Raw genomic sequence first — 57671 nt, forward strand, 5'->3', positions numbered from 1 at the left:
AACCCCCTAAAGACGGAGTTTTGGGCGGCGCATTGCTGGGAATATGCTTTCCGGTTACCGCCCCTGGCCGTGTTGGGGTGGGCACTACGAAGGCATTGCTGGCCAGCACTGTGGGATCGGCGTAAGCAGCGACGCTGGCAATGCCTCGCTGCCCGCGTCAATCAAGATCTGGTGATGTATTGGTTTCGCGGCTTACGCCGCGCTCCCACATCCTGCAACCGGGTTACAGCTCTTCCTCGATCGGCACGTCCAGCTCCGGAATCCATTCCAGCAATCGATCCAGGCGTCGCCGCGGATCGTTCTCCTGCAACAGCTGCAGCCGCTGGGTTTCGCTGAGCGGCAATAGTTCGGCCAGGCGCCAACCCACCCACGCTGCCTGATCCAACTGTGCCGGACCGGCGGCGGCGTACTCGCCGCCTATCTGCTCGATGATGTGTTCCAGCAAGGTAGCGAGCAGCCCGTGTTCCGGCTGCAGTTCATCATCGCTGTCGAGCTCGCACCACTGCACATCCGCCGTTACCAAGCCGTTGTCACGTACATGGGTTGTCGTTACGTGGAAGCGTCGCGCGCCGCGCAGACGCAATACCAATACGCCATCGGGGCCGACATCGAAATCCTCGACCGTGGCCTCGACGCCCCAGGCAGCAGGCGTTGCCGGTGCACCGACTTCCTCGCCATGCAGGATCAGGCAGACACCGAAACTGCCGCCGGTACGCCCGCACTCGCGGACCAGATCCAGGTAACGCGGCTCGAACACGCGCAGGTTCAACGCCGCGCCCGGCAGCAAGGTTGCGTGCAGCGGAAACAATGGCAGGCTTGGCGATGTATTCATGACAGACAACACGGGCGGACCAAGGCTGATGTTACCCCAGCCCGCCTGTGCTGTTCCGCAACGCGCACGCACAAGCGCGTGCTTGCATCAGAAGTTGTACTTCACGTGTGTGTGCAGGCGGTTCATGTCGCCCTCTTGTCCGTTCTCGATGCGACGCGTCGCATGACTCAACTCGACGCCGAGATCCAGCTTGGGGAATGGCGAGTAGATCAGGTTGGCACGCACCGACTGCGCCCTCTCGGTCACCTCGTAGCCCGTCAACGCGGCATCGTTGTCCAGCACCGCAACCGAGTACACCAGGTTGCCGCGCAGCTTCGGCGTGAAGGCATGACGCCAGGCAGCGAAACCGCCGTAGCCGTCCATCGCATGCAGCCGGCCCTCCTCGTCGAGCACCGTATCGCTGCCCAGCGCGAAACCGAGGTAGCGACCCACGCCACTGCCACCACTGACCATGTAGCGCAGGTCATCGTTGGCACCGATGTTGAAGCGACCTGACACACTCAATGCCGCGCCGGTCTCGGTCTCCCCGCCATAGCGGAAGTTGCGCAGCATCGCTGCGGCGGTGAAATGGCCCCAGTTGCCGCGCGTGCTCCAGCGTGCAGTCAAATCCGGGATCGTATCGGCGCCGCTGTTGAAGCGTGCACCACGGCCAGCAAACGGAGTGATCGTGGTCTGCGGGTTCTCCGCCGAGAACGACCAGGCGCCGCGGGTGTAACGCAGCTGTGCCTGCCGCGAGAAGATGGTGCCTTCGGAGGGCCCGGTGAAATCGACGGTATCCGGCAGCGCGGCAACATCCTGGAAGTTGGACCAGGTCTGGCCGGCCAACCAGTTGTTCCAGCTCACATAGGCTTGGCGCAGGGTCAGCGCATAGGTATTGGTGATGACCTCGTTGCCAGCGAACGCATTGCTGCCCCCACCGTACATGTCGGCCTCGATATAGGCCTTGAGCTTGTCGCCGTTGTCGGTGGTGGTGTCGGCACCGAACCAGAAGCGCGAGAACTGCGCATGCACATCGGTATAGCTGGCGCCGCGGCCATTGCCATCGGCTGCAACCGGGGTGGCGCCGGGAAAGTAGAACAGGCGCCCGGCCGAGCCATCCGCGATTTCACCATCGCTGGTGCGGGTATACATCGAATCGAGTTTGATGAAGCCGCCGAAGGAGAACTTCGTGCCCGGCATTGCATTGGGCAGGGTCGCCGACGGGGCAGCCGGTGCAGCGGCAACCACGCGGGTTGCATCGAGTGCGCTTGCGCTCGCAGCGGGAGCCGCAGCGGCGTTGGCCGCCTCATGTTGCTGGTACTGCTGCAGCATCGCGCGCATCTGCTGCATCTCCTGCTCCAACTGCGCCATCCGCGCTTCCATGGCCTTGGCATCCGTTGCCTGTGCGAGCGCACTCAACGGCATCGCCGCCAAGGCCGTGGTGACGGCCAGGGCCGCCAGCTTCTTGTTGCTGATCATTGCTTTCCCCTCCCAGGGCAACAGAACACCGATCCGGCCTTTCTTGGAAAGGCCAGTCGAAATGACGCCGTTTTCTAATGCGGGAAATCGCTCTTCCCGACTTCCAAAATCCACCTTCAGATCGTCATTCCCGCGCAGGCGGGAATGACAGCTGCAAGCGATTCCCGCCTACGCGGGAATGACGATCTGAAACAACTTGGGGAGCCCAGCGTGCAGCGACATTCCACCCCTCAAACAAACCGCATCGACGTGGTGCCAAGGCCATCGGCGCGTACCAGTACGTTGTCACCGGCTGCAACCGCCACTGCCGCGGTGATCGCACCGGACAGCACCACGCTGCCCGCGGGCAACACCTGCCCTCGCTGCGCCAACATGTTGACCAGCATCGCCACCGCTTCTGCCGGGTTGCCGAGCACCGCCGCACCGGCACCGACCTCAACTACCTGGCCGTTCTTCTCCATCACCACGCCCAGGGTCTCCAGATCCAATCCTTCCACCGCGGTCGGGCGCGAGCCCAGTACGTAGCGCGCCGCCGAGGTGTTGTCGGCGATGACGCTGGGCAGGTCGAAGCGGAAATTCTCATAGCGCGAATCGATCAACTCGATCGCCGGTACCACGTAGTCGGTAGCCGTCAATACCCGGGCGATATCACAGCCCGGCCCCTGCAGCGCATCACGCATCACGAAGGCAATCTCCGCCTCCACCTTCGGATGGATGAGCCGGGCGGTGTCCACGACGGCGCCATCGTCGACGGCATTGTCATCACCCAGGAAGCCATAGATCGGCGTGTCAACGCCCATCTGCTGCATCTTCGGGCGCGAGGTCAGGCCCATCTTCATGCCGACGATGCGGACACCTGCGGACTGCTTGATGCTGCGCAGGCGATCCTGGATGTCGTAGGCCTCATCTACTCCGATCTGCGGGTACGCGTCGGTGATCTTCACCACCTCGCGCACGTCCTGCTCGGCGGACAGCAGCTGCTTCGCGCAGCCTTCAATGATGGAACGGTCCAAGCTCATGCGGTTTTCTCCTGCGTGGTGGCGTCGCGGGCGCGCAGCACATCCAGTGCGACATCCACGATCATGTCTTCCTGGCCACCGACCATGCGGCGCTTGCCGAGTTCGACGAGGATGTCGACGGTATTGATGCCGAAGCGCTTTGACGCTGCCTCGGCGTGGCGCAGGAAGCTGGAGTACACGCCTGCGTAACCCAACGCGAGGGTCTCGCGGTCAACGCGCACCGGGCGGTCCTGCAGCGGACGCACGATGTCATCGGCGGCATCCATCAAGGTGTAGAGGTCACAACCGTGGTTCCAGCCCAGGCGCTCGGCGGCGGCAATGAACACTTCCAGCGGCGCATTGCCCGCGCCCGCGCCCATGCCGGCAAGGCTGGCGTCGATGCGGATCGCGCCTGCTTCGACCGCGGCGATGGAGTTGGCCACGCCCAGCGACAGGTTGTGGTGGGCATGGATGCCGATCTGCGTATCGGCCTGCAGCGACTCGCGCAGCGCGCTGACCCGCTCGCGCACGTCGCTCATGTTGAGTGCACCGCCGGAATCCACCACGTACACGCAGGACGCGCCGTAGCTTTCCATCTTCTTCGCCTCCACCGCCAGCGCCGCAGGCGTGGTCATGTGGCTCATCATCAGGAAGCCGACCGCGTCCATGCCCAGTGCTTTGGCTGCTTCGATGTGCTGGCGCGAGATGTCGGCCTCGGTGCAGTGGGTGGCCACGCGCACGATGCGCGCACCGGCTGCATGCGCATTCTTCAGGTCATGCACGGTGCCGATGCCGGGCAGCAACAGCGTGGCGATCCTGGCATGCGATACCGATTCGGCCGCCGCCTCGATCCACTCAACGTCGCTGTGCGCGCCGAAGCCGTAGTTGAACGATGAACCCTGCAGGCCATCGCCATGCGCGACCTCGATCGAGTCCACCCGCGCCTTGTCCAGCGCAGTGGCGATCGCCCGCACCTGCGCCACGCTGTAGCGGTGACGCACCGCGTGCGAACCGTCACGCAGGGTGACATCGGAGATGTAGAGCTTGTTGTCAGTCATACGTTCTTCCTCAGGCTGCAGCACGCGCGGCCAGCACCGAGGCGGCCATGCGCTCACCGGTGGCCAGCGCGGCCGACGTCATGATGTCCAGGTTGCCGGCGTAGGCTGGCAGGTAGTGCGCGGCACCTTCCACTTCCAGGAAGATCGTGGTCTTGAGGCCAGTGGTGAGACCGACGCCGGGCACGTTGACCGGTTCGTCCAGCACCTCGAACTGCACCTGCTGCTTGAGCCGGTAGCCCGGCACGTAGGCGGCCACGCGTGCTGCCATGTCATTGACTGCTGCCTCGATGGCCGTGGTGTCGGCCAGTTCGCTGAGCACGTAGACGGTGTCGCGCATCAGCAACGGCGGCTCGGCCGGGTTGAGCACGATGATGGCCTTGCCCACGGCCGCGCCACCAACGCTCTCGATCGCCCGCGAAGTGGTCTCGGTGAACTCATCGATGTTGGCGCGGGTGCCGGGGCCGGCACTCTTGCTGGAAATGCTGGCGACGATCTCGGCGTACTTGACCTTGGCCACCGAGGCCACCGCGGCGACCATCGGAATGGTGGCCTGGCCACCGCAGGTCACCATGTTGACGTTGGCGGCGTCGATGTTGTCGTCCAGGTTGACCGTCGGCACGCAGTACGGACCGATCGCCGCAGGCGTCAGGTCGACCACGCGGATGTCCGGCTTGGCCTTGCGCAGCAAGGCGTCGTTGGCAATGTGCGCGGAGGCTGATGTTGCATCGAAGACGATGTCGATATCGGCAAACAACTCCGATTCAATCAGCCCTGCCACGCCACTGGCGATGGTCGGTACGCCCATGCGCGCAGCGCGCGCCAGGCCATCGGAGGCCGGATCGATGCCGACCAGTGCAGCCATCTGCACGTGCTTGCCGTGGCGCAGGATCTTGATCATCAAATCGGTACCGATGTTACCGGGACCGACGATGGCAGCTTTCAGGGTCATGGAGCACTCATGTCATTCAATGTGGGGGAGGAAGCAGGCATCACGCGAAATGCACGTCGGCACTGCCAAGCGCGCCAACGCGGACGCGCATGTGGTCACCGGCGGCCACCGGTATCAGCGGCACCAAGGCGCCGGACAGGATCACTTCGCCGGCCTTCAACGGCGTACCAAGGCGACCAAGCGTGTTGGCCAGCCATGCCACGCAGTTGACCGGCGAGCCCAGCGCGGCGGCACCAGCGCCGGTGGCCACCAGTTCGCCGTTCTTCTCGACCACCATGCCCAGCGTGCCCAGGTCCAGGTTCTTCGGCGGCACGCGCAGCTCGCCCAGCACATAGGCTGCGGCGGACGCGTTGTCGGCGACGGTGTCGGTGATGCCGATGCGCCAGTCGCGGATGCGCGAATCAACGATCTCGAAGCACACCGACAGCGCCTCGGTCGCAGCGAGGACATCGTGGTGGGTGATACCGGGGCCAACCAGGTCACGCTTGAGGTGAAAGGCGATTTCGCCTTCCGCACGCGGCGCGATCATCCCCGCCACCGGCAGCGTGCCGCCGTTGGCAACCTGCATGCGGTCGGTGAGGAAGCCGAAGTCCGGCTGGTCGACTTTCAACATGCGCTGCACGGCCGCCGACGTAGCACCGATCTTCTTGCCAACCACGCGCTCGCCATCGGCCAGCCGGCGCGCAAGCAGATCATTGGAGATCGCATAGGCGTCGGCGAGGGTCAGCCCACTGATCCGCTCGCTCAGTGGATCAACCGCCACGCCAGTACGCAGCGCGGTGTGCAGTTCGCCGCCATGGCGGGCGATCGCAGCGGCATCCAATACCAAAGCCGTCATGCCTTGCCCCCTTCAACGGGATCGCTCTTGAGCACATCGCCTACCGCGAAACGCTGCGGCGGAACCTCGGTGACCATCACCCGGATCGCACTCATCGGCGCATCCAGTTCCGCATGCGCCACCTTCGCCATTTCGCGGATGAAGCGCTGTACTTTCTGCTCGTCGCGGCCCTGCACCAGGGTCACTTGGATGATCGGCATTTCATTACTCCTGCTAGTTCGGTCAGGTCAGTTCGACGCCCTTGGTCTCGGGCAGGAACAGCAGCACGATCACTGCAGCCAGCGCGAAGAACCCGGCGGTCGCCATCAAGCCACTGGCGACGCCGTAGCTGTTGGCAAGGAAGCCGATCAAGGCCGGCGCGATGGCGGCGATGGCACGGCCGCCGTTGTAGACGAAGCCCTGCGCGGTGGCGCGCACGGTGGTCGGGAACATTTCGGCGAAGGTCGGCGCGAAGCCGCTGTAGAAGCCGGTGCCGAAGTACGCCACGACGATGCCGAACGCCATCAGTGCCATCGGCGACTTGATCATCACGAACACCGGCACGGTCAGCGCGGAGGCCACGAAAAACAGCATGAAGGCCTTCTTGCGACCGATCGCGTCGGCGATGTAACCGAAGGTGACAAAGCCAAGCGCCGCACCGATCTGCATCACCACGATCCAGATCGTCGACTTGACCATGTCCAGGCCCGGGCCGCCGTCAGCGACCGGCGTTGCGAGGTAGGTCGGGATCCAGGTGAACAGTCCCCAATAGCCACACATCGCGGCGGTGACGAAGGCCAGCCCGACCGTGGTGTTGCGCGCATGGGTACCAAACAGGTTGCGCATGGTCTGGGCGAAGCTGAGGCGTTCCTTCTGGTTGACCCAGATCTCCGGCTCCTTGACGTGGCGGCGCACATAGAAGGCAAGCAGTGCCGGCAACAGGCCAACCGCGAATACCCAGCGCCAACCCAGCGTCGGTACCACCAGCGCGGCGATGATCGCGGCAGCGGCATAACCGGATGCAAACGCACTCTGGATCCAGGCCAGGATCTTGCCGCGGTGCTGTGCCGGCCAGCTCTCGCTGACCAGTGCCGAACCCGCGGACCACTCACCGCCGACACCCAGGCCGACGATCACGCGGAACAGCATCAGTTGGCCCAGCGTGTCGGACAGGCCGCACAGCGCCGTGCCGATGGAGTAACAGATGATGCTGAGCATCATCGACTTCGCCCGCCCCATGCGATCGGCCAGGTAGCCGAACACCAGTCCGCCGAACGCGGTGGCCATCAGCGTGGCCGACATCACCATGCCAGCCTGCGACTTGTCGAAGCCCAGGTCCGCGCTGACGTGCTTGAGCACCATCGCGAACAGCATCAAGTCCATCACGTCCAGCATCCAGCCCAAGTAGGCCGAACGGAACGTGCCCCACTGCTGCTTGCTGGCCCCCTGCCACCAACGGCCACCTGCGCCGCCTGTTACTGCCTGGATCGATGAATCACGCTGCGCCATTGGCTTCCCCTCCGGAATCGTGGCTGATACGAGAGTATCGGTGGTCGATACTCAGGGCACAAAATATCCCACTTTTTCTAAAAATGGAACATGGAATTTAATTTTGTATCGATATACGATACGAATGCCGTTACAACCGCGAGATTCCGATGTCCGACCTGATCCTCCGCCTGCACGAAGACCACCTGCCACCCGGCTGCCCTCCTGTTTACCTGCCCAGCGGTCCGCGCGCCCTCTATGTCCGCAGCGGCGGCCTGAGTGTTGAGTCCGCGCAGGACAGCCAGGCGTTGGACCCGGCCCAGGCGCGTGTCTGCCAGCAGCAGGTCACCCTGTTCAACGGCGACCAGGAAACGGTGCTGTGGCGCTGGGAACTGACTGATCGCAACCGTCCTGCCGGCGCCCTGCCATCGGCGCCAGCTACCCGCAGCGAGCTGAAACTTGAGGCGCCAATCAACCTGGATGACCGCTTCGAGTGGCTGATGCGCTGCGACCGCGTCGATTTTCCCAAGGGCGGCGTGGCGCTGACCCATGTCCATCAAGGGCCGGGCATCCGGATCTGTGACTACGGCCAGATCAGCATCGAAACGCTCGGAGACAGCCACGATTACCCGGCCGGCAGCGCCTGGTTCGAGCTCGGCCATGCGCCGGTACTGGCACCCACCACCGAGGCCGAGGAAACCCGTTTCATCCGCTGTTTCCTGCTGCCCCGCCAGCTCAAGGGGCGCAGCTCGATCCGCTACGTGCGCCCGGAAGATGCGGCCGCGCAGAAGACCCAGCAGTACAAGGTTTTCGCAGAGCGATACATCGACCTGCCATAATCGGCGGAAAATGCGGTCAACAGGCCGCATTCGTCCATGCAACACACTGCAGGTAGCCGATGCCCAGCCACGACGCGAGTGACAAAAAGGAATTGGGCGCCGCCAGCGGCGCCGTTGAGCCACAGGAAGAAAGCGCCGAACAGGGCCTGCCCACCGCCATCGTCTCGCTGAAGGTGATCGAGGCACTGGCCGCGGCACCCACCGGGCTCGGCGTCACCCGCCTCGCGCAGTTGCTGGGCATGCCGAAAGCACGCGTGCACCGCCACCTCAGCGTGCTGCGCGAGCATGGCTACGTCGACCAGGACCCGGACAACAACCAGTACCGGGTAGGTTGGCAGATGTTCCTGCTGGGCCGTGCCTGCAGCAGCCGTTTCGATGTGATGGGACTGGCCAAGCCGGTGCTGGAACAGCTGCGCGACGAAGTTGGCCAGACCGTGGTGATCTCCACGTTCTCCGACAACGAGGTAGTGGTGCTGGACCTGCTGCGCGGTACCGCGCCAGTGGAGATAAGCCTGCGCCCGGGCACGCGCTTCCAGCACAACAGCGTGGCGCAGGGCAAGATCGCCCTCGCCTACGGCCCGGACAAGCTGCGACGCGCCTACCTGACCCAGCCACTGAGCAACAGCACGCCGCGCACCATCGTCGACCCGGATCGACTGGCGGCGGAGATCGAGCTGGTGCGCAAGCGCGGCTGGGCCGACGCACCGGAAGAGCTCTACATCGGCATCAACGCCCTGGCAGCCCCGCTACTGCAGGGCAACGGCGAGTTGTTCGGCACCCTGGCCATCGTCGGCTCCATCCACTACCTGCCGAGCACCCCGGATCCGGCGCACGTGCAGGCAATGTTGAGCGCCGCCGCGCAGATCTCGGCCTTGATGGGCTACCACGCCCCCAAGTCCCGCTACGCACCACAATGCTCGGCACTACAGGTGAAGCTGCAGTCCGCTCTACAGGTTCTGCAGCTGCGCCAGGAACCGCCGCGGCGCGCCATCAAAACCACCGTTTGACATGAACACCACGTGGTCGCCCGCACGCGTGACATCACCGAGCCTGGCCAACAATGCGTCGGTATCGCTGACTGCCTGCGCATCACCGCGCACCGCATCGATCACCTTGGCCGCATCCCACGGCAGCTCCGGCCGGGCCAGGAACACCACCGCGTCGGCGATATCCAGCGACGGCGCCAATGCCTCCGAATGCGCACCCAATCGCATCGAATTGCTGCGCGGCTCCATCGCCACCACGATGCGTGCATCGCCAACCTTTGCGCGCAGGCCCTGCAGCGTGGTGTGGATGGCGGTCGGGTGATGGGCGAAATCATCGTAGATGGTGATGTCCTGCGCCTGACCGATCACTTCCATGCGTCGCTTGACGCTGTGGAAACCTGCCAAAGCCGGCGCCACGCCGGCGACATTGACACCCACCGCGTGTGCGGCTGCCAAGGCAGCCAGACCATTGAGCACGTTGTGCCGGCCCAGCAGCGACCATTCAACGGTCGCCAACTCGGCACCGCGATGCAGCACCGCAAAGGCGCTGCCATCCTGGTTGATCAGGCGTGCGCTCCATTCCAGCGACGGATCAAAACCGAAGCGCTCCACCGGCGTCCAGCAGCCCATCGCCAGCACTTCGGCAAGGTACTTGTCCTCGCCATTGACGATCAGGCGACCACGACCAGGCACCGTGCGTACCAGATGATGGAACTGGCGCTGGATCGCGGCCACATCCGGGAAGATGTCGGCGTGATCGAATTCCAGGTTGTTGAGGATGGCGACCAAGGGGCGGTAATGGACGAACTTGCTGCGCTTGTCGAAGAACGCGGTGTCGTATTCGTCAGCTTCCACCACAAAAAGTGGTCGATCCGAAAGGATCGACACGTCTTCCCCTTCTCCCACCGGGGGGACAAAGGGCCTGCCCCCGCGAAGGCGGGGGTGCCCCGAAGGGGCGGATGAGGGTAAGGCCTTACCCGCACTCCCAGCCAGCGATCTACCCAACCGCGCCGACACCCCGAAATCCTCCGCCACGCCACCGATGAGGAAGCCCGGCTCACGCCCGGCCGCCTGCAGCAGGAAGGACAGGATGGTGGTGGTGGTGGTCTTGCCGTGCGTGCCGGCCACCGCCAGCGTGTCGCGGCCCGGCAGCACCTGTTCGGACAGCCATTGCGCGCCTGATGTATAGCGTCGGCCCGAATCCAGCACCGCCTCCACCGCCGGGTTGCCGCGCGAGAGCGCGTTGCCGATCACGACCTCGTCGCAGTCGGCGCTGATGTTGCCCGCCAGATAGCCCTGCGACAGGCTGATCCCCAGCGTTTCCAGCTGGGTGGACATCGGCGGATAGACCGCCTGATCGCTGCCTTCGACCTGATGACCGAGTTCGCGGGCCAGGGCGGCCACGCCGCCCATGAAAGTACCGGCAATGCCGAGAATATGGATCTTGCTCATCAACCGATTGTCGCCGATGCACACGGATAAGGGGTATGCCCGAGTTCATGTAGGTGTACCCCTAAAGTATGTAGGGGATTCCCCGATACCATCACGGCACGTTCACAATGAAAATACGTGACGCCAGCCTCAGTATCCCTCAGGTCCTACTCCCCAAGAGGCCATCCCCAGGGAGCTCATGCTGATGGGGCCTTGAGCACGCCCTTAGCTGGCTTTTATTCAAATGAAACGCCCGGATCCAGCACTTGGACCCGGGCGTTTCAGTTTTGCATTGCTGGCGGGCTGCAGCAGAAAGCGCTGCAGCCCTGCCTGATCAGCGCTTGATCGCCGCCAGGATGCGGGCCAGCACTTCGTCCAGCGCGCCAACGCCATCAACGCGGGCCAGGGTGCCCTTGGCGGCGTAGAAGTCGATCACCGGTGCGGTGGAATCGTTGTAGACCTGCAGGCGCTGACGCACCGATTCCGGGTTGTCATCGGCGCGGCCCTGCTCCTGGGCGCGGCCAGCGATGCGCTCGACCAGCAGCTCGGTCGGCACATCCAGCTGCACGATGGCGTCCAGCGGCTGGTTCAGCTTGGCCAGCAGTTCGCCCAGCGCGTTGGCCTGGGCCACGTTGCGCGGGTAGCCGTCGAGGATGAAGCCCTTGGCGGTATCGGCCTGCGACAGGCGCGATTCCAGCATGCCCAGCAGGATGTCGTCGGACACCAGGTTGCCGGCATCCATTACCGCCTTGGCCTGCTTGCCCAGCTCGGTGCCGGCAGCCACTTCGGCGCGCAGCAGGTCGCCGGTGGAAATGTGCGGAACCTGCAGTTGTTCCTTCAGGCTCGTCGCCTGCGTGCCCTTGCCCGAACCGGGCGGTCCCAACAGAACCAATCGCATTCCTGACTCCCATATGTTTTGAGGAAACGGGACGGACAGCGGCGTTAGACTCATGGGCCGATTCACGCTGCACCGCAATATGTGCAGCTTACCGCATCCGGCCAATGTCCCGGAATGTCCTCCCGCTCTGGAGAGTATTGCCCATGTCCAAAGGCACCTTGCTGTATGCCCAGTCCGGCGGCGTCACCGCCGTCATCAATGCCACCGCCGCGGCCGTCATTGCCGAGGCAAGGGCCAGGAAAATCAAGGTGTTGGCGGCACGCAACGGCATCCTTGGCGCACTGCGCGAGGAGCTGATCGACACCTCGAAGGAGTCGGCCGCCAACATCGCCGCGCTGGCCCACACCCCTGGCGGCGCGTTCGGCTCGTGCCGCTACAAGCTCAAGTCGCTGGAGGCCGACCGCGCCAAGTACGAGCGCCTGCTGGAGGTGTTCAAGGCGCACGACGTGCGCTGGTTCCTCTACAACGGCGGCAATGACTCGGCCGACACCGCACTGAAGGTCTCACAGCTGGCCAAGGAATACGGCTACCCCCTGACCTGCGTGGGCGTACCCAAGACCATCGACAACGACCTGGCGGTCACCGACACCTGCCCGGGCTTCGGCTCGGCGGCCAAGTACACCGCAATCTCGGTGCGCGAGGCCGCGCTGGACGTGGCAGCGATGGCCGAGACCTCTACCCGCGTCTTCATCTACGAGGCAATGGGACGTCATGCCGGTTGGCTGGCCGCAGCTGCCGGCCTGGCTGGCGAGAACCCCGACGACGCACCGCAGATCATCCTGTTGCCGGAGCGTGCCTATGACGAGCCGGTGTTCCTGGCCAAGGTGAAGCAGGTCGTTGAGAAGGTCGGCTTCTGCGTGGTCGTGGCCAGCGAAGGCATCCACACCGCCGACGGCCAGTTCGTCGCCGATGCCGGCGGGGTCAAGGATTCCTTCGGCCACACCCAGCTCGGGGGTGTCGCCTCGTACCTCGCAGGCAAGGTCAAGGCCGAACTCGGCTACAAGGTGCACTGGACCCTGCCCGACTACCTGCAGCGCTCGGCCCGCCATATCGCCTCCAAGACCGACTGGGAACAGGCACAGGCGGTAGGCAAGGCAGCGGTGCAGTTCGCACTGAAGGGACAGAACTCGGTGATGCCGGTAATCGTGCGCAGCTCGGACGTGCCGTATCGCTGGAAGATCGAAGCCGCGCCGCTGTCCAAGGTCGCCAACCACGAAAAGAAGATGCCGGCCAGCTTCATCCGCAAGGACGGCTTCGGCATCACCGAGAAGGCGCGCCGCTACCTGCAGCCACTTATCCGTGGCGAAGCGCCGCTGCCGTATGGCCGTGATGGCCTGCCGAAATACGTGACCCTGAAGAACGTCGCCGTGGCGAAGAAGCTCCCGAGCTGGGAAGGCTGATGTCGCGCCGTCGCCGGTGCTGTCTGCGGCCTCCACGTCGCTTCACCGCTGGTTCCAGGGCGATGCAGTGCATCGCCCTGCTGCTGTGCATGGCGTCCGCGCAACTGGCCGGCGCCTACACACCGCAGGATGGCGACATCGTCTTCCACACCTCCACCTCCAGCCAAAGTGCAGCGGTACAGGCCGCCACCGGTTCGCGCTACAGCCATATGGGTGTCGTCCTGCTGCGTGGCGGTCAAGCCCACGTATTGGAAGCGGTGCAGCCGGTGCGGTATACGTCCTTGCAGGCCTGGTTGGATCGCGGTGCGCAGCGTCGCTATGTGATCAAGCGTCCATCGAGACCGCTGACACCAGCAAACAAGGCCCGGATGCACACCGCCGCCACACGCTATGTGGGCCGCCCCTACGACCTGAGCTTTGAGTGGTCTGACCAGCGCATTTATTGTTCTGAGCTGGTGTGGAAGCTGTACCGCGACGCCGCTGGCATCGAACTGGCGCCACTGGCGCGCCTGGACAGCTTCAACCTGCGGGCGCCGGTGGTCCGCAGCAAACTACGCGAACGTTACGGCAACCATGTCCCGTTGGCCGAGCCGGTGATTTCGCCAGCGGCCATCTTCGCCTCACCCTTGCTGGTGACGGTTGACCAGCGCTGACGGAAGCACGGCGTAGTGCCGAGCCATGCTGGGCATAGGCTTTCCCGGCAACGCTCCAGCCGAGCATGGCCCGGCTCTACCGGTTGTGCTTTCCCGATAACGCCCAAGCCGAGCACGGCTCGGCTCTACCGGTGCAGCCTGATCACGTATTACTTCAGACAGGTGTGCCGCCCCGGTGGGGGGGCGCATTCTTCGCCCAAGGTCTCCTCAGCGGCGGTGCAGCATGTTCCGCAAGATATTGATCGGGATGTTTGGCGTTCTCATCGTCTGCGGATTGGCCGCGGCAGGCTACCGGGTTGGCCAGCAACTCGCGCAGCACGACCGCGTCGCCCAATCGGCGCAACAGCACTGAGTTCGCGGCAACACCGCCGTCATCGGCAGGCCGGACCCTGCATCGCCAGCCTGGCCGAATACGCCGGCAGCGCCGCCAACCGCCCGGCCGCCGCCTGCGCCTTGGCGTCACCCAGATAGACCCGGTTCTGGCCCTGCCCGTCCAGGGCCACCTGCTGCCCGGCCGGCTTGCGCCACACTTCGATCACCGCCTGTTGCGTGCTGCAGGATGCCGAAGGAATACGCGCTACTTCATTGAGCTTCCAGCCAGCCGCTTCGCTGGGATTGACCTTGCTGGCATCCAGGAACACCGCGCGCGGCTGGCACTGCGGGCTGGTGCGCACCAACTGCATGTCATACGGCTGCGCCGCCGTGCCGGTGAAGCGGCCTTCGATGCGGGTACAGGCTTCTGGAATCTGCCGCACGGTATGCACCGCGCCAGTGGCCTGCGCGCTGGCCGCCGGGCGTTCGATCTCGGGCTTGGCGTTGGCCGCCAACAACGGCAGCGGCGACAAGACCGTCACGGCAAGGACTAGCAGGGCTTTCATCGGCAGCGATTCCACATGGACAGATACGCGACGTTGCCAGCATCCGACTGAACCCAACAGCAAGCAGCGGTGGCTGGCGGTCGAGACAGCTGGCAGTCATACTCAGGCCGCCTCAGAGTGTTTGAACACAGCGACACGTACCACAGCCGCACGCGGCCCGGGTCTGTTCCAGTGCTTCGATCTACCCGGCGTGTCCCCGCTTCATCCACAGCTGGATGGCATCCACCAACGCTGGAGGGGTCATGCTCGAACAGTACGGTCTTGTGCTTTCGCTTGTCTGCGCCGCTGTCGCCATCGTCTACGGCATCATCTCGGCCCAATGGGTCCTACGACAACCTGCCGGCAATGCCCGCATGCAGGAAATCGCCGCCGCCATCCAGGAAGGCGCGCGGGCCTACCTCAACCGCCAGTACCTGACCATCGCCATCGTCGGCGTGGTGTTGTTCGTGCTGGTCGGCGTCTTCCTCAGCTGGTACACGGCGATCGGTTTTGCAGTCGGCGCGGTGTTGTCCGGTGCTGCCGGCTATATCGGCATGAACGTGTCGGTACGTGCCAACGTGCGCACCGCCGAGGCGGCCCGCAACGGCATGAGCGCGGCCATGGATGTGGCGTTCCGCGGCGGTGCGATCACCGGCATGCTGGTGGTCGGGCTGGGCCTGCTTGGCGTGGCCGGCTACTACCTGATTCTGCAGCGCATGGGCCTGAGCCAGGCCGACAACCTGCATGCCTTGGTCGGATTGGCATTCGGCAGTTCCTTGATCTCGATCTTCGCGCGCTTGGGCGGCGGTATCTTCACCAAGGGTGCGGACGTCGGCGCAGACCTGGTCGGCAAGGTCGAAGCCGGCATTCCCGAGGACGATCCGCGCAATCCGGCGGTGATCGCCGACAACGTTGGTGACAATGTTGGCGACTGTGCCGGCATGGCCGCTGACCTGTTCGAGACCTATGCGGTGACGGTGATCGCCACCATGCTGCTCGGCGGCATGATGATGGCCGAAGTCGGCCGCAACGCGGTGCTGTACCCGCTGGTGCTGGGCGGCGTGTCTATCATCGCTTCGATCATCGGCGCGTTCTTCGTCAAGGTGAAAGCAGGCGGCTCGATCATGGGCGCGCTGTACAAGGGCGTGATCGTCTCCGGCGTGCTGGCTGCCATCGCCTTCTGGCCAGTGACCACGCAGCTGATGGCCGACTCCAGCCACGGTGCCACCAACCTGTATATCTGCGCCTTGATCGGGCTGGTGTTGACCGGCCTGATCGTCTGGATCACCGAGTACTACACCGGCACCCAGTACAAGCCGGTGCAGCACGTGGCGCAGGCATCGACCACCGGCCACGGCACCAACATCATCGCCGGCCTCGGTGTATCGATGAAATCCACCGCCCTGCCGGTTATCGCAGTGTGTGTGGCGATCTGGTCGGCCTTCCACTTCGGCGGCCTGTACGGCATTGCCATCGCCGCGACGGCGATGCTGTCGATGGCCGGCATGATCGTCGCGCTGGATGCTTACGGCCCGATCACCGACAACGCCGGCGGCATTGCCGAGATGGCCGAGCTGCCATCGGACATCCGCGACATCACCGATCCGCTCGACGCAGTGGGCAATACCACCAAGGCGGTAACCAAGGGTTATGCGATTGGTTCGGCGGCATTGGCGGCGCTGGTGCTGTTCGCCGACTACACCCACAACCTGCAGGTGGCGCATCCGGGCGAGGCCTTTGCTTTCGATCTGTCCGACCACACGGTGATCATCGGCCTGCTGATCGGCGGTTTGATTCCCTATCTGTTCGGCGCGATGGCGATGGAAGCGGTGGGCCGCGCGGCCGGTGCAGTCGTGGAAGAAGTACGCCGACAGTTCCGCGAGATCCCCGGCATCATGCAGGGCACGGCCAAGCCGCAATACCACAAGGCAGTGGACATGCTCACGCGCTCGGCGATCAAGGAAATGATCGTGCCTTCGCTATTGCCGGTTGCCGTGCCGGTGGTGGTCGGCCTGCTGCTTGGGCCGAAGGCATTGGGTGGCTTGTTGATCGGCACCATCGTGACCGGCCTGTTCGTGGCGATCTCGATGACTACCGGCGGCGGTGCCTGGGACAACGCCAAGAAGTACATCGAAGACGGTCACTTCGGCGGCAAGGGCAGTGAAGCGCACAAGGCTGCGGTAACTGGCGATACGGTGGGTGATCCGTACAAGGACACGGCAGGGCCTGCGATCAATCCCCTCATAAAAATCATCAACATCGTGGCTCTGTTGCTGGTGCCGCTGCTTTAATTCTGCCTGACAGCGAAAAGCTGCCCTCACCCCAACCCCTCTCCCGCGCGCGGGAGAGGGGCTCTTGTATCCGGCAGCGGGATGATCGGAAGGTGCACGGAGCCTTCCAACAGAGAGCAGCACTTGTGGGAGCGGCGTGAGCCGCGAAGCTGACATCGCATCAGCGAGCCGAAAAACACGACAACACCATTCAGCCCGAACGCTTCACCGCATACACCCGACCATCATTGCCCCCACCGCAATAGAACAACTCTCCGCCATCCGCTTCCAGCCCACTGACACTGATGCCTTCCGGCATCTGCAGGCGCTCAAGCACCGCGCCGGTATCGGCTTGCAGGCGACGGATGTCACTCTGCCCTGCCTCGCCTGTCGCGTGCCAGAGTTCCCCATCCACCCAAGTCACGCCGGTGACGAAACGGTCGGATTCAATCGTGCGCAGGATCTTGCCGTCGGCCGGATCGATCTGGTGAATCTTCCGCTGCCGGTACTGCCCCACCCACAGGCTGCCTTCCGCCCACGCCATGCCCGAATCCATTCCATTGCCCGGTGCCGGGATCGATGCCAGCACCTCGCCACTTTGCGGATCGATCTTGTCGATACGCGCTTCGGCGATCTGCCAGAGATAGGTTCCATCGAACGCAGTACCGGCATCACAAGGCACGGCCAAGCTGCGCACCGTCCCGCCATCGCGCGGGTCGAAGGCCACCAGCGCCGCACCCGTGGCGGCCCAGACGTTTGTTCCATCGAAGCTGACGCCATTGACGGTGTCCGAGCCGGCGAACGGGCCGTACTTGCGTAGCACCTCGGCAGGGCGGACCTTGGCCGCCGCAACCTTGGGATTCAGGGTTTGGGTATTCATCGCTGCGATCTCCTGGCATGTCCGCGATTGGCTGCCTGCCAGCGACACTAGTCAATCGGCAGCGCAGCAGGGAGTAACAAGATCGTCGTGAATCCACTCAGCGGCACCGCGCGCCAACGCTGCGCTCGTCCGCGTCCAATCGCGTACACACGCCCTGCTGCCTGCAACTCCAGCAGCGCCCGCTGCGCGTTGCGCTGGCTCTGGCCCAAAGCCAAACCCAGTGCCGAGGTCGACCAGGCCGCGCCGTCGGCAAGCAACGCGAGCAGTGCGCCTTGTTCGCCATCGATGGGCGGGAGCAAGACCTTCACCGCGGTCGCCGAACAAGGCGACAGGCGGAAGCCAGCAGCAGTCGCTTCAATCTTCGCCTGCACCGCGATGAGCCCGCGCAGGCGACCTATTTCCACACGCAGCCGGGCGCGCAGCGTCTCGTCGTAGTGATGCATGGAAAATGCGCGGCTTATCAGCACATCGCGGTCAACCTCGCCCGGCCAGGCCTCGGCCAGCGCACGGGCAAGCGCGAACAGCACCGGACGCCTTGCCAGCGATTGCCAGCCTGCACCAGACCTGACGCCACGCTGGCACCCGTCAACGATCAGTGCACCGGAATCCAACAGCTGCTGCACCTGGTCGATACGCAGCAACTCATCCGCACCTGCGCCGAGGCAACGCGCAGCCGGCTGGTCCAACTTGATGCGGGCTGCGTCCACTTCCGCCTGCAGCGCCGCTACACCTGCTTGCGCCGCAGCCATCCGTGCACGTTCCAGCAGGACGCGTGCCTGCGCAATCCGCATCCTGCGCAGTGCCAAGGTCGCAGCAGTCAGATCAGCCATGGCGCGCAGCGCGGGCTGCAGCTTCCTTCCCTCCAACCTGGCCAGCGCATGCGCTGCTTGATCCAGCTTGCCCAGCAGTAGCTCTCGTCGCGCCAGTATCAACCAGGCCTGCAGTGCATTGGCCGCATCACCCTGCGCATCAAGCACGGTCGCGATGGATGACAGCGGTTCGGAGTTGCCGCCAAGTTCCCGCAGCGCCAGCGCCACTTCGGCTTCGGCCAGACCGCAGCGTGCGCGTGCGAGGACTTCATGTGCGCCGAAGCCACGTTGCGCACGTCGCAGCAGCTCGCGTGCACGGGTCAGGTCGCCCAGCTGGGCCATCGCGATTCCGCGTAGCGCCAACGCAGGAGGATCGTCACGCAATGCGACGTGCTTTAGCGCGGTGAGTACGTCACCGCTAGCCAGGGCGCGTGCGGAAGCTGCGATCAGGGAATCCATGGGCGCAGGCTAACTGCGGGCGGGCGTGGATGCACTTTTCCACGATGACGCGCCTGCACAGCCAATTGAATCATCCCGAGGGGAATGCCTGCGCGCTGCAGGACAACCGCTAAAAGCGCCCTCCCCCTACCCCCGCTCCGCGCCCCGGCCCTTGCGCTGGCGCAAGGTCGGTCGATGGGCAGCGAACCAGTGGTTCGCAAGCTACCCCTCTCCCCCCGCAACGCGGGAGAGGGGACAGCCCACTTTCCTGCGGGACGAAGGGACAGCCCACGCCTGCGGGGAATCAGGGGCTGCCGCTTACCTGCGATTGATGAAGAACTCCACCGGCACCATCACCTCCACCGGGTCGCCAGCGACGTCCGCTGGCGGTGCCGGCACCGGTGTTGCGCGTGCCACTGTCTCCAGCGTGGCCTCGTCCAGGCTGTCGTGACCGCTGCTGCGGCCGATCCGGGCATTGCTGACCCTGCCCTGCCTGTCCACGCTGAAGCGCACATAGGCCACGCCTTGCTGGCGCAGACGCTCGGCCAGGCGTGGATAGCGGCGGTATTTTTCCAGGTGCCCCAGCAGCTGCCCTTGCCAGGTAACCGAGGCCTGCGCCTGTTGCCCGGCCGTGGTCTGGCGGGCGGCGTAGCGCTCACTGGGCTTGGCGCTGACATCTGGCGGCGCCAGGGTCTGGTCGACGCTGTGGGCGTCGGAGGCAGGTACCTGTTCGCGCGGTTGCGGCGGCACGTAGGCGTCAACCACCTCCGGCTCCTGCGGCGGTGGCTCGCGTTCCACGCGCGGCGCCGGGGTCGGCTCGCTGCGTTGCTGCTCCTGCTGCGGCGGACCCTGCGGGATCTCGGTTGGCGCGGCGGGTGGAGCCTCGGGCGTCTCGGCCAGATCGACCATTACCGCTTCCAGCGGTTGCTGGTCGGCCAGCACGGGCGGCGTGCGCAGACTCCACCACAGTGCCGCGCCGATGACCACGACGTGCAGCAGCAGCGCCAGCGCGAAACTGCCGCCCCAACGCAGGCGGGAGGATGCAGTAGCAGCGGTCACGGCGACTGCTCTACCCCGACCAGCGCCACTTTCAGGTAGCCGGCACGACGCAGCAGGTTCATGGCTTCCATCAGGTCGCCATAGCTGACCGAACGGTCGGCACGCAGGAAAATGCGCTGCGAATGATCACCTTGGGTGCGTTTCTCCAGTTCCGCCGCCAGCGCGTCAGCCGACACCGCAGTCTCACCAACGCACAGCGACAGATCGGCCTGCACGGTGAGGAACAGCGGCTCGGCATCGCGTGGCTGTGGTTTGGCGCTGCTGGCCGGCAGTTCCACCGGCACATCGACGGTGGCCAGCGGCGCGGCCACCATGAAGATGATCAGCAGCACCAGCATCACGTCGATGAACGGGGTGACATTGATCTCGTGTGCTTCGTCCAGCGCTTCGTCGTCGGACTCGCGGGAAGTACGGATTGCCATTGCCAGGCCTCAGCGCGCGTCGCGCGGCAGCGCGCGGCCGCAATCCAGATCGCGCGAGACGATCTGCTGCACGCTGGCGGAGATGTCACCGCCCAGTGCCCGCAGGCTCAGCAGGCGGCGACTGAAGTGGTTGTAGATCACAACCGCGGGAATTGCCGCGACCAGGCCCATCGCGGTGGCCAGCAAGGCTTCGGCAATGCCCGGTGCAACCACGGCAAGATTGGTGGTGTTGGACGCGGCGATGCCGACGAAGCTGTTCATGATGCCCCACACGGTGCCGAACAGACCGACGAACGGTGCCACCGCACCGATGCTGGCCAGCAGACCGACACCGCTGCGCAGGCGCCGGCTGTTACCCAGCTCGATGCGCTCAAGCCGCGAACCGAGACGTTCCTTGACGCCATCATGGCCCTGCGCATCGGCGGACAAGGCCAGCTCGGTACGCGCCGCACCCAGCATGCTGCGTGCAAGGTCCGATTGCTGCAGCAACGGCTGCGCCTCCGCACTATCGAGGCTGCCACTGACCTCCAGCACCTCGCGCGCAGCCTGCAGCTCACGGCCGATACGACCAAGCTCCAATGTCTTGGCGATCAGGACCGTCCAGGTTGCCAGCGATGCCAATGCCAGGCAGATCATCACCGCCTGCACCACCCAGTCGGCGGACTGGTACATGGCCCAGGGCGTGAGTGCCTGTGTGGTAGCGGTCGAGGAAATGTCAGCGTGCATGGAAAGATTCCGGATCGTCGTGGAAGAAAGTCGCACTGGCGATCTGGCTGGTGCGTTGAACGTGGTACGAACAGATGTTGCATCGGGCTGATGCAGGTGGACGCGCGGCGAAGGCGACGGACTGCATCATGGCTGCTCGCCACCATCGGCCGGCTCACGCGGGCTGGGCCGCGACAGCACATAAGCGGCGCTGGCCAGGAAAAATATCGCCACAGGCACAGCCAGCTTCCAGCTCGGATGCGCGCCGATGAAGAACAACACGTAGCCCAGCGCCATGCCGCCAGCGGCAAAGCACTTGCCCTTGCGGCTCACCGCGCCCTGCTCGCGCCACAGCCGCAACGGCCGACCGTAGCGCGGATGCTGCAACAGCCACGCTTCAAAGCGTGGCGAGGATTTGGAAAAGCACCACACCGCCAGGATCAGGAAGATGGTGGTCGGCATCACCGGTAGCAAGGCACCGATCACGCCCAGCGCCACCATCAACCAGCCCATGCAGAACCAGAGCCAGCGGATCACGTCGCTGCCTTCATGGTGGCTGCTGGTGCGTCCCCCTGCATCAGGCGAATTCCTGCTCGACGTAGCCACGCACCGTGCGGAACGCAGCATTGGCGCCTTCGATGGCCGCCGCTTCCTGCGCTTCGGTCATGCTGATGCCATCCAGCGACGCAGTGAACTCACGCCAGTGGCGGGCGGCGCCATCCGGATGTGCGGCCAGGTGGCTGGCACCAAACGCCGCGCCCAAGCCCAGCTTGCCAGCCAGCTTGAACAGGATGGTGCCACCGAGGTTGGAGCCTTCAGCCACATACAGCCAACCCAGCGCCTGCGGCAGCTCGATGTCGTCGGGGATGACGGCGGCGCTGTCGGCGGGAACGTCCTGTTGCAGGTCACCCAGATCAGCAACGATCTGCTGCAGGCGCTGACGCTGTTCCAGATCCGGCAACAGCGCGCGCAGCAACGGCGTTGCATACAGCGCCTGGATGTCGCGGTGGAAACGGTATTGCACGCGCACGAACTTGGCGAAGCGCTCGCGGCTGGCAAAGATGTCCTCGGACATGATCCGCTTGTCCAGCGAATCGTGGGTGGTGCTGGTAGCCGCCTTCAAGCGCTGGCTACGGGTGGGAGCTGCAATGGTTTCGGTCGTGGTCATGGTCTGCAACAACGAAGCGGAGGGGGAAACCGGATCCATCCTCTGATGGACTGGCCGGTCGTCCTGATTGAGACGTCTGCCGGGGGCCTTCCCCCAAGTGGCCTGCATGGTGTGCTGCAACCGGCGATCCCGGCGCTGCCGCGCCGGGACCACCTGCTGCATCGATCACACCCTATCCATCAATAGCGGAAGGTCAGTGCCATCCGCGCGGTACGGCCCGGCGCCGGCAGGATGCCCAACGCCAGCGGGTCCAGGTAGTAACGGTCGGTGGCGTTGTCCAGGTTGACGTCCAGGTTCCACTGGTCGTTGAACGACCAGCTGGCGAACAGGTCGACGATGGTCGCCGGACGGTACAGTTGCTGGATCGCCGACAGGCCGACATTCCATTCCTTGTCCAGCTTGCTGATCGGGCCGGCGTTGTGCACCACGCGGGTACCGAAGGTCAGCCGTTCGTCGAACAGGCGCGAACCCAGGGTCATGTTGACCGTGTAACGCGGCGGGTTCTGGGTATTGCTGTACGAACCCTCGAAGCCACCGTCCACGCAGTTCGGGGTGTTCTTCAGCTCCTCGATGTTGCGCTTGATGCCGTATTCACGGCGCTCTGCAGCAATATCCGGCGCGCAGGTCTTGGCCTTGAAGTAGTAGTGCGCGGACAGGTCGGCGAACACCTTGCCGGCATCGTAGTTCGACTGGAACTCCATGCCCGACACCTTGAAGCGATCCACATTGCGGATCAAGCCGGCCGACAGCGTGCGGTAATCGCGGGTGATCAGGTCATCCACGCGGGTATCGAAGTAGGCCAGCTTCAGTGCCAGCTGGTCGCCATTGGCGAACAGGTCGCGCTTGATGGTGCTGGCGCCGATTTCCCAGCTGCCGGAGCGCTCGGGCTTCAGTTCGCCCACCGGCTTGGCGGCGGTGAACAGGCCCAGCGTGGTCTCGAACAGACTCGGCAGCTTGGTGCCCTCGGCGTACTTGAGGTAAACCATGCTGTCGTCGTCGAAGTGGTAGGTGACGCTTGCAGTCGGCGAGAACGCACTGTCGCGGCGCTTGATCGGCTTGGACCAGGTCCAGCTCACCGGCACCATCAGATCCTCCGCGGCATCGGCGTCGTAGAAGTTCCAGCCACCGATATCGGCCACCGTGCCCTTCTTGTACGGCGAGGCCAGCAGCGACGCTTCGGTGAAATTGCCATTGGCATCCGGGTACCAGTTCAGCATCGCGATGCGCTTGGCACGCCATGAGGGCAGGCTCGGGTCACCGTCAAGCAGCTGGGTGTAGCGGTACTGACCCTGGGCCTCGAACTTGTCCTCGGTCGCCAGGCGATTGCGGTCGTGCACATTGACCCGGTTCCAGCGGCCACCGGCCATGAACTCCCAGTGTTCATTGGGCTCCCACTTGATCGATGCGACCGCGCTGTATTCCTTGCGCTCGGCATTGCGCAGGAAGCGGTTGTTGACCAGATCGTCATGCATGATCGGCGAGTTCGGGCGGATGTCCTCGTCGCTGAGCGACAGGCCGTAGTCGAAGGTGAACAGACCTACGCTGGTTTCCAGCAGCGAGGTATTGCTCACGTCCATGCCGAAGCGTTGCTGCTTCAGCGGGTTGGCATAGGCATCTTTGTAGCCGGGGTTGCCGCTGAAGCTCGGCGCGTCATACCACTCGGTGCGACGATCGAAGTACCACGGGGTGATGCCAGTCAGGCTGTTGTACATCAGGCTTTCTGCATCGGTGTACCAGGCGTTTGCACGCAAGTCGACCAAGGCGCTGTCCGGATTGAAGCGGTAGCGCAGGCTGTAGCTGTCCATGTCGACATGGCCCGGATCCCACTGCGGCACGCGATCGCGGTCCACGCGGATGATCTGCGAGGCCATGATCTCGCCGGCAGTGCCTTCATAGCGGCGGTAGCCCAGTTCCAGCGTCTGCGCATCATCGATGCGCCAGGTGCCCTTGAGCAGCGCCGACTCCGAACGCGATGAGGTATTGAATACTTCGGTGCGCGGTGGGTTCAGCGGTGCCAGCGTGCGCCGGGTCTGCGGGAAGTCGTCATAGCCGTGCTTGCCGCCGAAGTAGTTGCCGGTATCGCGCCAGGCATACGCCGCCACCAGATCGAAACGGTCCCAGCGCTGGGCCACGGCCACGTTGGCGAACTGGTTGCCAGTAGCATTGCGGTCGGTGCGCGGTGCAGCGCTGTAGTCGGGCACGTTGTTGGCGCTGTTGTTGGCCAGGCCGGTACGCACGCGGATGCCGCTGTCACGGCCTTCGCGCAGCACGTCATCCACTTTCAAGGTCTCCATCTCGACCACGCCACCGATGCCGCCGGAGGCATTTGCCTGCAGGCTCGGCCCCTTGGTGATGGTGATGTTGGAGATCAGGTCCGGATCGAGGTAGGTACGCTGCGACTGGCCAGCGTAACCACGGTAGGTATCCATGGTGGACTGGCCACCATCGATGATCACCGGGATGCGGCTTTGCCCCTGGATACCACGGATGTTCACGTCCAGGGCGTTGCCCACGCGCGGGTCACCGGCGGTGACGCCAGCCACGCCCTTGATGATGTCGGCGGTGGAGGTGCCACGGAAGCGTTCGATGGTCTGCTGCGGGATGTAGGCGGTCGAACCGGTGGTGCGGTAGGTATCCAGCAGGCGCGCGGCATCGCTGCCGCTGCCTTCGCCACCACGCTGATCGCCGGCCACGCTCAGCGTGCCGGTCACGACCAGGTCATCGGCATTATTGGCACCTGCCGGCAGCTTTTCGAGCGTCACCGCACCATTGCCGCTGCGGCGGGCTGCGAGGCCGGTGCCGCGCAGCAGCTGCTGCAGCGCCGCTGCCGGTGCCAGCTGGCCGGAAACCGGTGCCGAGGTCGCACCGTCAGCCAGGGCTGCGGTATAGGCCACCTGTACACCAGACTGACGCATGTACTGACCCAGGGCTGCGGCAAGCGGCTGTGCGGGGATGTCGAACTGCGCGGAGGCACTGGCCACGGTGGCCTGCGCCATTGCGGGAACGGCTGGCGTCATCACTGCCAGGCCGGCGGCCAGCATCGCGACGTGCAGACGAGACAAGCGCAGGCGTGGGCCGGCGCGGAAAGAACTGAGCATTGGAAATCCTGTTGTCGAAGCCGCAATGAGGCGGCGGAGGTTCGACGTACGTGGCGGCGGCTGAGGTACGGTCGGGGTTAAGACGAATGAACCGGGCAAACCCCCAAGATCAATCGCCCAGCTCAGCTAGCGACGCGCTGGCAGCTCGTTTTCCTGTGCCTGCACGATGGCGATGCCGAACGGCAACCGCGTCACCCGCAAGCCACTGCCCGCAGCCAGCGCGTCCAGCGCCTGCTCGGGTTGATCCAGACGCAACGCGGCATTGATCGGCGGCAACGCCGACAGATCGCCACGCACGAATACATGGCCGAGCCGATAACGCCCCAACTCGGCCAGCACCTGCGTCACCGGCACGTTCTCCAGCAACAACTCGCCGCGCCGCCATGCAGCGACATGATCAGGTGCCAACTCCGTACCGCGCTCGGCAACGCCGCCATTGCTCCAGCCCGCGGCCTGCCCTGCCTGCAGGTACATCCAGCCCTGGTCAGGGCGCGCTGCTACCCGCACACGCCCCTGTTCGACCGCGGTATCGACGCGATCAGCTTCCCGGCTGACCACGAATGCGGTGGAGATATCCTCCACCACGCCATCACCGACGGTAATGCGGAAGGGTGCGCCGGCTTGCGGCACAACCTCGAACCAGGCGCGCCCACGCAGCAGCTCGATACGCCGGGTGGCCTCGCCGTAATGCACGGCAATAGCGGCGCCAGCATCCAGCACCGCGGTTGAACCGTCGGGCAGGTGGACATGCTGGATGGCCACATCCGCGCGGTGGTCCGCGCGCATGCGCAGCGCCAGCTCCGGCGCCGACATCACCCCGCAGAACAGCGCCAGCACCGCCACCGCCGCCAACCAGCGCCGTTGCGCATGCCGCTGCGGGCGCTGCACCAGCACCGTGGTCTGCGGGCGGGCAGCGAGACTGCGCCAGAGCACGCGTTCATGTTCAAACGCGTGGCGGTGCCCGGGCTGCAGCAGCCATTGCTCGAACGCCTGCATGTCAGGCTCACCCATGGTTCCCGATGCCAGCCGCAGCACCCAGTCGCGCGCCTGCTGCGCAACGGGATTCTCGGGCGGAACGGAAGAGGACGGCGGGCGCATGGGCTGGCTCAGGTGGTGATGCTGTTGGTGGGTACGGACGGAATACAAGACGATTGGCGGCGCCGCATCCCCAAGGGTAGCTGCGAGGCTAGTCGCCGCTGCGCGCCCAGGCCAGGCGTTGCAGGGCCAGGCGCAGGTGGTTTTCGACGGTGGTCACCGAGACCCCCATGCGCCGCGCCACTTCCGGCTGGGTCAGCCCCTGCAGGCGGTTCAGGCGGAACATGCTGCGGGTGGGCTCGGGCAGGTGGTCGGCCGCTTCCAGTACCCGCGCCAGCTCATCCTGCGCCATCACCTGCTCTTCGGTGGACAGCACCTCGTCCGCTCCCCACAGGTAATTCTCGGCCTGCAGGCGCAGCCGACGCGTACGTTCACGGCCGTGATCGGTGGCCAGGTTGCTGGCCAGCCGGTACAGGTAGGCGCGCGGATTGCCGATCACCGGCTCATTGCCGACCCCGCGGACCTTGAACCACACCCCCTGGATGACGTCGTCCGCGCCGCCATCACTGCCGAGGATCTGGCGCACCAGGCGCAGCAAGGCCGGGCGTTCGCGGATCAGCAGTTCGGTCAAGGTGGTGGCGTTGCTGGACATGGGGGCTGTTAAGGCAAGACAGGCCGCCTGCGTCAGGCAGCCTTGGGCGGACAAGGATATCCGCATAATGATAATGGTTCTCATATGTATTGCGCGACAGTGTGTTCCCCAAGCCCGGACCGGCCAGCCAGTCGGGTTTGGTGCGCCGCAATAGTGGTGCGCGTAGAATGGGGCTCTTTTTCAACCAACAACGATTCGGAGTCAGCGCAATGAGCCTGAAATTGGTCTCGCCGGGCAAGAACCCGCCGGAAGAAATCAACGTCATCGTCGAGATCCCGAAGGATTCGGAGCCGGTGAAGTACGAAATGGACAAGGAAAGCGGCGCGATGTTCGTCGATCGCATCCTGTCCACGCCGATGCGCTACCCCTGCAACTACGGCTTCGTGCCGCAGACCCTGTGCGGCGACGGCGACCCGGCCGACGTGCTGGTGGTGCTGCCGCTGCCGCTGGTCCCGGGCTCGGTCGTGCGCTGCCGTCCGGTCGGCGTGCTGAAGATGAGCGACGAAGCCGGTAGCGACGAGAAGATCCTGGCCGTTCCGGTCGCCAAGATCTTCAGCGGCTACGCCCACGTCGAAGACATCGCCCAGGTGTCCAGCCACTGGCTGGAACGCATTGGCCACTTCTTCGAGCACTACAAGGACCTGGAAAAGGGCAAGTGGGTCAAGATCGAAGGCTGGGGCGACGCCGCCGAAGCCAAGCGCATCCTCAGCGAGGCGCACAAGACCTACCTCGCCACCCAGGAACAGGACGTCTGATTGTGCCGGCGCAGGGTCGTAACACGGGCCCTGCGTAGCGACAACCATCACGTTTTCCTTGCAGAGGGCATGACCCTTTGCCAGCGAGCAGCTACATTGACAGGCCGGTTCCCGGCCTGTTTTTTGTTCGGCTTTTGCGTTTTGTCCAAGGGGAAGTGTCTTGCGAATCCTGTTAGTCGGCGGCGAAGCCAACCTGTCGGCCGAGCTGCTTGAGTACGTCGCCGATCTGGGCGATGAGTGGGAAGTACAATCGGTCCCGGATGGCAGTGCTGCCATCGTTGCGGTGTCCTCGGCCACCATCGACGCGATCATCGTTGCGCCGGTATTGCCGGACCTGGCCCCGGCCACCCTGCTCGGGCAGATCCGCACGCTACGCCCGGAAACCATCCGCATAGCCCTGATCGACGGCGACAACAACCAGCGCGTGCCATCGGCCCGCATCATTGGCGTGGCCCATCGTTTCCTGCCACTGCCACTGGCCCCGGAAGTGCTGCTTGAAGCATTGACCAGCCTGGAGGAACTGCGCGAACTGCTGGACAGCCCACACCTGCGCCAGACCATCGGCCGCATCGAAAAGCTGCCCTCACCGCCGCACCTGTACATCAGCCTGACCCACGCGCTGGAAGAGGACGAGGAGAGTGACTCTGCGGAGATCGCCAAGCTGATCGCAGCCGATCCGGCCATCGCCGCCAAGGTATTGCAGCTGTCCAACTCGGCCTTCTTCAACAGCGGCCGTGCCATTTCCGACCTGCGTGGCGCAGTGACCCGATTGGGCATGGCCACCCTGCGCGACCTGGTCCTGGCCAGTGAAGTATTCGCCCTGCCCGGCATGTCCGGGCCCGACCGCAACGCAATGCAATCACGCGCATTGATGGCCTCACGCCTGGCCGCCAAGATGCTGCCGGCGTCCAGCGCCGAGCTCGGTTCCACCGCCGCATTGCTGGCCGACATCGGCCTGCTGTTGCCCGGCGTACGCGATGAACGCCAGGCCGCCGAGGCCGATGACCCGCGTCCCGGCCACGCCGAGGCTGGTGCCTATCTGATGGGCCTGTGGGGCCTGCCGATGCCGATCATCGAAGCCGTCGCCTTCCAGCTGCAGCCGGGGCGCTCGAATGTGCGCAGCTTCTGGGTGGCCGGCGCCGTCCATGTCGCAACCGCACTGGCCGCCGGCACCGCCGTTGATGAGCAGTATCTGGCCAATGTCGGCGTGCTGCCCAAGCTTGAGCAATGGCGTGCCATTGCCGATGAGATGATGGGCTTGAGCGTCGACGCCTGAGCCAGCCCTGCATCACAACGCAAGATATGGATTGAATGACAACGGCCGCCTAGCGGCCGTTGTTGTTTCTGCGTGCTGGAAGCGGCTGGCGTGCGACCAATGCGTTGGTCCGCGTTGCGACACACATCCCGGGTGCGCTTCGCTTACCCGGGCGGCGCAACGCACAAAGAAAAAGGGTGGGCCTTGCGGCCCACCCTTCGTCATGCATCACAGAGCTTCGATGGATCAGAAGCGCTGGTTGTACTGGATGAACAGGAAGCGGTCGTAGTCGAGCATCGGATCGATCTGCGAGGCGCTGCTGTTGCTCACCGAATAGGTGATCGGCGGCTGCTTGTCGAACACGTTGCGGGCGCCGACGGTCACGCTGCCATCCCACGGAGCCTGCCAGGTGACAGACACGTCGTGGTACACGATCGCACCCTTCTTGTTGGCGCCGGTGCCGCCCGACCAGCCACCGTTCGGCGTCTGGTAGTTCGGCTCGTTGCACTCAACGCCGTCGTCGTAGCAGTAGTCGCGGAAGCCGCCGTAGTAACGCATGCCCCAGTTGGCCGACAGCGTGTCCTTGGCCCAGTTCAGGCCCAGGGTTGCACGCACGCGCGGGTAGTTCCAGTAACCGGCGTAGTTGTCCCACTCGGCACCCTTGGTCGACTGCTGACGGTAGGCGCTCAGGTAGTTGGCATCGAGGTTGACGCCGAAGGTACCAATCTCGGTTTCCGGCAGGCGGTAACGGACGCCGAAGTTGTAGCCTTCGGTTTCCAGCGAGCCCAGGTTGGCATTGCCGCGGCTCAGGCTGGTGACCTGACCGGTGGTGGCATCACGACCGTACTGGTCGCAGAACTGCGCAACACCGTTCTGGTAGCACTGGCCCAGCACGTAGTTGGCGGACACGGCGGTGATCACGTTGTCGACGGTGATCTTGTACCAATCCAGCGAGACGTCCAGACCCGGGACATAGCTCGGGCTGTACACCAGACCCACGGTGCGGGTCTTGCTGGTTTCCGGCTGCAGCTGGTCGTTGCCCACGCCCGACTGGAACGCAGCATTGGCCTGCGTGTCACGCGCGGTGATCGGCTTGCCAGCAGCATCGGTCTGACGGTAGGTCGAGCTCAGGCCTTCGGCCTGGCAACGAGCGGCAACGCGCGCATCGCTCAGCATGCCGAACTGTGCATCGCACGGATCGGTGAAGCGATCGAAGGTCTGCGAACCGCCACCGAAGGTGTCGTCCATGGTCGGGGCACGGAAGCCCTCGCCGTAGGTACCACGCACCAGCAGGTCTTCAATCGGACGCCAGGTCAGGCTGAACTTGCTGTTGATGGTGTCGCCGAACTTGTCGAAGTCGGAGTAGCGGCTGGCGATATCCAGCGACAGCTCCTTGGCACCCGGCAGGTCACGCAGCAGCGGAACCATGAATTCCAGGTAGAACTCATTGGCCTTGTACTTGCCCGAGGCAGCGCCGGCAGCCAGGTCGGTGGTGTAACCGGCCGAGGACAGTGCATCCGGGTGGTCGTAGCCGCTGACTTCGCGATGCTCGTAACCCGCAGCGAAGGCCAGCTCACCAGCGTCGCCCGGCATGTCGAACAGACCACCGGTGATGTTGGCGAAGTACTGCTTGCTCTTGCTCTGCGAGGTCGCGTTGAGCAGGGTGTTGATGTACTTCAGCGCTTCCGGGGTAGCAGCGGTAGCGCCACCCAGGACGTCAAACGGGGTGCACTGGCCCAGTGCTGCATTGGTGCCCAATGCAATCGGATTGGCCAGCGAACCGCACTGCGCCACACCTGCGCTGTTGATGAACGACGGGCCCAGGGCCTTCTGCAGTGCCAGCAGGTTGATGTTGCCGCTGCTGGTTTCGGTCACGTCGTACTGGTTGTAGTTCAGGCCCACATCCCAGTCGAACGGACGGTCGTTGAAATCAAAGGTGCCTTCCAACGCTGCGTCGAAGTGGAACGACTTGACATTGTTTTCGCTGATGCGCGGCAGCTCGAAAATACGACGGCCCCAGCTGGTGATATCAGCACCGACCGGGTTGTAGACGCTGTCCTTGCTCAGGGCAACCGGGAAGTTCTTCTGCGAAGTACCGGTCAGCGGGTAGCCAGCGATCTGACGCTTGGAGTCACGCTCCGAGTACATCACGGTCGACTTCAAACGCAGGTTGTCGTTGATGTCGTAGGTACCAGCGGCGAAGACCGACTTGTTCTCCGAACCCTGGTTCAACATCATCTGCTCAGTGGCGTTGAAATAATCATCGCCATTGATCTCGTGGTAGTTGTTCGGGTCGCTGGAATCAGCGCCGACGCCACCCGGATGATTGATGACCATCACCTTGCCGGTGACCGGGTCGGTGTAACGACCCCACTGGCCGGCCGGGCTCAGGCCGTCTGCAGCGTGGTTCGGGCCGTAGGTGTAACGGGTCAGTTCACGGTCCTTTGCCCACACCGGATCTTCCTTGGTGTAGGAAGCGCCCAGCATGATCGACGAACGCTCGCCGACCGCACCCAGGGTCAGGTTGTACTGGGTCTTGGCACCGTCGCCGTCGCTGTTCTGGCCGTAGTAGACCGAAGCTTCAGCGCCTTCGAAATCCTTGCGCAGGATGATGTTGATCACGCCGGCAATCGCGTCGGAGCCGTAGATGGCGGAGGCGCCGTCCTTCAGCACTTCGATGCGCTCGATCAGCGAGCTCGGAATGGTCGACATATCGGTGAAGCCAGCCAGGCTGGAGCTCCAACGCTTGCCATTGACCAGCACCAGGGTGCGCATTTCACCCAGGTTGTAGAGGTTGGCGTACTGGCCACCCTGCTCCGGGTTGGATGCCAGCACGGCAGCCTTGGAGAAGGTCTGGGTGCCCGACACGGTCAGGTTCTGCAGGATGTCGCCAACGCTGACCAGACCCGAACGCTTGATGTCCTCGGAGGACACAGTGAAGATCGGCTGGGCGGTCTCAACGTCCACCGAACGGATACGCGAACCGGTGACTTCCAGGCGATCCAGGGTGGTCGCACCGGCAGCAGCTTCCTGCGCCGAAGCAAATGAGGGGGTCAAGGCAATAGCAATGCCGGCCGGGAGCAAGCCCAACCGCACTGCAGAATTACGAAGCTTCATCAATCTCTCCAAAGAGCTAAACAAACGACAAAGTTAGCGGTGCGTTAAACACCCCTGAACGTTACGTTCGTACTGCCACCTTGGTTTTGCGCAAGCCATCCTTAGGCTTTGCCGAATCTGGCTTCAACGCCCCCGGCTGCTCACGGTACTGCGTGGCCGATGCACCAAAACGTGCGCGGAACGCACGCGCGAAGCTGCAGCAGTTGTCAAAACCACTGGCAGACGCAACCTCGCCGATCATCATGTCGGTATCACGCAACAGCATCGCCGCCCGTTCCAGTCGCAGCCGCGCCGACAAGGATTGCGGGCTCTCTTCATACAGACTCTGGAAGGTCTTGGACAAATACCAGCTGGAGAAGTTGGTCAGCTCGGCCAGCTCACCAATGCGCACCACGCGGTGGCTGTTGCCCTCCAGGTACATGCGCGCACGCTGCATGCGACCGAATACCTGTCGCTTGCGGATACGCGAACGACCCGGGCAGCGCTGCACGGTGCCGGCAAGGTCACGCTGCAGGGAAGCAAGATGCAGCAGCAGCGGACGCAACTGATGAATGGTCGCGCCCGGTGCCTGCGCCTCGCGCCACAGGCGCAACGCCAGGCGAGCCTCACCATGGCTCATGCGGCCGCGGCCGGTATAGACACTACAATCGGCCAGGGTGCCGAGCATGCGCAGCGCATCGGTGTCCAGGCTGATACCGATGCACATGCCATCACGGCCAGCCTGGACCAGCGGGCGCGATTCCTTTTCAAAGGCAATCCACTCGCGCTGGCGAAGGCGGAACTTGCCTTCCTTGGATTCCACCCAGGCAGTGCCGCGCAGCTGCAACCATACGGTGAACACGGTGCCCGAGGTCTGCAGGCTGCCCAGTCGCGCCACACCTACACAGGCAGGCCGCGGGCCATCCTCCGCAGGCTTCTCGAATGACACCGACTGACCACGATCCACCCACGAAACCTGCCGCATATCGCACACCATCGTTTGCTCATATTGAGCGAACGTTTTGCCAACTTTGGCGATGCGGGTCAGGAAAGTCCGGCGAGAAAGCTGCGAATTCTTCCCGATAAGCTCTACGAAATATTTCCGAAACCACAATTTCCTACGGCGACAACCACTTAGCCAAGCCGAGTACCCGTCGCGGCGCACGTTGCGGAATGCGCATCATCCCGATATCGGCGTTGTCAGCGGCGGCCAAGGCGATGAAAACCGCCTTTCCATCCGGCGCCAGGCTGAGGCCGTTGCTCGCACTGAAGCGGCTCGCATCCAGACACTGGCTGCTGCCATCACCGACGATTGCAGTGAGCCGACTACTGCAATCCCGGCTGATGTCCAGGTATTCCACGGCGCCACCGGCAGCCACGGCCCAAGCACGGTAACGCCAGCGACTAGGCAACTCGGCGTGCACGGCTTTCATGCTGTCCGGACTCAGGCTCGGCGCCGCCTGCCACAGCCCGCCGCTGGCCAAGCGCGTGAACAGCACCCGTTGTCCGGCGCTGTCGAGGCGCACCTGCGACACACCTTCCAATGACGCCAGGCGTTTCCAAGGCTGCTGGCTGCGGTCAAACAAGGTCAACGCCATCCGCTCGTCATCACCGCGTTCCACCACCAGCAGCGTATCGGCGACTGGCCCATACACCGCCTGCAGCGGTTCACGTACGGGCACTGGCAGCTTCACCCAGTGACCTTCCTCGGGCGCCACCTCATAGATACCCGGCGTGCCATCCGCATCTCGCCCGGTCACCAGCAGACGCCGGCCATCGGCGGACCAGTCCATGGGCTGCCGCGCCTCAGGGCGCACCCCTTCGATCATCTGCAGGGACGCCGGTTCATTCAGGCGCGCCCACCACAGTGCAAACGCACCGGAACGGTCCGAGGTAAACGCCAATTGCGCACCATCAGGCGAGACCATTGGCTGGCCATCACGCGCCGAGGAAGCAAACAGGCGCTGCGCCGATCCAGCATCGGCTCCCAACGGGATACGGTACAAACCGAACTGCGGCTGGCTGCGCATGAACGCCAGATTGCCACCGCCACGCGACACCGCGGGGCTCTGTGCGTTGTCGATGCCCATGTCACGCAAAGCGCGCGTCGCCACATCCAAGCGGTACAGGCGCGCTTCGCTGTCGATACGGCGGCCGAACACCATTTCATCCGAGCCCAGCCAACTCCAGCCCCTGATTTCGGCGGCCTCGTCGGTCAAGCGCTGTGCATTGCTGCCGTCGGCATCCATCACCCACATATCCCCCACCTGGGGATTGCGCACGAAACCGATTTTTTTTCCGTCCGCCGAATAGCGCGGTGCATAGTCGAAATCGTCTGCGCCGATCTCGTACTGCAACGATGACCAGCGTCCCGATGCCAGGTCCAGACTGCGTATGCCACGGCTGGCGTAACGGCCGGTCATGGAACCAAACAGCAGGCTCGCCCCGTCCGGCGCCCAGTCAAAGCTGAGCATATCGGTACCATCGCAACGCGCGGCGCGGCGCAGGCCAGTGCCCGTTGCCGACACCACCAGAACCTCGCAGTCCCCCTGCGACAGGAAGCGTGCAAAGGCAATGTTGCGGCCATTCGGCGACCATACCGGGAAGCGATCCGAAGCCCCTGTGGGCGTGGCCAGCAGCGGCGTGGCGGTTGCGTTGCTTACACTCTGTATCCACAAGCTGGAGCGATTGTCCCTCTCACGCGCGAACACCACCAGCGCACCATCAGGTGAGAGCGAAGGATTGACCTCAACGTCCTCGGTTGCGGTAATCAGCCGATAGGGGCGCGCAGGACTGCCCACCACCCGGTTGCCCTCGGCAACCGTTGCATCCACCTGCGGAGGCACATCACGCTCCCACAGCAGCCACGCCATCACCAGTGTGCTGAGCAGCAAGGCAATACCAATTGCCAGCAGTCCAAGACGTCGCATCCTGCGCCACTTGTAGCGCGTTGCTTCGCGCGCGGTTGCTTCAACCGCGTCTACAGGAACTGGTTCAGTGACCGCCGCTTCAACGTCCTCGGGTGCCGCGACATCCGCGTCCGGCTCCCAAACCACCGTGGCCAACAGCCGATATCCGGTCTTTGCGATGGTTTCTATATAAGGCGTACCTTCGCCGGCCTCACTTGCGGCAAACGCCTTGCGCAACTGGGTGACCGCCTGGGTCAGCACGTCATTGGTCGGCATGGTGTCCGGCCAGACATCGGCGAACAGCTCCTCGCGCGTCACCACCTGCCCCGGCCTGCGCGCAAGCACCAACAACACCCCCACCGATTTGGGTGTGAGCCGCTGGATCTTGCGTGTCCCTGGCAGATGCACCTCGCGAGAGGAAAGCACCACCAGACACTCACCGACGCGCAGTCGGTCAGAGCTAGGTTTTTCGGTGGGGTTCGTTGCCATCGCGGTCTTTCAAAATCGCTGGCGGACACGAATCCTGTGTCCAGCTTTCCGGGTCCACGCCCTTACAAGCCGCCAAATTCCGCAAAAGGCATCAACGCACAGAGCAAATGTTTTATCTGGAACAGATATTACTCTAACCAAGTTCCCCACGTGCCACACGTGGACGACATCAGGCTCTCTCTCGCCGACGAAATTACATAATCAGCTACATGATTCGCGCCGCACGGCGCGATTTTTTTAACTAGCGTTCAGTTTTTTCTGCCTTGTAGATGGTCAGGCCAACCAGCCGCGAAACCACCAAGGCAACGTACATAACGCCTGCAAACTGCTCCAACATCACCAATGCACGTGCTTGCGGATGCACTGGCACCACGTCGCTCAGACCTACCCCTGACAACAAGCTGAAGCTGAGATAAAGCAGCTCGACCCAGCTCCTGAAATCACCTTCGCTGGTGGCTACAAAACTACCCGGATACACGTGCTGGCAAACTGAATAGGCAAAAGCGAAGGCCCAGGCCAGCAAGGTAAACGTAGCACCCGCAGCAAACAGCTCATCGCGCGTGACCTTGTGGTCCTGCAGCATGTAGGCAATCAAACTGCACGAGGTATAGAAGTACAGCAGGCTCTCGAATGCCTGCGCCACCGCGACCAGCGAATGGCGCCCCAACAGGGCACCGGCGATGGAGAACACCACGGCCGGAATGGCCAGCGTCAGCGCCAGCCACAGCAGCAGCGGACTGCGCCGCACCACCCACACCGCCAACCCCAGCACCACCATGCCGAACGCACCGAACAAGGCGCGTCCGGCTGGCATGTGCTCCATCGCCGGGTAAAGCAGAACGCCCAGCAATTGCACCGCCAGCAACCATGCAGATGGGTGCCTGCGCGCCATCACGATCAATCTCAAGCGCGACTGCATACGCATCCCTTCATTGCCGGTGCCGAACGGTGTGGTTGAGCCAAGGCCCGCAGGAGCGGACCTCAGGGGCCCGGACTGGTCGCCATCCCGGCGCGATACGGGTAAGCGGCAAAGATCGCGGCCACCGCGGCATCAATGCGCTCGCCGCGCTGCTCCGGCTTCACCCGCCCCACCGTACCGACCGCGACGCCTTCCCAGACCAGCTGCTTCTTCCGCGCATCCACCACGTCGATGTTCAAGGTGCCTTCGGTGTACTGGCGCACGTCGGTGCGGTCACGCCAGTACGGCACGGCGACATAACCGCGGGCGCGGTAGCTGTAGTAATAGTCGTAATCCACTTCCGGCATCGTGGTGACCTGGGTCTTGTCCTGCAGGTAGGCGTTGAGGTTCACCCACAGGTCCGGGTTGGCTTCATCGAACCGGTAACCACGTGACTCCATCTGCGTGCGCACCGCGGCGCGGATGCGGTTGCTGGTGATGGTGGTATAGCCGTGCTGCTCGAGCGCCAGCGGGGTGTAGAACGCAAAGCTGCGGTAGCGCGAAAAGTCGGCAGTCGGATCGGCCTGGCTGGCTACACGCGGCGTGCTGGCGCAGGCACCCAGCAGGAGCAGCGAGGACAAGACGAGAAGCAAGGAAACGAAGCGAAGTTTCATGGCCTACCCCTGGTGTGGACGAGCGCACGCTAACACGTCCGTCGACGTCCCGGCGTCAATCAAGGGCCGGGGCACCCGCCGGGATGCCCCGCCCCGTACCGCGGGTCTACTCGATCCGGTAGACCTGCGCGCCCTGCTCGCGGAACTGCGCCGATTTCTCGGCCATCCCCGCCGCCAACGCCAGCCCTTCATCCACGCCCTGCTCGGCCGCGTACTCACGCACATCCTGGGTGATCTTCATCGAGCAGAAGTGCGGGCCGCACATCGAACAGAAGTGGGCCAGCTTGTGTGCATCCTTGGGCAGCGTTTCGTCATGGAATTCCTTGGCCTTCTCCGGATCCAGACCGAGATTGAACTGGTCTTCCCAGCGGAATTCGAAGCGCGCCTTGCTCAAGGCGTTGTCGCGGACCTGCGCACCCGGATGGCCCTTGGCAAGATCGGCGGCATGCGCAGCGATCTTGTACGCCATGATGCCGTCGCGCACGTCCTGCCGGTTGGGCAACCCCAGGTGTTCCTTCGGCGTAACGTAGCAGAGCATCGCGGTGCCGTACCAACCAATCATCGCCGCACCGATCGCGCTGGTGATGTGGTCGTAGCCCGGCGCGATATCGGTGGTCAGCGGCCCCAACGTATAGAACGGCGCTTCGCCACACTCCTGCAGCTGCTTGTCCATGTTCTGCTTGATCAGCTGCATCGGCACATGGCCGGGACCTTCGATGATGGTCTGCACATCATGCTTCCAGGCAATCTTGGTCAGCTCGCCCAGCGCCTCCAGTTCGCCGAACTGCGCCGCGTCGTTGGCATCGGCAATGCAGCCCGGGCGCAGCCCGTCACCGAGACTGAAGGACACGTCGTAGGCCTTCATGATGTCGCAGATGTCCTCGAAGTGCGTGTAGAGAAAATTTTCCTTGTGGTGCGCCAGGCACCATTTGGCCATGATCGAACCGCCGCGCGAGACGATGCCGGTGACACGCTTGGCAGTCAGTGGCACGTGTCGCAGCAACACCCCGGCGTGGATGGTGAAGTAATCAACCCCCTGCTCGGCCTGCTCGATCAAGGTGTCGCGGAAGATCTCCCAGGTCAGCTCCTCGGCCCGGCCATCCACCTTCTCCAGCGCCTGGTAGATCGGCACCGTGCCAATCGGCACCGGTGAGTTGCGCACGATCCACTCGCGCGTCTCATGGATGTGCTTGCCGGTGGACAGATCCATCACCGTGTCGCCGCCCCAGCGGATCGCCCACACCAGCTTCTCCACTTCCTCGGCTATGCCCGACGACACCGCGCTGTTGCCGATGTTGGCGTTGATCTTGGTGAGGAAGTTGCGGCCGATGATCATCGGCTCACACTCGGGGTGGTTGATGTTGTTCGGCAGGACCGCGCGGCCGCGCGCGATCTCCTCGCGCACGAATTCCGGGGTGATGATCTGCTGGATGCTGGCACCGAAGCTCTGCCCTGGATGCTGGGCAAGCAGTCCTGCATCACGCACTGCATCCAAGCGCTGGTTCTCGCGGATGGCGACGTACTCCATCTCCGGGGTAACGCTGCCGCGCCGCGCATAGTGCATCTGGGTGACATTGGCGGTACCAATCGCGCGGCGCGGCAGCGTGCGGCCAGGAAAGCGCACGGCATCCAGCCGGGCATCATGCTGGCGACCACGGCCGAACTCGGAGCTGAGACCGGCCAACTGCTCGGTATCCCCGCGCTCCTCGATCCAGGCGCTGCGCACCGCCGCCAGCCCCGCTGCCAGATCGATGTTGGCCTGCGGATCCGTATACGGGCCGGAGGTGTCATACACGGTGACCGGATGGTTCTCCTCGCCGCCGAACAGGGTGGGCGTGCTGGTCAACGCAATCTCGCGCATCGGCACCTGCAGGTCCGGGCGCGAACCAGAGACGAAGATCTTGCGCGAGCCGGGAATCGGCCGGGTCACGGATTCGGAGAGTTGCTGGGCCTGCTGCTGCAGGCTGGGCTGTGCGTTCATTGGCATTCGTCCTGTCTATCCACACGCGGGGTGCGAAGGCCACGCGAGGGATTCGCATGACGGAACGAAGCGAAGGCGCACGCCACCCGGCCCCGGCCCATAGCGGGCACATCGACTGGCGGCACACGAAGCTTCCCTACGCCGGTATGAGCCGGATCAGGTTCGAAGGGTATGTCTCAACCGCGACCCAATGGTCACGGTACCCCCGCTTCGGGCGTCATTAGACCTGCAATCGATGGGAAAGCCAAGCCGACAGGAACACCGGTCAACGGGCTGCAGCTGCTGACCGCAGGCGTCTCCTTGCACAGCGTCACAGGCCACTAACGTAATCGTGACGCGCCATTCAGTAACATCGCGCGCAGGCTCGTTTCGAATGACTGCCTTGCGGCGCTTGCCGCCCCTCCTTTCCCGGCCCGGCGCCATGGTGCCAGCCGGTTGTCCTGCAAGCTCAGGCTCGCTCCCCTCAATCGCTCATTTGATCGGAGAAGCTCCTTCATGGTGTTTCGTATTTCCATTGCACTGGTCGCGCTACTGGTGCTGATTGCCGGCCTCGCGCCCGGTCCCTTCAACGACGTGGTGCAGGCCGCGCTGGCCCAGGTTGTGCGTGGCGCTGGTTGGATGTACCTGCTGATCGTGTTCCTGACACTGTCTTTCCTGCTGTACCTGGCGTTCGGCCGCTTCGGCAGCCTGCGCATCGGCGGTGAAGATGCCGAGCCGGACTTCTCCCGCGCCAGCTGGCTGTCGATGCTGTTCGCCGCCGGCATGGGCATCGGCCTGGTGTTCTGGGGCGCGGCCGAGCCGATATCGCATTTCGTCACCCCGCCGGAAGGCCTGCCGCCGCAAGGCATGGATGCCGCCCGCGCCGCGATGCGTTACTCGTTCTTCCACTGGGGCCTGCACCCGTGGGCGATCTATGCGTTGATCGGGCTGGCAATGGCCTGGTTCCAGTACAACCGCAATGGTCGCGGCCTGATCAGCGACATGCTGCAACCGGTCATCGGCCGCCATCATCGTGGCTGGGTTGGCAAGCTGGTGAATATCGCAGCGGTGGTCGCCACCGCAATTGGTGTCGCCACCACGTTGGGATTCGGCACCATCCAGATCGCCGCCGGCATGCAACGTGTGTTCGGTGTCACCGCAGGCGTGCCACTGCAGATGACCGTCATCGCCATCGCCTTCGTGCTTTACATGCTCTCCACCACCAGCGGCGTGGACCGTGGCATCAAGTGGTTGTCCAACTTCAATCTGGCGCTGGCGGCATTGCTGCTTGCCGCAGTGCTGGTGCTCGGCCCTACTGGCTTCATCTTCGACACCTTCACCACCACGCTGGGCGCCTACCTGAACCAGCTGGTGACAATGAGCCTGCGCATGTCGCCCTTCTCGGGCAGCACCTGGGTCGCGGATTGGACCATCTTCTACTGGGCCTGGTGGATTGCCTGGGCGCCGTTCGTGGGTTCCTTCATTGCGCGGGTATCACGTGGCCGCAGCGTGCGCGAGTTCGTGGTCGGGGTGGTGCTGGCGCCAACCCTGCTCGGCTTCCTGTGGTTCTCCGTGTTCGGTGGCACTGCGCTGTGGGCGCAGCTGTCTGGCCACGCCGATCTGGTCCAGGCGTTGGGCAATGGCTATGAGACGGTATTGTTCACGCTGTTCGACAGCATGCCAGCATCCTTGCTGCTCGCGGGCCTGGCCTTGGTCCTGCTCGTTATCTTCTTCGTCACCTCGGCCGATTCGGCGGTGCTGGTGCTGGCCAGCATGTCCACCGATGAAGCCGGTGATCCGCCACTGTCACGCAAGCTGGTGTGGGGCATTGCCATTGCACTGATCGCAGCGGTTCTGCTGCTCGCAGGTGGGTTGGATGCACTGCAGGGCATGATCACCATTGCAGCTTTGCCATTCGCGCTGTTGATGGTGTTGGTGATGGTATCGCTGTACCGCGTGCTGGACGCCGAGCACAACCGCCAGCGCCGGCTCGCGCAGCGCGCACGGCACATGATGGAGGCATGGATCGAGCGCGAGCAGGCAGCACAGGAAGAAGCACGTGCAGTCACTGAGCGTTCGCCAGGTCTGGACAAGTAGGCGGGAGCTGCGGGAGCTGTGAATTGCCGCGGCGCATCTGGCTGGCTTCGCATCCAGCTGCGCGATGTGGCTGGACAATTGGGTGGTAAGGACGGCAGCGAAGAGCTCCCCCTCCCCAACCCTCCCCTTCGCTGCGCGAAAGGGAGGGGGCCGTTCCTGGCGATCTACAAGATGGCGACGTAGCCGCTTCTACCCCCTCCCTTTCGCGCAGCGAAGGGGAGGGTTGGGGAGGGGGGCTTTGGCTTTGGCTATGGCTTTTGCTTTTGCCCTGCCACAACCACAAGAAGCGACGATCAGTACCCCGCCGCCTGCCCATCCTTTCGACTCTCCGAAGCACCGTAGTAAACGCCGCTTTCCGGGTCACGCATGATCGCCTGATAGCCGCCATAAGGACCGTCGGCGAACACCACACGGTGGCCCTTGCGCATCAGGCTGCGCACCGTCTTATATGCAAAGCCGGTTTCCAGATTGACCTCGCCACCATCACGCATCGCCGTGGCCTGTCCGGTGGGCTCGGTGGAGCCCTCGTGCTGGATGCGTGGTGCATCGCCGGCCTCCTGCAGGTTCATGCCGAAGTCGACGAGGTTCATCACGATCTGTGCATGCCCCTGCGGCTGCATCGCACCGCCCATCACCCCGAAGCTGGCGAACGGCTTGCCGTCCTTGGTGATGAAGGCCGGAATGATGGTCTGGAACGGGCGCTTGCCCGGCGCATAACCGTTGGGATGATCCTTCTGCAACACGAACATCTCGCCGCGGTCCTGCAAGATGAAGCCCAGCCCCGGCGGCGCCATGCCGCTGCCCATGCCGCGATAGTTGGACTGGATCAGCGACACCATCATGCCGTCAGCATCGGCCACGGTCATGTAGATGGTGTCGCCCTCCTCCAGCTGCCTGGGCGTTCCTGGCTGAACTTCCTTCAAGGCCTTGTCCATCGAGATCAGGCTGCGGCGCTGTGCAGCGTAGTCCTTGGAAACAAGCCGTTGCACCGGTGCCGGCGAGAACGCAGGGTCCGCGTAGAAACGGGCGCGATCGGCGAAGGCCAGTTTCTTGGCTTCAACGAACAGATGGATGTGCTCGGCCGAGCCGAATGGAATCTTCGAGAAATCGTAGCCTTCCAGCACGTTGAGGATCTGCAGCGCAGCGATGCCCTGGCTGTTCGGTGGCAGTTCCCACACGTCATAACCACGGTAGTTGCTGCTGACCGGCTCGACCCACTCGCCGTGATGCGCGGCCATGTCCTCGTAGCTCAGATAACCGCCATTGGTCTTGAAGTAGTCGCCAATGCCGCGCGCGATGTCGCCTTTGTAGAACGCATCACGGCCCCCATCGGCAATCTGCTGCAAGGTGTTTGCAAGGTTTGGATTGCGCCACATCTGACCCTTGCGCGGCGCGTGTCCATCAATGGTGAACTGCTCCTTGAAACCCGGATACTGCGACAGCTTGGGCACCGAGCGGTCCCAGTAATACGCAATGACCTCGGAAACCGGATGCCCATTGCGGGCGTAGGCGATGGCCGGCGCCAGGTTTTCAGCCATGGGCTTGCGCCCGAAGCGTTCATGCAATGCGAACCAGCCATCCACCGCGCCCGGCACCGACACCGGCAGCGGTCCGGTCGCGGGAATCTCCTTCAAACCACGCCGCTGCAACTCCGCCAGCGTCAACGAACGCGGTGAACGACCCGAGCCGTTGTAGCCATGGAGCTTCTGCGTCTTCGGGTCCCAGACGATCGCGAACAGGTCACCGCCAATGCCATTGCCGGTCGGCTCCATCAATCCCAGCGCAGCATTGGCAGCGATGGCCGCATCCATCGCCGAGCCGCCGCCCTTCATCACGTCCAGCGCGATCTGGGTGGCCAGCGGCTGCGAGGTGGCCGCCATTGCATGCGGCGCGATGACTTCCGAGCGGGTGGCAAATTCGTGACCGGTGATGCGGTCTGCGGCAAACGCCGTTACCGGCACAGTAGACAGGGCAAGCAACAAGGCGCTACGCAGCATGGCAGACAACCGGCAAGGGAATGGCGGGACGATAGCCCAGCCACCGCGCTGACGCACGTCTTGTGCATGTGCCTCGTACTGAACTGCCCGTCACGCCAGCGCTCAAACCAGCCAAGCTGCACCACAGGCATCGGACTGTCTTTGTGGGTGCGGCGTCAGCCGCGAAACAAGGACACCTTCAGATGGAGGTTTGAGCGAAACTCTGCTTCGCGGCTGACGCCGCTCCCACAGCAAGACCGTCAGGTCACAGACCCCCGCGGGCAACCCAGCCCTACATCCGTGCAGACGCCATTCCGATCAGGCTGGCTGCCTCGTGTCCGTTACTGATCTGCTCCAGCAGGCCTCGCGTCTCCTGGTCTGGATCCAGGCCCAACTCCTGCCGCAATACCGATTCGAATCGCTGGTAGACCTTCAGCGCCGCGCCCCGCATGCCGGTGCCGGCGTGGGCGCGCATCACCCGCCGGGTATGCGCTTCATTCCATGGATCGCGCTTACACAAGGCATTGGCCAGCTGCATCGCAGACTCCCAACGCGATGCTTCCAGCATTTCATCGCAGCAGCGTGCCGCCGCGTCTATCAGCTGTGCGTCCAGCGATTGGCGGGTACTCGCCAGCCAAGTCTGGAAGTTGGAATCGGCAATGTCTTCCATTCCATCCAGGAACACCCGCTGCTCGGCCATCAGATGAACCGATTCGCACGGCGCCTGCTCCAGCAGATCGATATCGAACATGGGCTCAGCGCCGCGCATCAGGCCAACCGCCGAGCGCTCGATGCGCAGAATGCCCTCCTCCATCACCAGATTGCAGAAGCGATTGAGGTTGCTCAACACCTGGCGCAGGTTGGTCAAGGCACTGGTCTCCCCCAGGCTGGGCCACAACAGGGCCGCCAGCGCCGCCCGCGAATGCATGCGATTGGACTCGACCGACAGGTAGCCGAGCAGGGCCCAGCCCTTCCGGTAGATCAGCGGCGCCGGCAGAACACCTCCCTGGCCCATCAGTTGCAGCAGACCGGGGGGCCGCCCCTCGCCGGGTACGTCACACCGGTGTGCACCCGCACACGTGATGTCCTGTCCTGGTAACTGCGTCATGGCGATCGTCCTCCGGCTGGCCCAGAAAGGGCCTGTTACTTGCTAAACCGGCAAAAGCAGCGCAATCCAATCACGGCAGGCGAAACTTTCTCTCCCGGCCCGATCAACGTGTTGAACTGACCCGAATCCGCGCAAACCAGCTCGCGCATGCGCTTGATCACGCAGGTTTCAATCGCAACCATGCTGCTGCGACGGGGCTTCCGCGCCAGATCCGGGAAATCACACCTGCAAGCGTTGACATGACGACGACGCGATGGTTATCTCGACCCATGCTGCAACGCCACAACGCCACCACTGACCTGACTTCGACCCCGGCCCACGCCGCGGCGTCGATTCTCGTACTCGTACTTATTACCGAGCCAACAGGTGCGGGGCAGACTGGCGCGTAACGTAAAGACAGCCAGATTCGACTAAAGACCCCGCGCCGACCCCGGTGCGGGGTTTTTCGTTTCCAGCTTCTATTTCATCTGAAACCATGTACCCAACCACTGACACCTCCAGGAAACACACCACCAACGCCGCCAGCCGCAGCGCTGCGACCTGCATGGTGCCTCCCCCGCCCGCCCCGGCCGCTGCGTCCTGACGCAACGGCCGTTTTTATTTCTGCCTGACTCTCTTCATTGCAAGGAAACCAAGCACCATGAGCACCAACGAACTGCCCCAGATCAAAATCGCCGTCGTCGGTTACGGCAGCCAGGGCCGCGCCCATGCCATGAACCTGCGTGAATCCGGCTTCGACGTGGTTGTCGGCCTGCGCGCCGGCGGCCCCACCGAGGTCAAGGCGCAGGCCGACGGCTTCACCGTCAAGAGCCCGGCCGAAGCGGTCAAGGACGCCGACCTGGTCGCCGTGCTGACCCCGGACATGGTGCAGAAGAAGCTGTACAACGAGGTACTGGCGCCGAACATGAAGCAGGGCGCCTGCCTGCTGTTCGCGCACGGACTGAACGTGCATTTCGGCATGATCGAGCCGCGCGCCGATCTGGACGTGGTGCTGGTCGCGCCGAAGGGCCCGGGCGCACTGGTGCGTCGCGAGTATGAAATCGGCCGCGGCGTGCCGTGCATCTACGCGGTCTACCAGGACAAGAGCGGCAAGGCCGAGCAGTTCGCGCTGGCCTATGCGGCTGGCCTGGGCGGCGCCCGCGCCAACATCATCAAGACCACCTTCAAGGAAGAGACCGAAACCGATCTGTTCGGTGAGCAGGCCGTACTGTGCGGTGGCGCTTCCTCGCTGGTGCAGGCCGGCTTTGAAACCCTGGTGGAAGCCGGTTACCAGCCGGAAATCGCCTACTACGAAGTGCTGCACGAACTGAAGCTGATCGTCGACCTGTTCTACGAAGGCGGCATCACCCGCATGCTGGAGTTCATCTCCGAGACCGCGCAGTACGGCGATTTCGTCAGCGGCCCGCGCGTTATCGATGCCTCGGTGAAGGCCCGCATGAAGGACGTGCTGACCGACATCCAGAACGGCACCTTCACCAGGAACTGGGAAGCCGAGTACGAAGCAGGCCTGCCGAACTACAAGAAGTTCCAGCAGGCAGACATGGAACACCCGATCGAGAAGGTGGGCAAAGAGCTCCGCGCCAAGATGGTTTGGCTGCAAGCACAGACTGCGTAATCCGCGGTCCCCCACCCGCAACTGGCAAAGGTCGCTGCATGAACACTTCCACCCCCGGTGCGCCCCGTAACGGCGCACGCTGGCTGACGCAGGCCCTGGAAGCCGAAGGCGTGCAAACGCTGTTCGGCTACCCGGGCGGCACCATCATGCCGTTCTACGACGCATTGGTGGACTCCAGCCTCAAGCACATCCTGGTACGACACGAGCAGGGCGCGGCGCTTGCCGCCAATGGTTATGCCCGCGCAAGCGGCAAGGTAGGCGTATGCGTGGCCACCTCCGGCCCGGGTGCGTCCAACCTGGTCACCGGCATTGCCGATGCCATGCTCGACTCGGTACCGATGGTGTGCCTGACCGGCCAGGTCGCTACCCCGCTGCTGGGTACCGATGCGTTCCAGGAACTGGATGTGTTCGGCATGACCATGCCGATCGTCAAGCACAGCTGGCTGGTGCGCAGCGTTGATGAGCTGCCGCAGGTGGTTGCCGAAGCCTTCCGTGTCGCCCGCGAAGGGCGGCCCGGTCCGGTGCTGATCGACCTGCCCAAGGACGTGCAGCTGGGCGACGCCTCGCACCTGCCCGATCACGTGCCGGCCTCGATCGATCCGGTGCCGGCACCGTCGGCCGAGCGTCTGGCTGCTGCGGTCGAGATGATTGCCGCTGCCGAAAAGCCCGTGATCTACGGCGGCGGCGGCATCGGCCTGGCCGATGCGGTTGGCGAGTTCCGTCACTTCGTCGAAAGCTCGGGCATCCCGACCGTGCTGACCCTGCGCGGCCTGGGCGCCTTGCCGGCCAATCATCCGCAGTACCTGGGCATGCTGGGCATGCACGGCACCCGCGCTGCCAACATGGCGGTGCAGGAGTCGGACCTGCTGATCGTGGTCGGTGCCCGCTTCGATGACCGCGCCACCGGCAAGCTGGCCGAGTTCGCCCCGTTCGCCCGCGTCATCCATCTGGATGCCGACGCCTACGAGATCTCCAAGCTGCGCGCGGTCGACATTGCCATCCCCGGCAACGTCAAGACTGGGCTGCAGGCGCTGACCAGCATCCGCAGCAGCTGCAACAGCTGGCGCGCACGTTGTGCCGCCAACCGTGAAAAGTTCGCTGCCCGCTATGACGCGCCCGGCCACGATATCTACGCACCGGCGTTGTTGAAGCGGCTGAGCGAAGTGGCACCGCCGGATACCGTTATCGCCTGCGATGTCGGCCAGCACCAGATGTGGGTGGCGCAGCATTGCCGCTTCAACCACCCGCGCAACCACCTGACGTCGGGCGCGCTGGGCACGATGGGCTTCGGCCTGCCGGCGGCGATGGGCGCGCAGTTCGCCTGCCCCGATCGCACCGTGGTGCTGGTCTCCGGTGATGGCAGCTTCATGATGAACGTGCAGGAGCTGGCCACCATCGCCCGCTGTCGCCTGCCGGTGAAGATCGTGCTGCTGGACAACTCATCGCTGGGCATGGTCCGCCAGTGGCAGGAGCTGTTTTTCGCCGAGCGTTACAGCGAGATTGACCTGTCCGACAACCCGGACTTCGCCGCGCTGGTGCAGGTATTCGGTATCCCCGCCACTCGCATCACCCAGCGTGCGCAGGTCGAGGACGCGCTGGCCGCCATGCTGGATACGCCCGGCCCGGCGCTGCTGCACGTGTCCATCGATGCACGCGCCAACGTGTGGCCGCTGGTGCCACCCAACAACGCCAACAGCACCATGCTGGACAGCAACCCAGCCCATGCCAAGGCAGCGCAGGAGAGTTCCAATGCAATACCGGCTTGACCTGGTGCTGAAACCTGCCGAAGGCGCGCTGGTGCGCGTGATCGGCATGGTCGAACGGCGCGGCTTCGCCCCCAGCAACATCGCCGGCAACCGCAATGCCGACGATGCCGGCCGCTGGCACGTGCAGATGGACATCCATGGCACGCGCCCGCCGGAAACCCTGTGCCACCAGCTGCAGAAGGTCTACGACTGCGAATCCGTGCGGCTGGTACCGGTAGCAGGTGCCAGCGTATGAGCAGCGACGTAAGTGGCGTACCGGTAGTACGCCGCCACAAGCAACGGAGGCGTCTTCTTCAACGCGAACAGCCGACAGCTAGTTCGCTTGTATCCGGTGACGGCCACGTACATGCCTGACCGTGGCCGCGCCAACGCAGTTGCAACACCCGCTGACGCATTGAACGTCAGCGTTGCCGATGTCTTGGCCGCGCAGGCACGCCTGCGCCGTTTTCTGCCGCCTACCCCGCTGCACTATGCCGAGCGTTTCGGCACCTGGTTGAAGCTGGAGAACCTGCAGCGCACCGGTTCCTACAAGGTGCGTGGTGCACTGAACGCGATGCTGGCGGCGCTGGAACGCGGTGATGAGCGCCCGGTGATCTGCGCCTCGGCCGGCAACCACGCCCAAGGCGTGGCCTGGGCTTCGCATCGGCTGGGCGTGCAGGCCATCACGGTGATGCCACATGGCGCACCGGCCACCAAGATTGCCGGCGTCCAGCATTGGGGCGCCACCGTGCGCCAGCACGGCAACAGCTACGACGATGCCTATGCGTTTGCCCGCGAACTGGCCGAACAGAACGGCTACCGCTTCCTGTCCGCCTTCGACGACCCGGACGTGATCGCCGGCCAGGGCACGCTGGGCATCGAGCTGGCGCCGCATGCACCGGACGTGGTGATCGTGCCGATCGGCGGCGGCGGCCTGGCCTCGGGCGTCGCGCTGGCATTGAAGTCGCAGGGCGTGCGCATCATCGGTGCGCAGGTCGAAGGCGTGGACTCGATGGCACGCGCGATCAAGGGCGATGTGCGCGAAGTTGATCCGGTGCCGACCCTGGCCGATGGCGTCAAGGTCAAGATCCCGGGCTTCCTCACCCGCCGCCTGTGCGCCAGCCTGCTCGACGATGTGGTCATCGTCCGTGAAGCCGAGCTGCGCGAAACCCTGGTGCGGCTGGCGTTGGAAGAACACGTCATCGCCGAAGGTGCTGGCGCACTGGCGCTGGCCGCGGGCCGCCGCGTCTCCGGCAAGCGTAAGTGTGCGGTGGTATCCGGCGGCAACATCGATGCCACGGTATTGTCGACCTTGTTGTCTGAAGTTCGCCCCAGCCCGCCGCGCAAACCTCGACGGCGTAACGCCGAACGACTTAGAAGCCGTGTCGTTGCATCGACACAGCGCAGTTCCAGATCCGAATCCCCCCAAATTTCCGTTACCGCCGCAGTCGAGGAGACCCTCTGGTGAATACTCCAACCAACAATACCCCGCGAATTACCATCTTCGACACGACCCTGCGCGACGGTGAGCAATCACCCGGCTGCAGCATGACGCCACCGCAGAAGCTGGTGATGGCAAGGGCGCTGGCGGAACTGGGCGTGGACGTGATCGAAACCGGCTTCCCCGCAAGTTCGCAGTCCGACCGCGAAGCCATGGCACTGATCGGCCGCGAGGTACGACAGCCGGTCCTGGCAGTGCTGTCGCGCTGCCTGGCCGGCGATATCGAAACCTCCATCAAGGCTCTGGAAGCCGCAGCGCGCCCGCGCCTGCACCTGTTCCTGTCCACCAGTCCGCTGCACCGCGAGCACAAGCTGCGCATCAGCAAGGAACAGGTGCTGGAGTCGGTGCACAAGCATGTGAGCATGGCGCGCGGCTACCTGGATGACGTCGAGTTCTCCGCCGAGGACGCCACCCGCACCGAACTGGACTTCCTGACTGAAGTCACCCAGGTCGCGATCGCCGCCGGTGCGCGCACCATCAACCTGCCCGACACGGTTGGTTTCACCACGCCGGAGGAAATCCGCGCGATGTTCCAGCATGTGATCGCCAATGCGGCCGGCGCTGACAAGGTGGTATTCAGTACCCATTGCCACAACGACCTGGGCCTGGCCGTGGCCAACTCGCTGGCCGCCATCGAAGGCGGTGCACGCCAGGTGGAAGGTTCGATCAACGGCATCGGCGAGCGCGCCGGCAACTGCGCGCTGGAAGAAATCGCGATGGTGCTGAAGGTCCGCAACGCCTTCTACAACAACTTCGACACCGGTTTCGACACCCGCCGCATCGTACCCACCTCGCAGCTGCTGCAGCGTCTGGTCGGCATGCCGGTGCAGCGCAACAAGGCCATCGTCGGTGCCAATGCCTTCGCGCACGAATCCGGCATCCACCAGCACGGCATGCTGCGCAATCGCAATACCTACGAAATCATGCGTCCTGAAGACGTGGGCTGGGAATCCTCGCAGATGGTGCTGGGCCGCCACAGCGGCCGCGCCGCGGTCGAGGCACGCCTGCGTGCGCTGGGCTACTGGCTGGAAGAAGAGGAACTGAAGCTGATCTTCGAGCAGTTCAAGGCACTGTGCGAACAGCAGCGCGTGGTCACCGATGCCGACCTGCAGACCCTGATGCAGGGTACCTCCAGCAGCGACGGCTACCGCCTGGCTTCGATGACCATCAGCGACGTCGGCAGCCGTGCCAATGCGTTGGTCGAGCTGTCCGATCCGGAAGGCAACCGCGTGGCTGAAACCGCGCAGGGCGACGGCCCGGTCGATGCCTTGTTCTCGGCATTGTCGGCCGCCACCGGCGTGCAGCTGACCCTGGACAGCTACCACGTGCACAGCGTCGGCATCGGCGCCGATGCGCGCGGCGAAGCCAACCTGAGCGTGCGTCACGAAGGCGAGATCCTCGAAGGCACCGGCACCAGCCGTGACATCATCGAAGCCAGCGCGCTTGCCTGGCTGGATGTCACCAACCGCCTGCTGCGCCAGCGTGAAAGCAGCACCACCGAGGAAGCCGTCAGCGCCTGAGCGCGACAGCAGAACATAGGCACCGGAACGAACCAATGAGCTCCGCACCCAAAACCCTGTACGACAAGCTGTGGGATGCCCACGTTGTCGTCCCCGAATCCGACAACGCGCCGGCCGTGCTGTATATCGACCTGCACCTGATCCATGAAGTCACCTCGCCGCAGGCCTTCACCGAACTGCGCGAGCGCGGCCTGAAGCCGCGCCGCACCGATCGCACCAAGGCGACGATGGATCACTCCACGCCGACCCTGCCGGCCGGCCCGGACGGCAAGCTGCCGTACGCAAGCAAGGCCTCCGAAGCGCAGGTCGAAACGCTGGCGAAGAATTGCGCCGAGTACGGCATCGAGCTGTTCGACCTGTCCTCGGCCAACCGCGGTATCGTCCACGTCATCGCCCCGGAGCAGGGTTTCACCCAGCCAGGCATGACCATCGTCTGCGGTGACAGCCACACCTCCACGCATGGCGCGTTCGGTTCGCTGGCCTTCGGCATCGGCACCAGCGAAGTCGGCCACGTGCTGGCCACGCAGTGCCTGCTGCAGCGCAAGGCCAGGACCATGGCAATCACCGTTGATGGCGAACTGGCGCCGGGCGTGGGTGCCAAGGACGTGGTGCTGCACATCATCGGCGTGATCGGCGTCAACGGTGGCACCGGCCATGTACTGGAATTCCGTGGCTCGGCGATCCGCGCGATGGACATGGAACAGCGCATGACCCTGTGCAACATGTCGATCGAAGCCGGTGCCCGCGCAGGTATGGTGGCGCCGGACCAGGTCACCTTCGACTGGGTCGCCAACACCCCGCGCGGCCCCAAGGGCGCCGACTTCGACACCGCCGTGGCGTACTGGTCCTCGTTGAACAGCGACGAAGCCGCGCGCTTCGATGTGGAAGTGCAGATCGACGCCGCCGATATCCGTCCGACCCTGACCTGGGGCACGCACCCGGGCACCGCGATTGCGGTTGATGCGCCGATCCCGGCCGCCAACGATGCCGCTGCGCAGAAGGGCCTGGACTACATGAAGTTCGAAGCCGGCCACAGCTTGATCGGCACGCCGGTGGATGTAGTGTTTGTCGGTTCCTGCACCAATGGCCGCTTGAGCGACATGCGCGAAGTGGCACAGGTGCTGCGCGGCCGCCACGTCGCCGATGGCGTACGCATGCTGGTGGTGCCGGGCTCGGAGATCGTCAAGCGCGATGCCGAGGCCGAAGGCATCCACGAGATCGTGCGTGCCGCCGGTGCCGAGTGGCGCGAGCCGGGCTGCTCGATGTGCATCGCCATGAACGGCGACCTGGTTGCACCGGGCCAGTTGGCGGTCAGCACCAGCAACCGCAATTTCGAAGGCCGCCAAGGCCCGGGCTCACGCACCTTGCTGGCTTCGCCGATGAGCGCGGCATGGGCAGCGGTGAATGGCCGCGTCGCCGATACCCGCGATCTGTTTGCCAAGGAGGTGGCGTGATGGCCGCATTGACCACGATCACCTCGCGCAGCGTTGTGCTGCGCCAGACCAATATCGACACCGACCAGATCATCCCGGCGCGTTTCCTGTCCACCACCGAGCGCGCTGGTCTGGGCAAGAACGCGTTCAATGACTGGCGCTGGCAGGCTGATGGTTCGCCGAATGCCGAATTCGCCTTCAACCAGCCACATAACCAGGGCCGCGCCATCCTGTTGGCCGGACGCAATTTCGGCTGTGGTTCCTCGCGCGAACATGCGCCGTGGGCGCTGACCGATCTGGGCCTGCAGGCAATCGTCAGCAGCGAGATCGCCGACATCTTCCGCAACAACTCGCTGAAGAACGGCCTGCTGCCGATCGTGCTGGATGAAGCCGACGTGCAGGAACTGATGCAGCACCCGGATGACGAGCTGACCGTGGATGTGGCAGCACGTGAGCTGCGTACTTCCAGCGGCAAGGCATACCGCTTCCCGCTGGATGGTTTCTCGCAGACCTGCCTGCTGGAAGGTGTGGATCAGCTGGGCTGGCTGCTGGGCCGGGTGGATGAGATCGAGCGGTATGAGGCTGCAAAAGCGGCGTGACCGACCTCCCCTTCTCCCTCCGGGAGACAGTCCGGCAGGATTGCCGGACTGCACGGCGCAGCCGCCCGTAAGGTGAGGCACATGGATGTGCCGAATGCAGGTGCCCCGTAGGGGCGGATGAGGGTAAGGGCGAAGCCTCGCGCAGCCAAATCGCGCATGGTGCTCCCTACCCTCACCCCAACCCCTCTCCCGCAGGGAGAGGGGCTTCAAACAAAACAAACAGCAACCGGAACCCTTACATGCAAGCCAACATCGTCGTACTGCCGGGTGACGGCATCGGTCCAGAAATCACCGCCGTTGCCGTCGACGTGCTCAAGGCCATCGCAAGCCGGTTCGGCCACAGCTTCAGCTTCAGCGAACATGACATCGGCGGCATCGCCATCGACAGGCACGGCGAGCCGCTGCCGGCAGCCACGCTGGAGGCCTGCAGCAAGGCTGACGCGGTGCTGCTCGGCGCCGTTGGTGGCCCGAAGTGGTCCGACCCGAATGCCAAGGTCCGCCCGGAACAAGGCCTGCTGGCGATCCGCAGGGCACTGGGCCTGTACGCCAACCTGCGCCCGGTGCGTACCCACCCGGCCGCGCTCAACGCCTCGCCGATCAAGCCCGAACTGCTCAAGGACGTGGACTTCGTGGTGGTGCGCGAGCTGACCGGCGGCATCTACTTCGGCGACAAAAGCCGCGATGCCGACAGCGCCAGCGACCTGTGCCGCTACACCGTGGTCGAGATCGAGCGCGTGCTGCGCAGCGCCTTCCGCCTGGCCCAACAGCGTCGCGGCAAGCTCACCTCGGTGGACAAGGCCAATGTGCTGGAAACCTCGCGCCTGTGGCGTGACATCGCCGCACGCATCGGCCGCGAGGAATTCCCGGACGTGGAACTGGAACACCAGCTGGTCGATTCCATGGCCATGCACCTGATCGCCAAGCCGCGCGTCTACGATGTGATCGTCACCGAGAACATGTTCGGCGACATCCTCACCGACGAGGCCTCGATGCTGGCCGGCTCGCTGGGCCTGCTGCCATCAGCCTCGTTGGGCGAACAGGGCAAGGTCGGCATCTACGAGCCCATCCACGGTTCGGCGCCGGATATCGCCGGCAAGGGCATCGCCAACCCCTATGCCACCATCCTCAGTGCGGCGATGCTGCTGCGCCATTCACTGGGACTGGAGGCCGAGGCTGCAGCCATCGAGCAGGCGGTCAGCGCTGCACTCGTTGGTGGCCACTTCACCGCCGATCTGGCCGCGCAAGGGCAGGCGCTCAACACCCAGCAAGCCGGGCTAGCCGTGCTTGCGCAGTTGAACTGATGTAACCAGACGCGGCCCTTGGCCGCGTCTCTTTTTTGCGGGCTGTTCCCGCCAGGTGGATACCACGCCGTTTCTTCATTGGACCTGTCGTTTCAGGTCCCGCACCAACAAAGGAATGACCTTGAACTACCGCACTCCCGACGACTTCCTGGCCTATGTGGCCAAGCGCGACCCCAACCAATCCGAGTTCCTGCAAGCGGTAAAGGAAGTGGCGCACAGCCTGTGGCCATTCCTGCAGCAGAACCCGAAGTACACGCAATACGGGTTGCTGGAACGTCTGGTCGAGCCGGAACGGGTCATCCAGTTCCGTGTAGCGTGGGCCGATGACAAGGGGCAAACCCACGTCAATCGCGCCTGGCGCGTGCAGCACAGTTCGGCGATTGGTCCATTCAAGGGCGGCATGCGCTTCCACCCCTCGGTGAACCTGTCCATCCTCAAGTTCCTGGCTTTTGAACAGACCTTCAAGAATGCCTTGACCACGCTGCCGATGGGCGGTGGCAAGGGCGGCTCGGACTTCGACCCCAAGGGCAAGAGCGATGGCGAAGTGATGCGCTTCTGCCAGGCGCTGATGCTGGAACTGTACCGCCACCTCGGCCCGGATACCGATGTGCCAGCCGGTGATATCGGCGTTGGCGCACGCGAAGTCGGCTTCATGGCCGGCATGATGAAGAAGCTCAGCAACGATGCTTCCAGCGTTTTCACCGGCAAAGGCCTGGCTTTTGGCGGCAGCCTGATGCGACCGGAGGCCACCGGCTTCGGTACGGTCTACTTCGTCGAGCAGATGCTGCATCACGCCAAGCGCCAGACCCACGGTGCCAAGGTATTGGTGTCCGGTTCCGGCAACGTCGCCCAGTACGCGGCAATCAAGGCCAGCGAGCTCGGCGCCAAGGTGCTGACCTTCTCCGATTCCGGCGGCACCCTGTACGCACGCGATGGCTTCGATGACGCCGCCATCCAGGAAGTGATGGTGCTGAAGAACGAGCGTCGCGGCCGCCTGTCCGAGCTGGGCGACGACGCACGCTTTGAATTCCTTGCTGATCGCCGTCCCTGGCATATCCCGGCCGATATCGCCCTGCCCTGCGCCACCCAGAACGAGCTGGACGAAACCGACGCACGCACCCTGGTCCACAACGGCGTGCTGTGCGTGGCAGAAGGAGCAAACATGCCGTCAACGCTGGAAGCAGTGGATGTATTCGTGCAGGCCGGCACGCTGTACGCGCCGGGCAAGGCCAGCAATGCCGGTGGCGTGGCCACTTCGGGTCTGGAAATGAGCCAGAACGCATTGCGCCTGTCGTGGCGCCATGCCGATGTCGACGAGCGCCTGCACGTGATCATGAAGGAGATCCACGCCAACTGCGTGCATCACGGCGTACGTGCCGATGGCAGCGTCAACTACGTGGACGGCGCCAACATCGCCGGCTTCGTCAAGGTCGCCGATGCCATGTTGGCGCAGGGCCTGTACTGAATCATCCAGCCCTCGCACGGCTGGAAACCGACGGCGCCCACGGGCGCCGTCGTCATGATAATACCCGGTTACGGCCTTCGCGCTTGGCGCGATAGAGCTGCCGGTCAGCGGCCGCCAACAGGGTGCGTCCGTCCGCCTGGCCTGGGCCGAATGCCGCAACACCGATACTGACGGTGACACTGACGTCGGCATCCACGTCCTCGAAGCGCAGTCGCGCCAGGCGGATCCGCAGCTCCTGCAATGCCGCCACCGCCTCCTGCAGTGATATGCCATGTATCACCACCAGGAACTCCTCACCGCCATGCCGGGCCACGAACTGCTCCTTGCCAAGCCGCAGCTGCAACAGACTGGCGATGTCACGCAGCACCTGATCACCGGCATCGTGGCCGTAGCGGTCGTTGATCTGCTTGAAGTGATCCACATCCACCAAGGCCACGTTCAAGGGCGTGCCCTCGGTGCTGGCGCGCTGCAACGCCCGCTGCAGGTAGGCGTCACCGGCACGTCGATTGGGCAGGCCGGTGAGCGGATCGTGCATGGCCTGATGCTCCAGGCGTTGCAACAGGCTGACGCGCTCCGAGTCGGCCTGCTCCAGCGCGCGGTTTTTCTCGCTCAATTCCTGGGTGCGTGCAGCGATCTCGTTGCTCAGGCGCTGTTGCCCGCGCCGGTAGCTGGCTGCGCGCCAACCTGCCAGCAACAGGATCAGGCCCAGCACGGCCGCAGCGCTCAGCCAGCGTACCCATGGCCGCTGCCATAGCGGTGCGGCGATATCCAGTTCCAGCACTGCTTCGCCGCCGCGATTGGTGTTTTCCCAATCCAACGGCAACGACATCGCCTGGATGCGCAGCCGATATTTCCCTGGTGGCAGATTGGTATAGATCGCTTCGACGCGACTGCCTGCATCCAGCCAATCACTGTCAAAGCCTTCCAGACGATAGCGGTAACGCATCTTGTCCGGCGCGCGGAAACCGAGCCCGGCGTAGGCCACGGCAATGCGATCCACGCCGGCTGGCAGGGAATAGGCGCTGCTCACCGGCTGCGGATCACCATCGATGACCACGCTTTCAATGGCCACCGGAATCTTCCGGAAACGTGCATTGCCATCGACACGCTGCGGATCGATCACCGCCAGGCCACCGGCGGTGGGAAACAACAACTCACCGTCACGCGTGAACCAGCCTGCAGGGGATGAAGCGCCATTGCCCTGGCTGCTGGGCATGCCATCGGTATGGTCCAGCACCTGCACCGCCAGATGCGTACGCGCGCCGGCAGCCACGGCAATCAGGTCCGTGCGATCAAGCCGGAACACACCCTGGTTGCTGGACAGCCACAGATGGCCCGCGCCATCGTCGATGACCCGGAAAACCTTGTCGCGCGGCAACCCGTTGCGATGATCGAAGACGGCAATGTCCAAGCCACGCTTGCGCAGCAGTCCGTGGTCACTGGCAATCCACAGATCACCATTGTCGTCGCCAAGGAAGTCGAAGACATAGCGCGCCGGGAACCCCACATCAGGCAACCACGCCTGCAGCTTGCCGTCCTTGTCCAGGCTCGCCATGCCACCGTCCGTACCTATCCAGAGCACGCCGGCAGCGTCGCGGTACAGCGCATGCACCGCCAGTCCCGGCAGCCCCTCTTCCAGTCCGTAGTGATGCAGCTTCCCGCGCTGGTGGTGATACAGCCCCTCCGAGCTGCCTATCCAGAGGCTGCCATCGGCTTCACTCAACAGACTGCGGATCAGCGGCTGTACGGTACCCGGCAAGCTGATCTGTTGTACAACCCGACCAGCCTCATCCACGCCAAGCACGCCCTTGTTGTAGGTGCCAGCCCACACGCCCTGGCCACGCGCAGCCAAGGCCAGCACCGACGCGTCACGGCCAGTGCCCGGCAACAGGCGCACCGTGCTGATCAGATCGCCGCGCATGCGGTTCAGGCCTTCGGAATGTCCGATCCAGACATCACCGTTGTCGGACTGGATCAGCGCACGCAGATAGTCCGAGCTCAGTCCATCCTCCATGGTCAGCCCACGTGCCGCGCCTTCGTCGATGCGGAACAAGCCATCGGTGCTGCCCGCCCAG

47 protein-coding genes, 1 pseudogene and 1 riboswitch (1 of these 49 running past the window's edge) are annotated in these 57671 nt (G+C 64.1%); of the genes and pseudogenes, 18 read left to right on the forward strand and 30 right to left on the reverse strand.

Translation table 11 applies throughout. The features are described from left to right. Positions 1-223: 223 nt before the first annotated feature. From AC1VWL_RS04025 to AC1VWL_RS04060, 8 genes and pseudogenes are all read right to left on the reverse strand, one after another. Entirely contained in the window at positions 224-832 is a 609-nt protein-coding gene (locus AC1VWL_RS04025; RefSeq protein ID WP_481614807.1) for an LON peptidase substrate-binding domain-containing protein, read from the reverse strand. 87 nt (positions 833-919) lie between these two features. Further along, a complete protein-coding gene (locus tag AC1VWL_RS04030; protein WP_482985852.1) occupies positions 920-2290 on the reverse strand; it encodes a DcaP family trimeric outer membrane transporter in 1371 nt (456 codons plus the stop codon). A gap of 230 nt (positions 2291-2520) precedes the next feature. Further along, the gene (gene dmpH, locus AC1VWL_RS04035) at positions 2521-3309 is read right to left on the reverse strand and encodes a 2-oxo-3-hexenedioate decarboxylase (RefSeq protein WP_482985853.1); all 789 of its coding nucleotides are present in this window, start codon (positions 3307-3309) and stop codon (positions 2521-2523) included. Beyond that, positions 3306-4346, reverse strand: coding sequence for a 4-hydroxy-2-oxovalerate aldolase (dmpG, locus tag AC1VWL_RS04040; RefSeq protein ID WP_482985854.1), 1041 nt, complete (start codon positions 4344-4346; stop codon positions 3306-3308). Before dmpG ends, dmpH begins: the two co-directional genes overlap by 4 nt. Before the next feature lie 10 nt (positions 4347-4356). Beyond that, the gene (locus AC1VWL_RS04045) at positions 4357-5295 is read right to left on the reverse strand and encodes an acetaldehyde dehydrogenase (acetylating) (RefSeq protein ID WP_296250325.1); all 939 of its coding nucleotides are present in this window, start codon (positions 5293-5295) and stop codon (positions 4357-4359) included. A gap of 40 nt (positions 5296-5335) precedes the next feature. Continuing rightward, entirely contained in the window at positions 5336-6133 is a 798-nt protein-coding gene (locus AC1VWL_RS04050) for a fumarylacetoacetate hydrolase family protein (protein ID WP_482985855.1), read from the reverse strand. Then, positions 6130-6336 (reverse strand): annotated as a pseudogene (locus tag AC1VWL_RS04055) (tautomerase family protein); the annotation flags it as partial. The gene AC1VWL_RS04050 and the pseudogene AC1VWL_RS04055, both read right to left, overlap by 4 nt. A gap of 19 nt (positions 6337-6355) precedes the next feature. Further along, a complete protein-coding gene (locus AC1VWL_RS04060; RefSeq protein WP_296250329.1) occupies positions 6356-7621 on the reverse strand; it encodes an MFS transporter in 1266 nt (421 codons plus the stop codon). Positions 7622-7770: 149 nt separating this feature from the next. Here AC1VWL_RS04060 and AC1VWL_RS04065 point away from each other — a divergent pair, with 149 nt between their 5' ends. Both AC1VWL_RS04065 and AC1VWL_RS04070 read left to right on the forward strand, forming a co-directional pair. Then, entirely contained in the window at positions 7771-8439 is a 669-nt protein-coding gene (locus tag AC1VWL_RS04065; RefSeq protein ID WP_296250331.1) for a hypothetical protein, read from the forward strand. A 59-nt stretch (positions 8440-8498) separates the two neighbouring features. Continuing rightward, entirely contained in the window at positions 8499-9446 is a 948-nt protein-coding gene (locus tag AC1VWL_RS04070) for an IclR family transcriptional regulator (protein ID WP_482985856.1), read from the forward strand. Here the strand turns inward: AC1VWL_RS04070 and mpl are convergent. Together mpl and AC1VWL_RS04080 are read right to left on the reverse strand one after the other, a co-directional pair. Continuing rightward, the gene (mpl, locus tag AC1VWL_RS04075; protein WP_482985857.1) at positions 9387-10877 is read right to left on the reverse strand and encodes a UDP-N-acetylmuramate:L-alanyl-gamma-D-glutamyl-meso-diaminopimelate ligase; all 1491 of its coding nucleotides are present in this window, start codon (positions 10875-10877) and stop codon (positions 9387-9389) included. The two genes, AC1VWL_RS04070 and mpl, sit on opposite strands and share 60 nt — an antisense overlap. A gap of 313 nt (positions 10878-11190) precedes the next feature. After that, a complete protein-coding gene (locus tag AC1VWL_RS04080; protein WP_057627841.1) occupies positions 11191-11754 on the reverse strand; it encodes an adenylate kinase in 564 nt (187 codons plus the stop codon). Between the two features lie 143 nt (positions 11755-11897). On the opposite strand from AC1VWL_RS04080, the gene AC1VWL_RS04085 reads away from it, so the two are divergent. The 3 genes from AC1VWL_RS04085 to AC1VWL_RS04095 all read left to right on the forward strand — a co-directional run bounded on the left by AC1VWL_RS04085 (position 11898) and on the right by AC1VWL_RS04095 (position 14159). After that, entirely contained in the window at positions 11898-13154 is a 1257-nt protein-coding gene (locus AC1VWL_RS04085; RefSeq protein WP_482985858.1) for a 6-phosphofructokinase, read from the forward strand. A gap of 62 nt (positions 13155-13216) precedes the next feature. Continuing rightward, complete coding sequence (locus AC1VWL_RS04090) at positions 13217-13807, forward strand: YiiX family permuted papain-like enzyme (RefSeq protein ID WP_482985859.1); 591 nt, start codon at positions 13217-13219, stop codon at positions 13805-13807. A gap of 223 nt (positions 13808-14030) precedes the next feature. Beyond that, positions 14031-14159, forward strand: coding sequence for a hypothetical protein (locus AC1VWL_RS04095; RefSeq protein WP_482985860.1), 129 nt, complete (start codon positions 14031-14033; stop codon positions 14157-14159). 19 nt (positions 14160-14178) lie between these two features. Here AC1VWL_RS04095 and AC1VWL_RS04100 read toward each other — a convergent pair whose 3' ends face one another. Continuing rightward, positions 14179-14685: a hypothetical protein gene (locus AC1VWL_RS04100; RefSeq protein ID WP_482985861.1), complete on the reverse strand. Its 507-nt coding sequence runs from the start codon at positions 14683-14685 to the stop codon at positions 14179-14181. A gap of 242 nt (positions 14686-14927) precedes the next feature. Between AC1VWL_RS04100 and AC1VWL_RS04105 the strand changes: the two genes are divergently transcribed. Next, positions 14928-16955: a sodium-translocating pyrophosphatase gene (locus tag AC1VWL_RS04105; protein WP_282268558.1), complete on the forward strand. Its 2028-nt coding sequence runs from the start codon at positions 14928-14930 to the stop codon at positions 16953-16955. Between the two features lie 190 nt (positions 16956-17145). On the opposite strand, the gene AC1VWL_RS04110 is transcribed toward AC1VWL_RS04105, so the two are convergent. The 10 genes from AC1VWL_RS04110 to AC1VWL_RS04155 all read right to left on the reverse strand — a co-directional run bounded on the left by AC1VWL_RS04110 (position 17146) and on the right by AC1VWL_RS04155 (position 27200). Beyond that, positions 17146-17814, reverse strand: coding sequence for a glutaminyl-peptide cyclotransferase (locus tag AC1VWL_RS04110; protein ID WP_482985862.1), 669 nt, complete (start codon positions 17812-17814; stop codon positions 17146-17148). A gap of 47 nt (positions 17815-17861) precedes the next feature. Continuing rightward, a complete protein-coding gene (locus AC1VWL_RS04115) occupies positions 17862-19082 on the reverse strand; it encodes a helix-turn-helix domain-containing protein (RefSeq protein ID WP_482985863.1) in 1221 nt (406 codons plus the stop codon). Between the two features lie 297 nt (positions 19083-19379). Then, positions 19380-20120, reverse strand: coding sequence for an energy transducer TonB (locus AC1VWL_RS04120; RefSeq protein ID WP_482985864.1), 741 nt, complete (start codon positions 20118-20120; stop codon positions 19380-19382). Then, the gene (exbD, locus tag AC1VWL_RS04125) at positions 20117-20542 is read right to left on the reverse strand and encodes a TonB system transport protein ExbD (RefSeq protein ID WP_482985865.1); all 426 of its coding nucleotides are present in this window, start codon (positions 20540-20542) and stop codon (positions 20117-20119) included. The genes AC1VWL_RS04120 and exbD overlap by 4 nt, the downstream gene beginning before the upstream one ends. Before the next feature lie 9 nt (positions 20543-20551). Then, entirely contained in the window at positions 20552-21268 is a 717-nt protein-coding gene (exbB, locus tag AC1VWL_RS04130; protein ID WP_482985866.1) for a tonB-system energizer ExbB, read from the reverse strand. Positions 21269-21394: 126 nt separating this feature from the next. Beyond that, the gene (locus AC1VWL_RS04135; protein ID WP_343229787.1) at positions 21395-21781 is read right to left on the reverse strand and encodes a YbaN family protein; all 387 of its coding nucleotides are present in this window, start codon (positions 21779-21781) and stop codon (positions 21395-21397) included. 43 nt (positions 21782-21824) lie between these two features. Beyond that, positions 21825-22415: a biliverdin-producing heme oxygenase gene (locus tag AC1VWL_RS04140; RefSeq protein WP_282268566.1), complete on the reverse strand. Its 591-nt coding sequence runs from the start codon at positions 22413-22415 to the stop codon at positions 21825-21827. A 179-nt stretch (positions 22416-22594) separates the two neighbouring features. Then, positions 22595-25513, reverse strand: a complete 2919-nt coding sequence (locus tag AC1VWL_RS04145; RefSeq protein ID WP_482985867.1) for a TonB-dependent receptor — start codon at positions 25511-25513, stop codon at positions 22595-22597. 126 nt (positions 25514-25639) lie between these two features. Beyond that, entirely contained in the window at positions 25640-26611 is a 972-nt protein-coding gene (locus tag AC1VWL_RS04150) for a FecR family protein (RefSeq protein WP_482985868.1), read from the reverse strand. An 88-nt stretch (positions 26612-26699) separates the two neighbouring features. Next, positions 26700-27200 carry an RNA polymerase sigma factor gene (locus AC1VWL_RS04155; protein ID WP_282268570.1) on the reverse strand — a complete coding sequence of 167 codons (501 nt, stop codon included), beginning with the start codon at positions 27198-27200 and terminating at the stop codon, positions 26700-26702. A gap of 209 nt (positions 27201-27409) precedes the next feature. Here AC1VWL_RS04155 and ppa point away from each other — a divergent pair, with 209 nt between their 5' ends. After that, positions 27410-27955, forward strand: coding sequence for an inorganic diphosphatase (gene ppa, locus AC1VWL_RS04160; RefSeq protein WP_282268572.1), 546 nt, complete (start codon positions 27410-27412; stop codon positions 27953-27955). Between the two features lie 160 nt (positions 27956-28115). Next, positions 28116-29231 carry an HDOD domain-containing protein gene (locus tag AC1VWL_RS04165; RefSeq protein ID WP_481614946.1) on the forward strand — a complete coding sequence of 372 codons (1116 nt, stop codon included), beginning with the start codon at positions 28116-28118 and terminating at the stop codon, positions 29229-29231. Positions 29232-29456: 225 nt separating this feature from the next. Here the strand turns inward: AC1VWL_RS04165 and AC1VWL_RS04170 are convergent, their stop codons facing one another. The 6 genes from AC1VWL_RS04170 to thiC all read right to left on the reverse strand — a co-directional run bounded on the left by AC1VWL_RS04170 (position 29457) and on the right by thiC (position 39257). After that, complete coding sequence (locus AC1VWL_RS04170) at positions 29457-32327, reverse strand: TonB-dependent receptor plug domain-containing protein (protein ID WP_481614947.1); 2871 nt, start codon at positions 32325-32327, stop codon at positions 29457-29459. Between the two features lie 61 nt (positions 32328-32388). Further along, positions 32389-33291 carry a helix-turn-helix transcriptional regulator gene (locus AC1VWL_RS04175; RefSeq protein WP_482985869.1) on the reverse strand — a complete coding sequence of 301 codons (903 nt, stop codon included), beginning with the start codon at positions 33289-33291 and terminating at the stop codon, positions 32389-32391. Between the two features lie 133 nt (positions 33292-33424). Continuing rightward, entirely contained in the window at positions 33425-35704 is a 2280-nt protein-coding gene (locus tag AC1VWL_RS04180; protein WP_482985870.1) for a winged helix-turn-helix domain-containing protein, read from the reverse strand. Between the two features lie 241 nt (positions 35705-35945). Beyond that, entirely contained in the window at positions 35946-36629 is a 684-nt protein-coding gene (locus tag AC1VWL_RS04185; protein WP_296251859.1) for an ion channel, read from the reverse strand. Between the two features lie 56 nt (positions 36630-36685). Next, the gene (locus tag AC1VWL_RS04190; protein ID WP_296251861.1) at positions 36686-37276 is read right to left on the reverse strand and encodes a DUF4136 domain-containing protein; all 591 of its coding nucleotides are present in this window, start codon (positions 37274-37276) and stop codon (positions 36686-36688) included. Between the two features lie 106 nt (positions 37277-37382). Continuing rightward, a complete protein-coding gene (gene thiC / locus AC1VWL_RS04195) occupies positions 37383-39257 on the reverse strand; it encodes a phosphomethylpyrimidine synthase ThiC (RefSeq protein ID WP_482985871.1) in 1875 nt (624 codons plus the stop codon). A 115-nt stretch (positions 39258-39372) separates the two neighbouring features. Continuing rightward, positions 39373-39474, reverse strand: a riboswitch (TPP riboswitch). Between the two features lie 278 nt (positions 39475-39752). On the opposite strand from thiC, the gene AC1VWL_RS04200 reads away from it, so the two are divergent. Beyond that, positions 39753-41333, forward strand: a complete 1581-nt coding sequence (locus AC1VWL_RS04200) for a BCCT family transporter (protein WP_482985872.1) — start codon at positions 39753-39755, stop codon at positions 41331-41333. 293 nt (positions 41334-41626) lie between these two features. On the opposite strand, the gene ggt is transcribed toward AC1VWL_RS04200, so the two are convergent. Beyond that, complete coding sequence (gene ggt / locus AC1VWL_RS04205; protein WP_482985873.1) at positions 41627-43330, reverse strand: gamma-glutamyltransferase; 1704 nt, start codon at positions 43328-43330, stop codon at positions 41627-41629. A gap of 271 nt (positions 43331-43601) precedes the next feature. After that, a complete protein-coding gene (locus AC1VWL_RS04210; protein ID WP_482985874.1) occupies positions 43602-44324 on the reverse strand; it encodes an AfsR/SARP family transcriptional regulator in 723 nt (240 codons plus the stop codon). A 733-nt stretch (positions 44325-45057) separates the two neighbouring features. Between AC1VWL_RS04210 and ilvC the strand changes: the two genes are divergently transcribed. The 9 genes from ilvC to gdhA all read left to right on the forward strand — a co-directional run bounded on the left by ilvC (position 45058) and on the right by gdhA (position 55596). Next, positions 45058-46032 (forward strand): ketol-acid reductoisomerase, encoded by a 975-nt coding sequence (gene ilvC / locus AC1VWL_RS04215; RefSeq protein ID WP_282267207.1) that lies wholly within the window; start codon positions 45058-45060, stop codon positions 46030-46032. A gap of 38 nt (positions 46033-46070) precedes the next feature. Next, complete coding sequence (gene ilvG, locus AC1VWL_RS04220; protein ID WP_482985875.1) at positions 46071-47798, forward strand: acetolactate synthase 2 catalytic subunit; 1728 nt, start codon at positions 46071-46073, stop codon at positions 47796-47798. Continuing rightward, on the forward strand, positions 47782-48033 hold the full coding sequence (locus AC1VWL_RS04225) for an ACT domain-containing protein (RefSeq protein WP_057632948.1): 252 nt from the start codon (positions 47782-47784) through the stop codon (positions 48031-48033). Before ilvG ends, AC1VWL_RS04225 begins: the two co-directional genes overlap by 17 nt. 159 nt (positions 48034-48192) lie before the next feature. Next, positions 48193-49245, forward strand: a complete 1053-nt coding sequence (locus AC1VWL_RS04230) for a threonine dehydratase (RefSeq protein WP_481534453.1) — start codon at positions 48193-48195, stop codon at positions 49243-49245. Further along, positions 49242-50798: a 2-isopropylmalate synthase gene (locus AC1VWL_RS04235; RefSeq protein ID WP_481534435.1), complete on the forward strand. Its 1557-nt coding sequence runs from the start codon at positions 49242-49244 to the stop codon at positions 50796-50798. Before AC1VWL_RS04230 ends, AC1VWL_RS04235 begins: the two co-directional genes overlap by 4 nt. A gap of 35 nt (positions 50799-50833) precedes the next feature. Beyond that, positions 50834-52252, forward strand: a complete 1419-nt coding sequence (gene leuC, locus AC1VWL_RS04240) for a 3-isopropylmalate dehydratase large subunit (RefSeq protein WP_482985876.1) — start codon at positions 50834-50836, stop codon at positions 52250-52252. Continuing rightward, a complete protein-coding gene (gene leuD, locus AC1VWL_RS04245) occupies positions 52252-52830 on the forward strand; it encodes a 3-isopropylmalate dehydratase small subunit (protein WP_482985877.1) in 579 nt (192 codons plus the stop codon). The genes leuC and leuD overlap by 1 nt, the downstream gene beginning before the upstream one ends. A gap of 239 nt (positions 52831-53069) precedes the next feature. Next, positions 53070-54131, forward strand: a complete 1062-nt coding sequence (gene leuB, locus AC1VWL_RS04250; RefSeq protein WP_482985878.1) for a 3-isopropylmalate dehydrogenase — start codon at positions 53070-53072, stop codon at positions 54129-54131. Between the two features lie 115 nt (positions 54132-54246). After that, positions 54247-55596 (forward strand): NADP-specific glutamate dehydrogenase, encoded by a 1350-nt coding sequence (gene gdhA, locus AC1VWL_RS04255; protein WP_482985879.1) that lies wholly within the window; start codon positions 54247-54249, stop codon positions 55594-55596. A 52-nt stretch (positions 55597-55648) separates the two neighbouring features. On the opposite strand, the gene AC1VWL_RS04260 is transcribed toward gdhA, so the two are convergent. After that, on the reverse strand, positions 55649-57671 hold the 3' portion of the coding sequence (locus AC1VWL_RS04260; protein WP_482985880.1) for a ligand-binding sensor domain-containing protein. 857 nt of this gene lie beyond the right edge of the window; the window shows 2023 of its 2880 coding nt (coding positions 858-2880); its start codon lies off the right edge, out of view — the gene reads right to left on this strand; its stop codon occupies positions 55649-55651.

The sequence above is a fragment of the Stenotrophomonas sp. STEN063 genome (assembly GCF_056854515.1).

Coding starts and splice junctions, on each gene's coding strand:
- AC1VWL_RS04105 (WP_282268558.1), top strand. CDS start 14,928: ATGCTCGAACAGTACGGTCTTGTGCTTTCGCTTGTCTGCGCCGCTGTC.
- AC1VWL_RS04150 (WP_482985868.1), bottom strand. CDS start 26,611: ATGCGCCCGCCGTCCTCTTCCGTTCCGCCCGAGAATCCCGTTGCGCAG.
- ilvG (WP_482985875.1), top strand. CDS start 46,071: ATGAACACTTCCACCCCCGGTGCGCCCCGTAACGGCGCACGCTGGCTG.
- AC1VWL_RS04190 (WP_296251861.1), bottom strand. CDS start 37,276: ATGAAACTTCGCTTCGTTTCCTTGCTTCTCGTCTTGTCCTCGCTGCTC.
- AC1VWL_RS04110 (WP_482985862.1), bottom strand. CDS start 17,814: ATGAATACCCAAACCCTGAATCCCAAGGTTGCGGCGGCCAAGGTCCGC.
- ilvC (WP_282267207.1), top strand. CDS start 45,058: ATGAGCACCAACGAACTGCCCCAGATCAAAATCGCCGTCGTCGGTTAC.
- AC1VWL_RS04180 (WP_482985870.1), bottom strand. CDS start 35,704: ATGGCAACGAACCCCACCGAAAAACCTAGCTCTGACCGACTGCGCGTC.
- AC1VWL_RS04090 (WP_482985859.1), top strand. CDS start 13,217: ATGCAGTGCATCGCCCTGCTGCTGTGCATGGCGTCCGCGCAACTGGCC.
- dmpH (WP_482985853.1), bottom strand. CDS start 3,309: ATGAGCTTGGACCGTTCCATCATTGAAGGCTGCGCGAAGCAGCTGCTG.
- AC1VWL_RS04100 (WP_482985861.1), bottom strand. CDS start 14,685: ATGAAAGCCCTGCTAGTCCTTGCCGTGACGGTCTTGTCGCCGCTGCCG.
- AC1VWL_RS04085 (WP_482985858.1), top strand. CDS start 11,898: ATGTCCAAAGGCACCTTGCTGTATGCCCAGTCCGGCGGCGTCACCGCC.
- thiC (WP_482985871.1), bottom strand. CDS start 39,257: ATGAACGCACAGCCCAGCCTGCAGCAGCAGGCCCAGCAACTCTCCGAA.
- AC1VWL_RS04200 (WP_482985872.1), top strand. CDS start 39,753: ATGGTGTTTCGTATTTCCATTGCACTGGTCGCGCTACTGGTGCTGATT.
- gdhA (WP_482985879.1), top strand. CDS start 54,247: ATGACCTTGAACTACCGCACTCCCGACGACTTCCTGGCCTATGTGGCC.
- AC1VWL_RS04185 (WP_296251859.1), bottom strand. CDS start 36,629: ATGCGTATGCAGTCGCGCTTGAGATTGATCGTGATGGCGCGCAGGCAC.
- AC1VWL_RS04070 (WP_482985856.1), top strand. CDS start 8,499: ATGCCCAGCCACGACGCGAGTGACAAAAAGGAATTGGGCGCCGCCAGC.
- leuB (WP_482985878.1), top strand. CDS start 53,070: ATGCAAGCCAACATCGTCGTACTGCCGGGTGACGGCATCGGTCCAGAA.
- exbB (WP_482985866.1), bottom strand. CDS start 21,268: ATGCACGCTGACATTTCCTCGACCGCTACCACACAGGCACTCACGCCC.
- dmpG (WP_482985854.1), bottom strand. CDS start 4,346: ATGACTGACAACAAGCTCTACATCTCCGATGTCACCCTGCGTGACGGT.
- leuD (WP_482985877.1), top strand. CDS start 52,252: ATGGCCGCATTGACCACGATCACCTCGCGCAGCGTTGTGCTGCGCCAG.
- mpl (WP_482985857.1), bottom strand. CDS start 10,877: ATGAGCAAGATCCATATTCTCGGCATTGCCGGTACTTTCATGGGCGGC.
- AC1VWL_RS04170 (WP_481614947.1), bottom strand. CDS start 32,327: ATGAAGCTTCGTAATTCTGCAGTGCGGTTGGGCTTGCTCCCGGCCGGC.
- exbD (WP_482985865.1), bottom strand. CDS start 20,542: ATGGCAATCCGTACTTCCCGCGAGTCCGACGACGAAGCGCTGGACGAA.
- AC1VWL_RS04025 (WP_481614807.1), bottom strand. CDS start 832: ATGAATACATCGCCAAGCCTGCCATTGTTTCCGCTGCACGCAACCTTG.
- AC1VWL_RS04225 (WP_057632948.1), top strand. CDS start 47,782: ATGCAATACCGGCTTGACCTGGTGCTGAAACCTGCCGAAGGCGCGCTG.
- AC1VWL_RS04210 (WP_482985874.1), bottom strand. CDS start 44,324: ATGGGCCAGGGAGGTGTTCTGCCGGCGCCGCTGATCTACCGGAAGGGC.
- AC1VWL_RS04115 (WP_482985863.1), bottom strand. CDS start 19,082: ATGGATTCCCTGATCGCAGCTTCCGCACGCGCCCTGGCTAGCGGTGAC.
- AC1VWL_RS04030 (WP_482985852.1), bottom strand. CDS start 2,290: ATGATCAGCAACAAGAAGCTGGCGGCCCTGGCCGTCACCACGGCCTTG.
- ppa (WP_282268572.1), top strand. CDS start 27,410: ATGAGCCTGAAATTGGTCTCGCCGGGCAAGAACCCGCCGGAAGAAATC.
- AC1VWL_RS04045 (WP_296250325.1), bottom strand. CDS start 5,295: ATGACCCTGAAAGCTGCCATCGTCGGTCCCGGTAACATCGGTACCGAT.
- AC1VWL_RS04145 (WP_482985867.1), bottom strand. CDS start 25,513: ATGCTCAGTTCTTTCCGCGCCGGCCCACGCCTGCGCTTGTCTCGTCTG.
- AC1VWL_RS04155 (WP_282268570.1), bottom strand. CDS start 27,200: ATGTCCAGCAACGCCACCACCTTGACCGAACTGCTGATCCGCGAACGC.
- AC1VWL_RS04050 (WP_482985855.1), bottom strand. CDS start 6,133: ATGACGGCTTTGGTATTGGATGCCGCTGCGATCGCCCGCCATGGCGGC.
- AC1VWL_RS04065 (WP_296250331.1), top strand. CDS start 7,771: ATGTCCGACCTGATCCTCCGCCTGCACGAAGACCACCTGCCACCCGGC.
- AC1VWL_RS04080 (WP_057627841.1), bottom strand. CDS start 11,754: ATGCGATTGGTTCTGTTGGGACCGCCCGGTTCGGGCAAGGGCACGCAG.
- ggt (WP_482985873.1), bottom strand. CDS start 43,330: ATGCTGCGTAGCGCCTTGTTGCTTGCCCTGTCTACTGTGCCGGTAACG.
- AC1VWL_RS04140 (WP_282268566.1), bottom strand. CDS start 22,415: ATGACCACGACCGAAACCATTGCAGCTCCCACCCGTAGCCAGCGCTTG.
- AC1VWL_RS04095 (WP_482985860.1), top strand. CDS start 14,031: ATGTTCCGCAAGATATTGATCGGGATGTTTGGCGTTCTCATCGTCTGC.
- AC1VWL_RS04060 (WP_296250329.1), bottom strand. CDS start 7,621: ATGGCGCAGCGTGATTCATCGATCCAGGCAGTAACAGGCGGCGCAGGT.
- AC1VWL_RS04175 (WP_482985869.1), bottom strand. CDS start 33,291: ATGCGGCAGGTTTCGTGGGTGGATCGTGGTCAGTCGGTGTCATTCGAG.
- leuC (WP_482985876.1), top strand. CDS start 50,834: ATGAGCTCCGCACCCAAAACCCTGTACGACAAGCTGTGGGATGCCCAC.